The following is a 57,671-nucleotide window of genomic DNA, read 5'->3' on the forward strand; positions in this document are numbered from 1 at the left end:
AAAAGCCATGTTCGCTTTACCTCTAAGGCTTTGTTGTAAGTCATTATATTTCGATTCAGAGACATAACGTGCATTGGTTAACTCTAAATCCTCAGATGGAACTTGTTTGTTTTTGGTTGCGTTTTGATTTTTTGTAACCAAAACTTGACCATATGAGCTAAAACTCACCATACTTAACGTAATGGCAAACACCAAGGACATTACCAGTCTACTCGGTGTTATTAATTTGGGGTTGTAAAAATGTTTCATTCTAAACGTTTTTAAGTAAATCAGGTTATGATTGCTTTAAAATTTGATTTTGTATTTTTTAATTATGAAATCGCTTTGATACATACAACTATATAATGGGTTGTAATAGGTATTAAGGAATTCGTTTGAAAAAATATTGATAAAAATAATAGGTCTGGAAAAGGTTGAATTAATCATCATAAAAGCGCCGTTAAATAAACGGATCACTTGATTTTGAATAATTGTATAGGAGAGGATGTTATTCCCGTAGGTTTGTCCATTCATTCCTGTATTTCTTTCTATTTCCATGACATTTAAATTAAAAATGATGTCGTAAACTTTTTAGATACAAACTAACATATCTATTGTTTAAATGGGTTATTAAAATATTTAGAGGGAAGGGGTTTTTGGTAACAAAATACCAAAACATGGATTTAATAATATATTTTTTAGTTTGGGGTCTTTTACATTAATTTTACATGACAAATTAAACTATAACAACACTGATAAACAAAAATTTATGTTAAAGGGGCAATATACTCGTCAAAACGGACATATGCAACCTTTCATCGAAAAAAAACGTATTTAATCGAGTTAAAATGAAAAAACTAATTATAATAAGGCATGGTAAATCGTCCTGGGAACATGATGTAACGGATAGAAATAGGCCGTTAAAAACGAGGGGTGAAAACGATTCTAGACTGGTTGTCAGGGAGTTATATAGGAAAGGTGATGTTCCGTGTAAGTTGTTCTCGAGTCCTGCAAACAGGGCACTTAGTACTTGTAAGATTTTTACCGCATTTCTGGAAATTTCTGAAAGCGAAATAATTATTTCTGAAGACCTATATGATTTTGATGGAAAAAATGTAATTAACTTTATTAAAAATTTACCAAACGAATATGAAAAGGTTATGATTTTTGGTCATAATCATGCTTTAACATCAATTTCTAATATATTTGGTGACACATTTATAGATAATCTTCCTACAAGCGGTTTAGTAAAACTTACTTTTGATATTGATGATTGGAAAGATCTAAAACAAGGAACCACAGAATTTATAATAATCCCAAAGGATTTAAGAGAATGACAAAAGACAAAAACATTTATATAAATAGAGAATTAAGTTGGTTAAAATTTAACGAGCGTGTATTGCAAGAAGCTGCAGATAAAAATGTACCTCTTATTGAACGGTTACGTTTTTTAGGAATTTTCTCTAATAATTTAGATGAGTTTTTTAAAGTTAGATATGCTACTGTAAAACGAATTTATGAAGCTGGCAAAGGTGGTAAATCCGAATTAGGAGGTATTACGGCAGGTGTTCTTTTAGAAGAAATAACGCAAATCGTAATCGCACAACAAAGCTACAGTTTAGAGATTTTAGATGAGATAGATTTAGAGCTTAAAAATGAAAATATATACGTCATCAATGAAACTGAAATTGACAGTTATCATCATGATTTTATAAAAAACTATTTCTACCAAGAAATTAGTCCTGCTCTTGTGGTTATAATGCTTAACGAAGATGTTGCACTACCAGAACTCATGGACATTTCGGCTTATTTAACAGTAAAAATGACAAATTCAGATGGAAAGGACCAAGTGGCATTGGTAGAAATTTCATCAGATATGGATCGTTTTGTAGTGCTACCGAGTAAAAACGGTAACAACTATATTATTATGGTGGATGATATTTTAAGATATTGTTTAGACGATATTTTTAATATTTTTAAATATGATAGTATTAGTGCTCACATGATTAAAATTACTAGAGATGGTGAGTTAGATTTTGATAGCGATTTAAGTAAGAGTTTTATAGAAAAACTATCCGATAGTGTTAAAGATAGACAAAGTGGAGCACCTGTTCGCTTTGTCTATGATATGAGTATTAGTAAAGACACTTTAAGTTTTTTACTGAAACACATGTCTATTGATGAAAAAGAAAGTATAATTCCGGGAGGTAGATATCATAACCGAAGAGATTATATGAGTTTTCCAAGTTTAGGGAGAACGGATTTACTCTATGATAAAATTAGACCACTTCCTGTAAAAGGACTTAGTTTAGAAGAGAGTATTTTTAAAACCATTGCTAAAAAAGATTACTTGGTTTATACACCTTACCACACCTTTTCATATATCGTTAAATTTTTAAGGGAGGCTGCTTTAGATCCAAAAGTAAAAACTATAAAAATTACTATTTATAGATTAGCTCAAATCTCTCATGTTGCAAGTTCCTTAATTAATGCTGCTAAAAACGGTAAAAAGGTAACGGTTTCGATAGAGCTTAGAGCGCGTTTTGATGAAGCTGCAAATATTAATTATGCAGAACAAATGCAAGATGAAGGTATTAAAATGCTCTTTGGTGTAACGGGGTTAAAAGTGCATTGTAAAATGTGTGTTATTGAACGTGAAGAAAAGGATAAACTCGTAAGATATGGTTTTATAAGTACAGGGAATTTTAACGAGTCTACAGCAAAAATTTACACGGATTTTACCTTAATGACCTCAAATTCAAAAATCTTAAAAGAAGTCAATAAAGTATTTGATTTTTTTGAAGTCAATTATAAAGTGAATCGATACAAGCACCTTATTACGTCGCCACATTATACCAAATCTAAGTTATTTGCATTAATTGATAATGAAATAGAAAGTGCCCAAAACGGTAAGCCTGCTTATATTAAACTTAAAATGAATAGTATAAGCAGCTATAAAATGATTGATAAGCTATATGAAGCAAGTCGGGCTGGTGTAAAAATTCAAATGATTGTTAGAGGGCTATGTTGTTTGGTGCCAGGTGTAAAGGGGATGAGTGAAAATATAGAAATTATAAGTATTATAGATAAATTCCTAGAACATACACGTTTGTATATATTTTCAAATAAAAATAATCCGAAAATCTACATTTCTTCAGCAGATTGGATGACCAGAAATATAGATAATAGAGTAGAGGTTAGTTGCCCAATTTATGATGAAGATATCAAAGTTGAGCTACAACATTTATTTGATATTTGTTGGAATGACAATGTAAAAGCACGTGTCATTAATGAAAACCAGGATAATACCTATCGCAGAAACGACAATCCTAAAGTAAGATCGCAATTTGATACGTATAAGTATTACTTAAATAAATTAGAAATATAATTATGCTAAAAATACAGAAGTTTGCAGCTATTGATATTGGATCTAATGCCGTAAGGTTACTAATTTCAAATATTATAGAACAAGATGATGAACCTACAATCTTTAAAAAGAACTCGTTAGTTCGTGTTCCAATTCGATTAGGCGCAGATGTATTTCTAAAAGGTGAAATATCTGAATATAATCAGGAGCGAATGTTAGATACCATGAAAGCGTTTAGTCTTATAATTAAATCCCATGGTGTGTCTCGTTACAAAGCCTGTGCAACATCTGCCATGCGAGAAGCTAAAAATAGCGAGTCTTTATCACAGAAAATCTTTGAAACTTGTGGTATTAATATAGAAATAATTGATGGTGAAGAAGAAGCTACTATCATTGCAGCAACCGATTTGCAATCCTTTATAAATCCAAATAGAACATACCTTTATGTAGATGTTGGAGGGGGAAGTACTGAGTTTTCTATAATACACAATGGTGATAAAAAATTGTCTAAATCATTTAAAATCGGAACCGTAAGATTATTAAATGATATTGTTAAGAACGAAACTTGGTTAGAAGTAGAACGTTGGATTAAAGACCATACCAAACAATATGATAAAATAGAGTTGATAGGATCTGGTGGTAACATTAATAAGATTTTTAAGATTTCAGGTAAAAGTGTTGGTAAACCGTTAACCTACTTCTATTTAACAAGCTATTATAAAACACTTCAAAATTACTCGTATGAAGAGCGTATTACAAAGCTAAATCTAAATCAAGATAGAGCAGATGTAATTATTCCTGCAACCAGAATTTACTTGTCTGCAATGAAATGGAGTGGTGCAAAAGATGTTTATGTGCCCAAAATTGGACTATCAGATGGTATTATAAAAAGTATGTATTTTGAAACAGTTTCGAGTATTACGATTTAATTTTTGCTGATAAATATTCCATTTGTCCGATTTTTCACTAGATAGACCTATTAATTGATTGTAGGTTTAATATTTACTTATATTAGTCGTCTCAAATTGAAAATTATGAAAAAACACTTATTTGCCCTACTATTCATTTCCTTTACGTCTATTGTAATGTCTCAAGATATTTTATACGGAGTAAGAGGAGCGTTAAATGTCTCTAATCTAGATTTTGATCCAGATGCTGATTTTGAAAACAAACACAGAAATGGTTTTGCCTTTGCTGGTTTTGCGGATTTTAATTTATCAGATAATTTATCCTTATTAACAGAGTTACAATGGTCTGCTGAAGGAGCAAAAGAAAGAAATCTTAGAGCAGATTACCTTAAATTGCCTATCCTGCTTAGATTTTCAATATCAGATAATATGTTGTTAGGAGTTGGTCCTCAGGTTGCTTTAAAAACATGGGAATATGAAGATGCCTTCTCAACATTTGTATTTTCTGGTGTTGCTGGTTTAGAGTATATGATTACTGATGAGTTGTTCTTAGATGCAAGATATTATTACGGAGTTACAAATATTCTTGAAGAAGACTTAACAGATATAGAAGCTAAAAACCATGTGATTCAATTTGGTTTTGGAATCAAATTATAAAACGGAATTACTTTAAATAATATAGAAGCCTTAACAGATGTTGAGGCTTTTTTGTCGCAGATATTTTAATTGGTAGTAATAATATTAGCCATGAATAGTTTCCTTATTACCTAAATCTCTCATTATTTCAGCTTCATAATCTAAAAGTGCTTCCCATTTTTGGTCAACTTCAGTTCTGTCACCATATTGTCTGGCGAAATTTAAAAACATGGTGTAATGACCAGCTTCACTAATCATAAGTTTACGATAGAATTTAGCTAATTTTTTATCCTCTAATTCTTCAGATAACAATCTAAAACGTTCACAACTTCGAGCTTCAATTAAGGCTGCATATAATAATCGGTGAATTAATTGTGTAGTTCTACTTCCTCCTTTGGGAAAGAACTTTATTAGTGCAATGACATATTCATCTTTACGATCTCTACCAAGTGTCCAGCCTTTTTCTAAAATCCGGTCGTGTACCATTTTAAAATGGCTCATTTCTTCATTTACCAGTTCTACCATTTCTTGTACGAGTTCTGTGTATTCAGGGAAGCCTACAATTAATGAAATCGCTGTACTGGCTGCCTTTTGCTCACAATACGCATGATCGGTTAAAATATCTTCAATATTCTTTTCAACAATATTGACCCATCTTGGATCGGTTGGTAATTTTAGTCCTAACATGTTTTGAATAATTAAGTTATTTAGAGATTGAGTTATTGAAAAAAAATGTCACATTGAGCGCAGTCAAAATACGAATAAAAACGAGGTTTAAAATGTCTTAGACTCCGCTCAGACTGACATTTTATATGAATTGTATTTAATTCACATCAACTTGAACAATATTCGATTTTCCGTTTTCCTTAATATACATGGTATGGAAAGCATACTTATCTGTTTCAGGAATAGCATGAACAATATCAATTAAAACCATATTTGTATACGTTGGGTCGTCATTAACTTGAATGGACTTTAAAACTGCCAATTTATCAAAATTATATAAATGAGAACCAGCAACTAAGTTGTCAGTGTATTTAAAGTCTTTATTTACCTTTTGTTTATCGAAACTTTCATTATAAATTTCTTTATCATTTTTAGTTACACTAACATCAAATTTGAAATTTCTATAATACGTTTGGTAATTGATGGTGTCTTTTATTTTTGATAACAGAACGGCATTAGACATATCAGAATAGGTCTTAATTTTTACGCGATAACCGTTGCTCATTATGGTGTCGACCTCATGTTCCATATAGTTTTTCGGAATATAAACATTGGTTTCAAAATTGACTGTTTTTTTGAATTTTTCAATGCTATCTGATAAGGCCTGACCTTGTGTTTTTCTACCATCACAGCTTGTAAAAGCTATAATACTTACAATTAAAAGGCCTAGGAAATGTTTCATATGCTTGAATTTTAAATCAAGGTATTTATTGGTTCTTTCTTCTATCTCTTATGCTCAATACCATTGAAATACTATAAGGTCACTAGATGAAGCAATCTTCTAAAATCCAGTATCAAACGGATCTGTAAAAATAAAATTGGCAACCAATAAAATTGCACTTGCAATAATAATGATTAAATGTATGTTTTTTTTATGGATTTTACGTTTTCAAAAAAATGATATAACAGTTCTATTTCAAAATAGTATTTATACGTCCAATCCAAAAGTCTTTCTTAAAACCTCAATATTTGGGTTTTTTTCTCTTAATTTTTCGTATTTCTCTAAAGGTGTGAAAGCATATTTTTTTGCGACTTCCTCATTAACTGTAATATCTAATTTAAGATCGTAATTAAGTAATTTCTTCTTTAAAAACGTCATTAATGGAAATTCAGCACGTTCTAATTCTATTTTATTCGTATTATTAGAATAGGTTAAATAAATGGTGGTGCCTTCTAATTTTGGCATATCCATTTGTAAAATAGAAGCCATAATTTTTTCACCTTTCTGATCCATTTTTTTTGTGTAGGCTTTCCAAGCTTCCGTTAAAGCTTCTTGGCTAACGGGTTCTTTAGGTAAATTTTCCTCATCAATAACGACGTCCATTTGGCGTAATTGGTGCTCTTTCTTTTCTCTAATACTTTTTAGAGATAAACCAGAAGTTGACTTTTTGGGCTTGTTTATAGATATTTTCGGAATAGATACAGGTTCCTCTACAGTGCTAACCGTTTCTTTTGGTGTGGCCACTTTTTTAGCAACGACAGGTTTTTCTGATGATTTTATGCCTTCAGACTTCGGTTTGTTTACAGGAATTGGTGTAATGCCTCGCGCTTTAAAATACGATGGCGGAATTATGAAGTGCTTAAGATTTTTTTTTTCTCCATCAAAAGTGATAGAGGCAAGTTGCATAAGTGTTAATTCAACTAATAGTCGTTGATTTTTACTGGTCTTATATTTGAGATCGCAGTCATTGGCTAACCGAATGCCTTCCATGAGAAAACTATGAGTTGTTTTCTTTGATTGTTCCATATATTTAAGACTGGTGTCTTCACCAACTTCTAATAATGGAATGGTTGCTGGATTCTTACACACCATTAAATCTCTAAAGTGAGAAGCTAAACCTGCAATATAATGATGTGCATCAAAACCTTTAGAAATAATAGTATTGAATTGTATGAGTAAATCCGGAATTTTATTTTCTAAAATTAAATCGGTACTTGTAAAATACGTTTCGTAATCGAGAACATTAAGATTCTCAGTAACGGCTTGTCTTGTTAGGTTTTTACCCGAAAAACTAACCACACGATCAAAAATTGAAAGTGCATCTCGCATCGCTCCGTCTGCTTTTTGAGCAATGATATGAAGCGCATCATCTTCAGCAGTTATTCCTTGCTCTTCTGCTATGTATTTTAAATAAGCTTTAGCGTCTGAAACAGTAATACGTTTAAAATCAAAAATCTGACAACGCGATAATATCGTTGGAATGATTTTATGTTTCTCAGTGGTTGCTAAAATAAAAATGCAGTGTTTTGGCGGCTCTTCTAAAGTTTTCAAAAATGCATTAAAAGCTGCCTGAGATAACATGTGAACCTCATCAATAATATACACTTTGTATTTACCAACTTGTGGTGGAATACGTACTTGGTCTGTTAGTTCTCTTATTTGATCGACACCATTATTAGAAGCGGCATCTAATTCAAAAATATTAAACGCAAAATCTTCGTCTTCACTGGTGTTTTCATCACTATTAATCATTTTAGCCAAAATACGTGCACATGTTGTTTTACCAACACCACGTGGTCCTGTAAATAATAAAGCTTGCGCTAAGTGATTGTTTTCAATAGCATTAAGTAAAGTGTTTGTAATAGCCTGCTGCCCCACAACATCCTTAAAGGTCTGTGGTCTGTATTTACGAGCCGATACTACAAAATGTTCCATTGAAAAATTACTGAATTACAAATTTAAGAATAACCTATAAATACACGATTGTTAGTACTAAAATTTAAGATGAGTTATTAACAATTTATGTACTTTTGCACCGAGTAAATCGCCTTATCGATTCTAAATTTATTTAGGGTAGGAAAGTCCGAACACCATAGTGCAATCATAGTGGTTAACAGCCATCCATCGTAAGGTGAGGAAAAGTGCAACAGAAAGTATGTACAGGTTATGCTGTAGTGAAACCAGGTAAACTCTATGTGGTGCAATGTCATGTATACTAACGCTTGAGCGTACACGCGCGATTGTTAGAGGGTAGGCAGCTAAAGTTTGCTGGTAACAGTAAACGTAGATAAATGATAAGGTAGTTTTGTTCTTGTGCAGAAGAGATTCTGAAACGGGTACAGAATGAACAGAATTCGGCTTATAGATTTGCTTAAACAAACAAGCTTCATGGTTATACATGAAGCTTTGTTTTTTATTATGAGGTTAGTTGTAACGATTTAATCAAAAAAACTAAACATATTACCACCATAACTTTTAGAATGCGAATAATGTTCTAGCTGGCTCAAATCTGTGTGTTTAGAATGTTCTACAATGAGCAAACCTTCATCTTCAAGTAAGTCATTTTGAAACACCAATTCAGGGATTTTTGAAAACGCTTCCAATTCAAAATCGTAAGGTGGATCGGCAAAAATAATGGTGTGCTTCTGTTTCGATTTTTCTAAAAATTTAAAAACATCACTTTTAATGGTACTAATAGGCATTTCAAAAGCTTCAGATGTTTCGTTTATAAACTTTATACAACCGTAATTATCATCTACAGCTGTAATTTGTTCTGTGCCTCGCGAAGCAAATTCATAGCTTATGTTTCCTGTTCCCGAAAACAAATCTAACACCGAGATATCATCAAAATAATACTGGTTATTTAAGATGTTAAACAGCGCTTCCTTTGCCATATCTGTTGTTGGTCTAACAGGTAATTTTTTAGGTGCTGTGATTCGTCTGCCTTTAAACAGTCCGGAAATTATACGCATTAAAAGGAATTTAAAATTAAAAAATGATGATGCAAATAGCGATTATCTATACCTGTAGCCATTGAAAATTCGTACTGCTTTTCAATAAAGTTAACATGCCTTATGTATGTATAAAGAATAACATAAAGCTCATCACCTAAATTGATGTGTCCACTCAGTTTAACTAGCGTCGTTTCTGTATCTAACTTTAACTGTTCAAAAACGAATAAAATATAATAGATAAAATCTTCTTTACTGTGGTATTCAAAATTATTGAATAGTTGAAGCTTGTTTTCTTTAGTCACTACAACTTCAACCGTATTTTTATTAATATTGATATAAACGATAGGTTCATCAACGGTTTCTAAATGTTGTAAATGTGAATTTATAAGAACGCTAGAGGCATGTTTGTAAACAAATTCACCAAAAGTTTCAAAAATATAATTATTAATGTTTACATAAGGGACATAAACATTGACGCTATTATTGGCAGAAATAGTATCTTCTGTAATAAAATCGTTTCGAAGTATTTTAGAATTAAACTTTAAATAGTCGGCTTTATGCTCAGCATTATAAAGTTCTTCAGGCACTAGAGTGGCCAATTCATTTTGATGAATTACTAAAACGGCATTAAAGTCTTCTGAAAAAACAGTATTACTACTCAGTTCTGCTTTTAGGTGATTGAGAATTTCTGTAGGTGTTGACTTTTGATCAAACGGAACAGTTTTGAGAAACTCAATGGTGTTTTCGGTTTTATTTAGAATACAAAAAGAAAGCCCATTCAAATTAATTTGAATGGACAGTTCTTTAATATCATTTATTTTCAAACTATTCTTTATTTGTGTAGCTTTTTGGCCAGTTTCCTTTGGTGAAAACTTCAGTCATAGATCCAACTTTTAACGTTGGTCCATTAACACCATCTACAGACACTACTTGTTTTTCTTTTTCAATTAGGTAAGGCTCTTCACCATCTAAGACAACAGACTTTTCTACACTTGCTTCAAATACAGAAAATTCGTCTAGTTTGCCAGCTTCAAGTTTAAATTTGGCACCTTCTTTACCAACACCGACATTCATCATGGTTTTGTATCGGTCGCTACCTTTAAAGATTGAATCTTTAACAGAGTAATAACTTAACGTATCAATTAATGTTATTGTTTTCATGGTTTCAACACCACCAAATAACTTTGTTCTTTCTTCATCTAATACTAAAGTATCGCGTCTTTGTGTTATTGGCACCTGACCATTTTCTACAAAGTTGATTAATTTGTCAAAACTATCTGTATAAGTTCCGTTAACATCTTTATAAGCTAGTTGTGAATCTCTAATGTCTATTAAGCGATCAATAACTACAGCAAAACGTTCTTTTTTCAATTGGTTAAATTGAATCTCTTTATAAACTGACATATAAGTCATGTACCCCAAGAAAATAATTAAGACCCACAGCAATATATTTATTACTGGTTTTATTTTTTTCGGTACAAATTTGTCAATTAACCATACGATTCCAATGGTTAATAGTATAATAACTACAATTGCTATAATTACTTTCATATTAGTTTTTATTTATTAGGTCTATCGCAAATCTACAATTTTTTTTTGTTCGTTAAAACTATCTAAAATAAAAAACATTAAAAATAACGAACTAAATAAGATATAGGCTTTAAAAATACAGAATAATAGTATCTTGCTCTATAATTTTTTTCTTTATGATTTCTAATGCTTCCGCATTCTATTCACTAATAAAATCCAAATTCCCGTTTGCACCAACCTCTAAGCAAGATATGGTGTTAATGCAGTTGTCTCAATTTATTTTTGATTCAAATAAAAATTCAATTTACGTATTAAAGGGATACGCAGGAACCGGAAAAACAAGTATAATAGGTACCATTGTTTCTAACTTATGGCAAGCCAAAAAAAATGCTGTTTTGTTAGCTCCGACAGGTCGAGCAGCTAAAGTAATTTCAAATTATTCGAAAAAAGAGGCGTTTACCATCCATAAAAAAATTTATTTCCCGAAAAAAAATAAAGGTGGTGGCGTTAATTTTGTAAGACAACCTAATAAGCATCGCAATACTATTTTTATTGTAGATGAAGCATCTATGATTCCTGATACGTCTTCAGATTCAAAATCATTTGACAGCAGTTCATTATTAGACGACTTAATGCAATTTGTATATTCTGGTCATCAATGTAAATTACTTTTAATTGGCGATAAAGCACAGTTACCACCTGTGAAATCCGATTTAAGTCCTGCGTTAGATGAAAACAAACTCAGTTTAAACTATTATAAAGATGTTGTTGGAATTGAACTAGACGAAGTTGTAAGACAAGAGCAAGATTCAGGGATCTTAAGTAATGCAACAGAACTTAGAGCTGTTTTAGAATCTAATTTTTATGAGAGTTTTAAATTCGATGTAAATGGGTTTACAGATAGTGTGCGTTTAATTGATGGCTACGAAATTATGGACGCCATTAACGATGCCTATAGCGAAAATGGTTACGAAGAAACGGCCATTATTGTTAGAAGTAATAAGCGCGCTAATGCCTACAACCAACAAATTAGACAACGAATTTTGTTTAATGAAACGGAATTGTCTTCTGGTGATTATTTAATGGTAGTTAAGAATAATTATTTTTGGATAAAACCGACGAGCGAAGCAGGCTTTATTGCCAATGGTGATATTATTGAAGTTTTAGAGATTTTTAGCATTAAGGAATTGTACGGTTTTAGATTTGCAGAAGTAAAAATAAGAATGGTAGATTATCCTAATATGAGACCAATTGAAACCGTTTTGCTATTAGATACTATTGATGTTGAAAGTGCCTCATTAAGTTATGAAGAGTCCAACAGATTATACCAAGAAGTACTAAAAGATTATGAAGACGAACCTTCTAAATATAAACGTTTTTTAGGTGTGAAGAATAATAAGTTCTTTAATGCACTACAAGTAAAATTTTCTTATGCAATTACCTGCCACAAGTCGCAAGGTGGACAATGGAACACCATTTTTGTAGAGCAACCCTATTTACCTAATGGTATGGATAGAGATTATATAAGATGGTTATACACAGCAATTACAAGAGCTAAGGAGAAGCTCTATTTAATAGGATTTAAAGATGAGATGTTTGTTGAAAAAGATTAACCTATTTTTCGTATTAAAACGATTGAAGTAAATTCAAGTAAATTAGTGAGGTTGGTATCACAAATTTACGCACGTTAAAACATAATATAAATGGCAGAAACAATTCTAAGTATATGTTTAGGTATCGGACTTTCAGCTTCTGTTGGTTTTAGAGTCTTCTTACCATTGTTTGCCTTAAGTTTAGCAGCCTATTGTAATGTGTGGGAACTTAATGAATCTTGGCAATGGATTGGCAGTACAGCTGCTGTAATTACATTAGGTATCGCCACTTTAGTTGAAATAGTTGCGTATTATATTCCTTTAGTGGATAATGCATTAGACACTATTGCAATTCCGTTAGCGACTATTGCAGGAACAGCAGTTATGGTGTCTACAGTTGCCGATTTAAGTCCAGTAATTACTTGGGCATTAGCAATTATAGCAGGTGGAGGAACTGCAGCAGCAGTAAAGAGTTCGGCAAGTGCTACACGAGTAGGTTCAACGGTTTCTACTGCAGGTTTTGGAAACCCTGTAGTGTCAACTATTGAAACAGGATCGTCTGTTGTAATGTCTATTGTCTCTATATTTTTACCGATTCTGGCCTTTATTTTAGTACTGTTCATTTTTTATCTGGTTTTTAAACTCTTTAAAAAGTTCCGTCGAAATTGATCGAAATCATCTTATAAACCTTATTTTTGAAATTGAATGTATTCATAATACAAATCACGTAGATGAAAATAATATCCATGATTCCTGCACGCTACAGTGCTTCTAGATTTCCAGGTAAATTGATGCAAAATTTGGCCGGTAAATCTGTTATTCTAAGAACTTATGAAGCCACAGTTGCCACTAATTTATTTAGTGAAGTTTATGTGGTGACCGATAGCGATATTATTTATAATGAGATTGTAAATAATGGTGGGAAAGCCATAATGAGCATAAAAGAACACGAATCTGGAAGCGACCGAATTGCAGAAGCTGTCGCAACTGTAGATTGTGATATTGTAATAAATGTTCAAGGAGATGAACCGTTTACAGAGCGTGAAAGTTTAGCGAAAGTGATAGATGTTTTTAAAGATGATACTGAAAAGGAAATCGATTTAGCGTCTTTGATGGTTGAAATTACAGATTTAGAGGAAATCAACAATCCAAATACGGTAAAAGTTATTGTAGATCAGGATAGTTTTGCATTATATTTTTCACGTAGTCCTATCCCATTTCCAAGAGATGCAACTGTTGGAGCGCGATATTTTAAACATAAAGGCATTTACGCATTTAGAAAAGAAGCCTTATTAGATTTTGCGGTGTTACCAATGCAATTTTTGGAAGCTTCAGAAAAAATTGAATGCATAAGGTATTTAGAATATGGAAAACGTATTAAAATGGTTGAAACCAAAATACAAGGAGTAGAAATTGATACACCAGAAGATTTAGAAAAAGCAAAACGTTTGTGGAAGTAGGTATCTCGTAGGTACAACTCGAGAGTTGTCCAAAAAAATATAAAGTGAATTGAATAAAGAATATAAAAACATTAAAGTAATAGGTTTCGATGCTGACGATACGTTATGGGTTAATGAAACCTATTTTAGAGACGCAGAAGAAGAAGTAGGACAGTTATTATCGCATTACGAGACACCAAATAAAATAGACCAAGAACTATTTAAAATGGAAATGGTTAACCTGCCAACCTACGGTTATGGTGTAAAGGGGTTTGTTTTATCCATGATAGAGTTGGCTGTAGAATTATCTAATGGAACAGTGTCTAATACTGTAATTTCTAAAATATTAGATATCGGTAAAGATATGATTAACAAACCTATTGAGCTGTTAGATGGAGTAGAGGATGTATTAAAAGAATTGTCTAAAGATTACAGATTAATTGTTGCCACCAAAGGTGATTTGTTAGACCAAGAACGAAAATTAGAAAAATCCGGATTGTTAAAATATTTTCACCATATAGAAGTATTAAGTGAAAAGCATGACACCAATTATATACAGTTATTAAAACGATTAGATATAGAGCCTGAATCATTTTTAATGGTTGGTAACTCGTTAAAGTCTGATATTTTACCTTTAGTTAACATTGGTTCAAAAGCAATTCATGTACCTTTTCATACCACATGGCAACATGAAACGGTAAGTAAAAAAGAAGCAAATGGTTCTGAATTTAAAACGGTTAATAGTTTAACGGAAATTTTAGATTTATTCAGTGCTCATAATTAAACTAAGTTGTTATTTTTGTTAAAGATATAAAGTAAATGATATTCAAAAATTATCCAATGGTGTCCAGAGTAGTTTATGGACGCGGAAGTTTTAATCAACTCGATGAAATTCTCGCCCCAAAGCGCAAAGGACGCAACGCACCATTTATTTTTTATGTAGATGATGTCTTTAAAGGCAATCATTGGTTAACGTCACGTATTACATTGTCCTACAAGGATAAGATTATATATGTACCTACGAACGAAGAGCCAAGAACGGATCAAATAGATCAGTTAGTAGAAGAAATTATTTTAGAAAATAGTGAGCTTCCGTCTGGTATTATTGGTATTGGTGGTGGTACTGTTTTAGATGTTGCAAAAGCAGTGTCGTTAATGTTAACCAATAAAGGAGAGTCTAAAGATTACCAAGGGTGGGATTTAATTAAATATCCAGCGATTTACCATGTTGGTATTCCTACAATTTCTGGTACAGGAGCAGAAGTCTCTAGAACTACAATTTTAACTGGTCCAGTTCGTAAATTAGGTATAAATAGTGATTACACGCCTTTTGATCAAGTTATATTAGATCCGGAATTAACCAAAGATGTACCAAAAAATCAGTGGTTTTATACAGGAATGGATTGTTTTGTACACTGTGTAGAGTCGCTTACAGGAACGTATCTTAATGCCTTTAGTGAAAGTTATGGTGAAAAAGCCTATGAACTTTGCAAAGAAATATTTTTAGAAGACACCTTAAGTGCTGAAGAATCGCAAGACAAATTAATGATGGCGTCTTGGCATGGCGGAATGAGTATTGCCTATTCGCAAGTTGGTGTTGCACATGCTATGAGTTATGGTCTAGGGTATCTTTTAGGTGTTAAACATGGTGTTGGTAACTGTATTGTTTTCGATCATTTAGAAGATTATTATCCTGAAGGTGTGGCTATTTTCAAACAAATGAAGGCCAAGCACAATATTGAAATACCTCAAGGCATTTGTGCGGATTTAGATGAAGAACAGTTTGACACTATGATTGATGTGGCCTTGAGTTTAGAACCACTTTGGGAAAATGCAATAGGTAAAAACTGGAAAACCATAATGACCAGACAAAAGCTTTTAGAGCTTTACAAAAAAATGTAACATGCGCTGGTTAGCCAAATTCATTTACTTTAAAGTATTAGGTTGGAAGGTCGTTGGTAACACTAACTTTTCTAAAGATACCATTAAAAAATCAGTGATTATAGCTGTGCCTCATACCAGTTGGCACGACTTTTATATTGGAGTTTTGCTTCGTAAATTAAGCAATGTTAAAACCAACTTTGTCGGTAAGAAGGAATTGTTCACTTGGCCATTTGGTTACTATTTTAGAGCCATTGGCGGACGCGCTTTAGATAGAACTTCTGGACAAAATAAAGTGGAAGCAATAGCCAAATTATTTAATGATACAGATGAATTCCGATTAACATTAGCACCAGAAGGCACAAGAAAAAAAGTAGAAAACTGGAAAACAGGATTTTACTATATCGCCAAAAAAGCTAATGTGCCCATCATAATGTTTACACTAGACTTTAAGAATAAACAGAATAAAATATCAGAGCCGTTTTATCCAACAGATAATATTGAAGCCGATTTTAAAACAATGAAAGCTTTTTTTAAAGGTGTTGAAGGAAAAGTAAAGGCCTATAGTTAAACCCATATACTTTGGCATAACATTTGAAGTATTCTTAACACAATGAAACATAAAGTAAACGTAAGTCCCTAAAAAGAAACATTGTTATTTGTCGTAAAAAGCTGTCTAAGTAATTAGATGGCTTTTTCTTTTTTAGATATTTCCTACCTTTTTAATTGTTAAAATATTTATAAAACTAAACCTGTAATTTGTTAGAAGTCAGAATGTAATGAGTTGGTGTTTTTTTGTAGCGCGTTTTTTTAAAACCAAGATTGAATAACTACGTATATATTAATAGAAACAAACAATTAACAAAAAAACTCAATTATGATTAAAGAAAAATTTATGATTAAAAGGAACTTCAATTCAATGTGTGCATTAGTTTTAGCTATTGGTGTATCGTTTACATCTTGTAGCGATGATGATGACAATGATGGAGGGAACGACGATTACGATTCTGTAACCGTATATGCTTCCAATAATTCAAATGGAAATATTTCAGTATATGATTTTGAATCGGACCAAATGGTTGAAACAAAAACATTAATTACAACTACCACTGCAGCGGACGGCATATATTATGATGATGATTCGGAATCTGTGTTTCAGGCATCAAGATCAGGTAATAGTTTAGAGGGATTTGCTAATATTGACGACTTAGTAACAGAAAGTATATTAAATATAAATTTCGCGGGAACTAGCGATATGTCTAGTCCTAGAGAAGTTGCAGTAAATGGAAATTTATTTGTTGTAGCAGATAATGCCGATGTAGATGGCGATGAAATGACACCAGACGGAAGGTTATTTATCTATTCATTTGATGGATCTAGTTTTACATTAAGAAACGTAATTACTACAGAATTTAAACTTTGGGGAATTACATTTAATGATAACGATCTTTATGCAGTTGTTGATGCTACAAATGAATTAGCTGTATTTAATGATTTCTTATCAAATAATACAGACGCTACAGTTAGTGCTTCAAAACGAATTGCAATTGAAGGAATCGTAAGAACACATGGTATTACTTATGATGATTCTACCGATACATTGATTATGACCGATATCGGTGAAGCGTCAAATGGACAAGATGATGGTGGTTTTCATATTATAGCTGGTTTTACCAATAAATTTAATGCCGTTTCAGATGGTGAAACAATGGCTGTTGCCGGAAATCAAGTAAGAGTTTCTGGAGCTTCAACCTTGATGGGGAATCCTGTTGATGTTGCTTATGATTCAGATAACGAGATCATTTATATTGCTGAAGCTGGAAACGGTGGCGGTCGTATTTTAGGCTTTTCTAATTTTACAGCAGGTGGAGATATTGCGCCTACTTTTAATAGTGCACTTGCATCAGCCTCATCAGTATATTTAGAAGATTAAACTGAAAAGTGTTTAACAGTAGAATGCCGTTTAATTTATTTTAAACGGCTTTTTTTATATAATTATCTAACATGTAATTTGTCTGACTTTGAAGCTTGTTTTTAAAAAAGCGCATGCCACCAAAGAAAATACCTTTAATTCCTAAAGCTTGTTTTGCCCATTTGTGTAAGTCAAATTCATCTGTGTGTTTAATGATTAGGCCATCTTTAAATTCAAATTTAGCATCAATTTTATTATGGACTTTTCGTCCGGTTTTGCTAAAGGTATAGTGGGCTTCCCAATGTGCGGAACCACTATTATCGTTAGTACTTATATTTGAAAATTCAACATTAAAACTAGTTTCATTTTGTGAATCGCAAAGCATTAACCACATCGCTTTAGCACGTTCTCCTTTTAAAACACCAAACGCAGGATCTTCAAACACAATAGCGTCATGGTAGCATGATGCCATTGTTGGACCATCACAATTATTTAAAGCTGTGTAAAATGTTTTTATGATGTTTTCCATTAGACTATTTTTTAAGATTTATAAAACCATGCCTTACAAAAATACGTAAGTAGCGTGTTATTGATTCATATTCTTTCATTCGAATGGGATTTTATTGCTATGAAATCGAAAAGCCATCTATAATTAGATGGCTTTTTTGATTGAGATAGGTTCCTCAAATTTTTCGGATTATGGTGTTTAATGAATGTTTTAAGTATCTGTTTTGGTGGTTTTAAAGCTGTTTTTGTTGTTTTTTTACAGCGGCATTAATCTTATATTGTAGCAGAATAATCATCGCTATAAAAGTGACAATAATTATAAGTATTAAAATTTTTATTTCTGATGCGGCAGAGGACAAGTCACCTCCGTAGAACGCCACTTTTCTAAATCCACTTAAGTATTGCGTCACAGGAATAAACTGAGCAACGCTAGTAATAAAATCTGGTATCGCTAAGGTTGGCCAAGTAAATCCACTTAGTATAAATGCAGGTGTAGAAATGACCATTAATAATTCTGTCGCTTTCAATTGATTAGGTATAGCCATAGAAAAAAGCATACCAATTCCCATAGAAGCAAGGGTCAATAATAAGGTTAGAACAATCATTGGCATATTAAAAATACCTGCCGTAATATTAAAATAAGGAAAGAGCAGACTTATTAATAGCCACATAATTGGTAGCATAATGATAAAAGGAGTCGCTTTTAATGCGATGTGATAGAGTGATGATTTGCTTTCTTTTGTTAAGGTGATGAAATAACCATCTTCAAAATCTCTTGAAAAAACTAAGGCCATAGCCAAGAAAATAACCTGTTGCATAATGGCTGCAAGTAAGCCTGGTAACATAAAAGTGATATAGTTACCAGTGGAATTGTAGAGTTTATTAAAATTAATTTTAAAACTCTCGTAAGTCACTTTAGCTTGCTTAGGATGAAGCCCTTGTTTTTTGAGTGCTTCGATTTCTATGCCAGCATTTATGGTCATTAAAACGGTACTTATATTTTTACTTGCCGTATTAGCATTTAAAATATTAGCCATGTTAAGATCTATCCGAACTTCTGGATGCTTTTTTTGTAATAGGTTTTTTTCAAAATCTGAAGGAAACGTTATAACTGCAGCATATTGTTCCACAGGCATTTCATTTACAATATTTCCATCAGTAAATCGCACATCCGTTACCAATAAAACTTCATTGTCTTCAAAAGCATCTATAATTTTATCTGTTGTAGGACTTTGGTCTTGGTCTACAATGACAACGGGTAAATCGATAACTTTTGCTTGTTGATAGACATGGCCAAACAAAATGCCATAACCAATTGGTGCTCCGAAAAAAATTGCTAGTAAAACACCATTCGAAAAAATACGTTTAAACTCAACCTTAAGAAGGCTTATAAATTTTTTCATGGCTTAGCTTTTTATGAGAATGGTTGCGTTGGTGTAAAATTGTTGTTCTGAAACATCTATAGTCGGTACAACTTTTAATTCATAAATAGATTCAGATAATTGGTACAAAGGTGCTGTGCTTGTAATATCTGCATACTGCGCCAATTGTTTTATAGCTACAATTTTAGCTTCGGTTTCTACCTTGGTGTAAGGATTGATAAGTGTGAGTTCTTGTCCGACTTCAAAATCATAAATTTTTGATTCTGGAATTGTAAATCTGAAATAGACACTATCTGTTTTATAGCCATTAAATAATGTAAATCCAGGTGTTAGTAATTCACCTTCTTCTAAACTTATCGTCTCTATAGACATGGCTGCTGGTGCAATTACATACTGTTCGTTTGAAGCAGAAATCACCTCTTCTTTTGCTCCTTGTGCACGTTCTAGCTGCCCTTTGGCTTGTTCTATTTGTTCAGATCGGGTCCCCTTTTTTACTTCATCGCGTTTGGCTTCTAAACTTGCAACCTGTGCTTTTGCCATGTTGAGTTTCATTTTAACTTCGTCAAATTGTTGTTGACTTATTAATGAATCATTATACATGTTTTTCAATCTTCCATAGGATTCTTGTGCAAATTCTAATTGTGCTTTTCCGGCTGCTAATTGGCCTTCAATTTGACTAAACTGTTCAGACGTCGCACCATTAAAAGCCATGTCTAACTGGCCTTGTGCTGCTTTAATAGCACCTTCGGCTTGTAGCATTTTAGCATTCACTTCTGGTATGTTAATCAATGCTAGCGTATCACCTTTTTTTACAGTTTGCCCTTCTTCAACATATATCGTATGGATGCGTCCTGCGATTTTATTGCTTACTGCAATGGTTTCATATTTTACTTTTCCTCTATTTGGTGTAATTTTTTCATGATTACAAGATTGAAAGAGTAGCAGCGTAAAAAAGCTTAAGATGAGTGTTTTATAAGTGTTCATTTTATTTCGTTTATAGTTGAATTAATAAGTAAGTATGCCTTTAGCATGGCGTAAATCTGCAACAGCTCTTCGTTCGTTATAGAAAGATTCTTGCAGTTTAAAATTTGCTTTTTCTAAATCGTTTAAAGCATCGAGTACATCATTGATTGAAGCCAAATTGTTTTTGTATTGTTTGTTAATTAGGTTGTAGGTATCATTAGCTAATTCAATTTCTTTTTCAACTATTTTAGTGTTTTCTAATGCAGCTTCATAAGTTAACTGGGCTTTTGTAATACTCAAAGCAATCATTTCATTGGCATCGGTAATTTGCGCTCTAAGTTTTTGACTTTCTAACTGTGTTTTTTTACTTTTTAATCGGGATGTATTCCCATCGAAAATAGACCATTTTATCCCAGCTCCAATAAACCATTGTGGATCTAATAAGGATAAATCATCTTCTATAAATTCGTAATGACCTTTAATAGCAATTTTGGGAATAAAGCTACTTTTCTCCATTTTCACTTTATAATTTGTGGCTTTTTCAGCCTCTTCTAAGGCTTTAATTTCATTCCGTTTTTCTGTGTTAGAAGCGTCACTAAATGAAAATACATGTAACTCAGGATTGAGTAATTTTAAGCTCGTTTTGGGTTCTCCTGTTAATTGATGAAGCACTTCTATTAATAGCGTGTTTTTATGTCTAAAATCGAGTTGTTTTGCTGCAAGCTGTTGTTGAGCGAGTTCAATTTTTTTTCGACTTATAGGTGTTGTTAACCCATTTTCAATCGCTTTTTTGACATAATAGGCTTGTTCGTTTAAATAATTTTCAGTGGTCGTTAAAACTTTTTCAGAAGCTTTTACAAGAGCCAATTTATCGTAAGTTTCAATAATTTGTAAAGCCAATTTATCGGCTTCGGCAAGACCTGCATAATTTAACGAAGATTCTTTGTGTTTACTTGCTTTAAGCGCATTGCTAGCTTCAAATCCACTAAATAAAACCCAATCTAAATCTACTGAAGATTTTAAAATATTTTTGTCTTGTAGATTTGCAGCTTCTTGCAACGGAATGTCTTCGGGAAATGGTGAGTTAAAAGGCAATCCCATGGCATCTTTGATGATGAGTTTTTGAGTCTCTATTAATAATGCTTGGGTATCATCGTCAAAGGTAATATCATCATTTAAACGTGTGTAACTTCCGTTGAAAGTAATCTTTGGCAAGAAAACTGATTTCGCCATTTGTTGATCTACTTTGGCTTGCTCAGATTCAAGATGATTACTTTTTAAAGTGTAATTTTTTTGAAGTCCTTTATGGATTAAATCTTTTAGTATTGGATCTAATTCTTGTGCCGAAATTACAGTCGGAATTACAGTTGCAAGTAGCAGTAAAACACAATTTAAGATGACTTTATTTATGTTCATTTTGCATCGTTTTTAATTACTATACAAAGATATTACTGTATTTTGAATTTATTTTTGACCTATATCATAAAAGCGAATATATACTAGATTTTAATTGCTGGAATCTTGACTTCTAATACGACTTAATGTTTCTTGTGCCATGCCTAAATAAGATGCAATATGACCTAGTGAAACTTGGTAGGCAATATCAGGAAATTCAGCGAGCATATAATCATAGCGTTCTCTTGCTGTTTGAAATTGAATTGCATTGAGTTTGTTAACCACATTAGTTAACATTTCGGTAATGACGAGTCGACCTAATTTTTCCATCTTAGGGTATTTCGCAAATAAGACATCTAATTTTTCTTTAGAAATAAGATATACAACAGAATCTTCAAGAACTTCTAAATAATATAAACTCGGCTTTTTTTGAAAAAAACTATCAGCACTAGACATAAATTTTCCTGTTCCAAAAAACCATTGTGTAATGTCTTTTTGGTTGTCATTGAGGTAATAACTTCTACCCATGCCTTGCTCTATAAAGTATAAGTATTTACAGATTTCACCTTGGTGGACAAGTGTTTCATTTTTAGAGACGGATTGCATTGTAAAATGATCTAAAATATCATTTAATTCATCATCTGAAAATGGCACCAATGCCGTTAAAGTGTCAGTAAAATTCATAATTTAAGAAAAAGCTAAGCTAATTTTAATTTAGGCTATAAACAAACGAAATAAAATGGAGGACAATTGATTTCTTTACTTTTATTTGAATGAGATTTTATGGGCAGATAAGCGAAAAATCAACTTTAATTAGATGTTTTTTTATTCGATAGTGATTTTATTTCTAAAACCTATATCTGTACGTTCGTCAAATAAAAAATCATAATAATCGGCATCACCTTTTTTGCCGCTGATGGTGGTTTTAGCTCTTCCAATTTCCAATCCAGCTTTATTATAGGCTTTAGCAATTACTGTTCTATTAAAATCGGCATCAAAGATAACGTATAAGATGAGTTTATTATTGTTGCTGCTAGATGAGCTGCCAATATCATAAACGCCAGTTTTTAAGCCATGCTGTTGTAAGTCTTCAGAAAGTATAATTTTACATTCTAATGTTTTGTCTACGCCTTCAGAAACACCTTCAAAAAACTCTGTGGCACTTTCCCCAACAACTTCGCCACCTCTGTTGATGCCTTCTTTTGTTTTGTTGGCTAATCTGTTGCAGGATAAAAAGCTTAATAGAATAATTAGCGTTACTAATTGGTGAATTTTCATGTTGTAAAAGAGTTTTATAGCTTTAAAAATACATAAACTAAAAGTATCTACCGCGTGTATTTTTTAATCTTATCCATAAAAAGTTGCAATTTGTTATAGACGAATACATTTGTTTTTGCATAATGAAACGAAATAAAACATACTACTGATAAAAAGATGATAGCACCAATAATAGCTTGCCAAGGTAATAATGTTTTGCCTATAATTTGATGTAAGCCAATACCTGTAAAACTGCCGTAGATGATAATGAAATGAATAACATAAATAGATAATGTTTTCTGACCGATTCTTAAGATTAAAGGTTGTTTAATATAAGTCTCTAATAAATAGAATAAAGAGAATAAAATCAGCACATTACCAAGTCTAGTGAATAAATAATTATAATAAGCAACATCCTTGAAAAGCATGATGTCAAAGGCGTAATAGAACTTCATGAGTAGCTCAGAAGATCCAAAAATTAGTGCGATGCCAAAGATGAAAAAGCCAGATACAATAGCTATTTTAAACTTTGGTCGTTCAACATAGCGATAGAATAATGTGGATATAAACGCACCAAATGCTACATAACCAAACCAAGGAATTATGGTAAAAATAGAACCGTTTGCTTTGGAAAGATAATTTGAAAATACCACAGGAACTTCAGGCAATTCTAAATAACGATATAAGGGCTCGGCAGTAAAAATAGTTATACCTAAAAGCAGCATTATAACTGAAAAGTATAACGTTTTTTTGAAGGTTAATTTATAAATTAAAACAATTAAAATTAACGATAAACCTATACACTGCAAGACGTCAATGACAAGAAAATAACTGTTGAACTTACCAAAAAGCCATTCAAAAAGAGGTATACGTAGTAAATAACCAATCCCAATAAGCATTAAGCCTCGCATTAAGCCTTTGTGCATTCGAGTTTTAATTCTACCACTTTGCTTTGCTCTTATCAATAAATACGAAAAGATGAGGCCAGAAATGGTGAAAAACGTTGGTGCCGTTATCCCTCTAAAATATTCCCAAACCTTAAATGCTGTGTTGTTTTGGTCTCTGTAAGATACGTCTAGTAAGGTGTCAATAAAATGCCCTTGCAACATCATTAAGATGGCAAATGCTCTTACAGCATCAATAAAATATAAGCGGTTGGTACTTAAAAATGACTGTTTGGATTGCAGAGGTAGTTTTTCGATTAAAATAGGTTTTAGTTAGTTTTTTTTGAATTTAAAAATAATGATGCCACAAATTTAACATTATATATTGTATTAGTTTTTTTTAAGTGGATTTTTATGTCGTTTATAGCTGTAAAATATACACGGCTTATTGGGTGTGTTAAAATGTTAATATGGCACATATTTGTGATAAACTACTAGTAATTGAATTGGCTTTTTGTACAGACATTTGCATTATAATATTTGAACTATCTTAAAAGTTATGGAAAATAAATTTTCTAATAAAAAAGCGTTATTATCATTAGCAATAGGTGGTTTTGGAATAGGTTTAACAGAATTTGTAATTATGGGAATTTTGCCTAATGTTGCAAATTCATTAGCTATTTCAATACCCGAAGCGGGTCATTTTATTTCGGCTTATGCTTTTGGTGTTGTAGTAGGCGCTCCATTATTAACCAGTTTTAGTTATAAGTTTTCGCCTAATCGTATGTTGTTACTACTTATGGTTTGGTTTACGGTGTTTAATACACTTTCAGCTTTTTCTACAAATTATAATATGTTGTTGGTTATGCGTTTTTTGTCAGGGTTACCACATGGTGCCTTTTTTGGGGTGGGAGCTGTAATTGCGGGTAAATTAGCTAAGAAAGGAAAGTCTGCCCAAGCTATTGCGACTATGTTTTCAGGATTAACTATAGCGAATGTTATTGGTGTGCCTATTGGTACTTATTTAGGAAATCAGTACCATTGGAGTGCTTCTTTTATAATGGTAGGAGTTGTTGGTGTTGTAACCTTAGCTAGTATTTTTTATTGGATGCCGAAATTTAATAAAGAAGAAAAATCATCTTCAGAAACAGAGCAAAAAGGGTTAAAAAATCCAGAACTTTGGGGACTCATAGCACTTACAACCATTGGAACTGGTGGATTTTTTGCTTGGTATAGTTATATTGCTCCATTATTGATGGAGGTCGCTCATTTTTCTGAATCCGTAGTAAGCTATGCTATGATAATTGCAGGAATTGGCATGTTTATTGGCAATTTTTTAGGAGCGAAAATGGCAGAAATATTTACTCCTTTACGTTCTGTTTTAATAAGCCTTTTAACTATGACGGTGGTATTAACGGTTAATTCTTTTATAGCTTCAAATGGAGTTCTCGCCTTAATATTAACTTGCCTTATTGGCTTAATAGCTTTTAGTATATCGACACCAATACAAATGGCTATCATTAATTCGTCTAAAGGCGCCGAGATGTTGGGATCCTCAATGAACCAAAGTGCATTTAATATGGGTAATGCTATGGGAGCTTATTTAGCCGGATTACCAATTGCCTATGGTTATAGTGTAACATCTTCATCTTTAGTAGGTGCTGCTCTTGCGTTTTCAGGCGGGTGTATTGCGATTTCCATATTACTTTACAGGCACCGTAAAATAAAAAAAGGAAAACAACGCGCTTATACTTGTAATGCTTAATATAATGAGATAAAAATAACAACTATTAATTTGAATGCTGCAATGCATCTTAATTCATTTTCAAAGTAATTTTTTCAATTTAAAATCAATAGTTTATAATTTCATCTATAAAATTAACTGAAAACAATACAGCATTAATTCAAACCATTTATTACATTTATAATCTATGGAGAAACTCAACCAACTACTCAGTGATTTTTCATCTTTAGCTTGGGGGTTACCCTTGCTTGTTTTATTGATCGGAGGAGGTTTATATTTACTTATTCGCTCTCACTTTTTACCGTTTCGATATTTAGGTCATGCAGTAAGTGTGTTGCGAGGTAAATATGATGATCCTAATGATCCTGGGCAAATATCTCATTTTCAGGCTTTAACTACAGCGTTGTCTGCAACCGTTGGTATGGGTAATATAGCTGGTGTGGCAGTTGCAATTTCTGTTGGAGGACCAGGTGCTGTATTTTGGATGTGGGTGAGTGCCGTAATTGGGATGTCTACAAAATTCTTTACATCGACTTTAGCAATAATGTACAGAGGGAAGGATAGTGCTGGCGAAATTCAAGGTGGACCTATGTATTTTATTACAGAAGGTTTAGGAAAATCTTGGAAACCTTTAGCGGTGTTTTTTAGTTTTTGTGGACTCATTGGTGCGTTGCCTGTGTTTAATGTGAACCAGTTGACCCAAGCTTTAAATGATATATTATTGATCCCGAATGGTGTGCAAGTAGGATTATACACGAATCTTACCATTGGTGTAATTTTAGTATTTATTACAGGTTTAGTGATTTTAGGTGGTATTAGACGTATAGGAAATGTCGCATCACGATTGGTACCGATTATGGTGGCTTTGTATTTTGTATTGGTTATTATCATTCTGATGGCACATAATGATGTATTATTATACTATTTGAAACTTATATTTACAGATGCTTTTGCGGCGAATTATTATCCGGAAGGTGATACCTTTTTAGGAGGTGTTTTGGGAGCTTTGATTCTTCATGGTATAAAACGTGGAGCATTTTCTAATGAAGCTGGAATTGGAACAGCGCCAATGGCACACGGAGCAGCTAGAACGGATGAGCCTATTCGCGAAGGTTTGGTAGCAATGCTTGGACCTGCAATAGACACGCTTATTGTTTGTACATTAACGGCTTTGGCTATTTTGGTGACTGGTGTTTGGGAAACCACATCAGATAATGGAGTCAGTCTTACGGCATCGGCATTTGCAGATGTAATGCCAAATTATGGTAGATATTTATTGCTGATTTGTATTACTGTTTTTAGTATGAGCTCGTTGTTTTCATATTCGTATTATGGTACAAAGTGTATGTCTTTTCTCTTTGGAGCGGATAAAAAGCACTACTATAATTATTTCTATATTTTGAGTATCTTCATCGGAGCGACCACAAGTTTAAGTATGATGATTAACCTCATTGACGGAGTGTTTGCATTAATGGCAATTCCTACAATGATGGCTACCATTATTTTAGCGCCAAAAGTGATTAAAGAGTTGAAACGTTATATCAAACGTATGAAAGAAGCGTAATTATTTACTGATTGAAGCCTTAAATTGCTGAGGTGTCATCATTTCCATTTTTTTAAACTGCCGGTTAAAATAGCTCGTGTTATTAAATCCTGATTGAAACGCAATGTCAGACATCCTCATGTTTTGAGATGTTTTGATGAGCTTTTTTGAAAATTTAATTTTTTCTGAATTTATATAGTCAATAGGTGAAATGCCTAAAGTGTTTTTAAACTGCTTGTGAAAGTGAGAGGTGCTCATATACGCTTTCTTCGCTAATTGGTCTACAGTAATATCTTTATTGGTTAAGTTTTCTTTTATAAACTTAATAACAGTACCGATCCTAGTGTCATTAAAAATGTCCGTGTCATTAACGATAAGGGATTTGGCCTTGGTTTGAAGTAATCTTATAATTAATTCTTGAATCATTAAATCTAGTAATGCATCTTTAGATTTATTACTATTAGTAAAGGTGTATGTTAAGCGTTCTAATAAATGATTTACGGCTACATTATTAATAAGATGTGATGTGGTTTTATCTAAATCCCAATTATTGTTTTCATTATCTATAGCAACATTGTGATTGAATTTTTCAACAACTTCTAAAATTTTAAAAGCATCAATACCTAAAGCTAAACATTGCGTTGGCTTATGTTTTGTGGCTATAGGGAAATCAATTATCATTTCCTTATTCGTTGGCATTACCACAGATTCACCAGGAAAAAAGTCGAACGACTCAAAACCATCTAAATGCATAATCTTTTTTCCGGTTAGCATACTCGCAATAATAGGAAAATCAAAAGTTAACGATACTTTTTCAGCTATGGCATGTGTCTCATAAATGTTGAGTTCGGCATATTCGGCATTGTATGTAGTTCTATTTTCTACTAATGTTGTTAGTTTTCTATGGCTTTTATGTGATGATAATAAGTGGCTCATATTCAATAGTACAAAAAATTAGTCTTAAATATAGTTAATAATAGATATGTTCAATAATATAATCAATATGTTCTATTTATTGGTGAATTGATAAAATAACTTTATCAAAATTACAAAATAAGTATTTTTTGTACTAAATAAATAGATAATTAATAATTTAAAACAAAGTAAGGTATGAGCTACTCTAAGCCAAAATTTAAAGAAAAGTATTCCAATTTTATCAATGGAAAATTTGTGCCGCCAGTAGGTGGAGATTATTTTGAAAACACATCTCCAGTAGATGGAACGCTAATTGCTAAGTATCCTAGATCGCAAAAAGAAGATGTAGACAATGCAGTAGATGCAGCCAATGCTGCTAAAGATGCGTGGGGAAATACGTCAGCAGCAGAACGTGCGGCACTCCTGTCTAAGGTGGCAGATATTATAGAAGAGAATTTAGAAGAATTTGCAGTTGTAGAAACTTGTGATAATGGAAAACCTATTCGCGAAACCCTTAATGCAGATATTCCATTATCTGTGGATCATTGGCGCTATTTTGCGGCTTGTATTAGAGCAGAAGAAGGTAGTGCGACGGAATTAGACCAAAATACATTATCCATGAATATTAAAGAGCCATTAGGAGTGATTGGTCAAATTATTCCATGGAACTTTCCATTGTTAATGTTATCCTGGAAATTACCGCCAGCATTGGCAACCGGAAACTGTGTAGTATTAAAACCTGCAGAGCAAACTCCATCTTCAGCAACATTGTTAATGGAGAAAATTGCCGATGTATTTCCTCCAGGTGTATTAAATATTGTTCATGGGTTTGGGCCAGAAGCCGGAAAACCATTAGCATCGAGTCCTAATGTCGATAAAGTAGCTTTCACGGGAGAGACGACAACAGGTCAACTGATTATGCAATATGCATCAAAAAACTTAAATCCTGTAACGATGGAGTTAGGAGGGAAATCTCCAAATGTGTTCTTTAACAGTGTTATGGATGAGGATGATGCTTATTTAGATAAAGCTATTGAAGGTGCTGTTTTATTTGCTTTTAATCAAGGAGAGGTTTGTACATGTCCTTCACGAATTTTAGTGCAAGAAGATATATATGATGCCTTTATGGAACGTGTGGTGGCTCGAACAGAAGCTATAGTACAAACGAGTCCATATGATGTTAATTCTATGGTTGGTGCACAAGCGTCTAATGATCAATATGAAAAAATTCAATCCTACTTTAAAATTGGTAAAGAGGAAGGAGCAAAAGTCTTAACAGGTGGAGAAGCCCATAAACAAGATGGCGATTTGGCTGGAGGGTATTACATAAAACCTACAATTTTGGAAGGCCATAATAAAATGCGTGTTTTTCAAGAAGAAATTTTTGGTCCTGTGGTTTGTGTAACTAAGTTTAAAGACGAAGCTGAAGCCATAGAAATTGCTAATGATACTTTATATGGCTTAGGAGCCGGAGTTTGGACACGAGATGCACATCAACTGTATCAAATTCCACGTGCGATTAAAGCTGGTCGTGTTTGGGTGAATTGCTATCATGCTTATCCTGCACATGCACCATTTGGAGGGTATAAAAAATCTGGATTTGGTAGAGAAAATCATCTGATGATGATGAGTCATTACAGACAAACCAAGAATATGCTAATTTCATACGATAAGAATAAATTAGGGTTCTTTTAGACATAGTTATTAATAGCAGCTCGAAGCTGTCTAAGAAATAAGATTCAATAAATATCCTTTTTTTTTAGGCAGCTTCTTTTTTAGATTAAAAACACAAGCATTCGATTAAAAATAATTTAATTCTAGAACCGTTAGTATAAAATGAGGTTCCAAGAGTTTGTAATATGAGACCAACGTTTTATCATTTAGTTAGAATCAAGTCTTTGCTCTTAGTTCTAAAAGCGAAGCGGTCTTTTATCATTTAAACATAAACATATGAAACGTGTAGAAATAACAGATAGAGCAGCGGAAATTGTAAAGCAATTGAAAGCAAAACATGGAGATTTAATTTTTCATCAGAGTGGTGGTTGTTGTGACGGCTCTGCACCAATGATTTTTGAAAAGGACGATATGTACTTAGATGAAAGTGATATTTTTTTAGGTGAAGTAGAAGGGGTTAATTTTTATATGAATCAAGATCAATTTGAATATTGGAAACATACACACTTAACTGTAGATATAACTGAAGGTCGAGGTGCAAGTTTTTCTTTAGAGATTCCTTTGGGATTGCGATTCTTAATTCATTCCCGATTATTAACCAAAGAAGAAGATGCCTTTTTTAACATGAAAGCCTAATTTTAGCTATTAGGTTTTTAATTTAAAAAAAATTAATTTGTGAGTAAATTTAAATAACACCCTAAAAGCTCATAAAATATTTTGCGATATTTAATATTGCAAATATCCCGAAATTGATACAAAATTAAATAAATCATGAAATAGGAATTCAGAATAGACGCTGAATTATATATATTTATGGAATTATAAATAACTAATATACGAGATTCCTATTGGTAAGTTTACGGCTTTAGGAAACTCATAAACCAACAATAAAACGAAACTAGCATGAGTAATTATCACATAAAACATTTAGAGGAATACTATCAAGTATATCGTAAATCGGTTAGAAACCCAGAAGTTTTTTGGGAAGAAATAGCTGAAGAACACTTTATGTGGCGAAAAAAATGGGATAATGTCTTAAGTTGGGATTTTTCAAAACCAGAAATAAAGTGGTTTGAAGGCGCAGAACTCAATATTACCGAAAATTGTATTGACAGACACCTTTATACGAGAGGAGATAAAACGGCTATCATTTTTGAGCCTAATGATCCTTCAGAAGAAGCTGAGCATATTACTTATAAGCAATTACACGAGCGTGTTTGTAAGTTTGCCAATGTATTAAAAGATAAAGGCATTCAGAAAGGTGATCGCGTTTGTATTTATTTACCGATGATTCCGGAGTTAGCGATTGCTACTTTAGCTTGTGCACGTATTGGCGCAATACATTCGGTTGTTTTTGCAGGCTTTTCTTCTACAGCAGTATCGACTAGAATTAATGATTCCGAATGTAAAATGGTGATTACCAGTGATGGCTCTTATCGTGGTGCTAAAACCATAGATTTAAAAGGAATTGTAGATGAAGCCTTAGAAGAATGTCCTACTATTACCTCAGTATTAGTTGTAAAGCGTATTGCATCTGATATTAATATGAAAGAAGGGCGTGACGAATGGTTACAACCCTTATTAAATAATGCAGATAACCATTGTGAACCTGAAATAATGAAGGCGGAAGATCCACTGTTTATATTGTACACATCAGGTTCTACAGGAAGACCAAAAGGTATGGTGCATACCACAGCCGGTTATATGGTGTATACAGCTTACACGTTTAAAAATGTATTCCAATACAGAGAAAAAGATGTGTATTGGTGTACAGCGGATATTGGTTGGATTACAGGACATAGTTACATCGTCTATGGTCCTTTATGTAATGGAGCCACTACAGTATTATTTGAAGGTGTGCCAAGTTACCCTGACTACGGTCGTTTTTGGGAGGTCGTAGCAAAACATAAAGTAAGTCAATTTTATACAGCACCAACGGCTATTAGAGCCTTAGCAAAAGAAGGTGTTGAGCATTTAGAAAAACACGATTTGTCCTCTATAAAAGTATTAGGAACGGTTGGAGAACCTATCAATGAAGAAGCGTGGCACTGGTACGATGATAACGTTGGGAAGAAGAAATCCCCAATTGTAGATACTTGGTGGCAAACGGAAACTGGAGGCATTATGATTACACCAATCGCTTTTGCGACACCAACAAAACCAACATATGCAACCTTACCTTTTATTGGTATTCAGCCGGCTTTAATGGATGAGCATGGTGCTGAAATTAAAGGCAATCAAGTGGATGGACGCTTATGTATTAAATACCCTTGGCCAAGTATGGCGCGTACGATTTGGGGAAATCATCAACGTTATAAAGACACGTACTTCTCTGCTTATGATGATAAATACTTTACAGGAGACGGAGCGCTACGTGATGAGGTTGGTTATTATAGAATAACAGGTAGAGTCGATGATGTTATTATAGTTTCTGGTCATAACTTAGGGACAGCACCTATTGAAGATGCTATTAACGAACACCCAGCAGTTGCAGAAAGTGCCATTGTTGGTTATCCGCATGATGTTAAAGGAAACGCACTTTATGGTTATGTAACGTTAAAAGAAACAGGAGAAAGTAGAAATCATGATAACTTACGTAAAGAAATCAATCAGTTAATTACAGAGCAGATTGGACCAATTGCGAAGTTGAATAAAATTCAGTTTACAGATGCTTTACCAAAAACAAGATCGGGTAAAATTATGCGAAGAATTTTAAGGAAGATTGCTTGTAATGAAACAGATCAACTAGGTGATACAAGTACACTTTTTAATCCTGAAGTTGTACAAGATATAATTGATAATGTGAAATAAGTTATTGAAAATACTAAACTTTAAAATCCAAAACGCTGAATGAGTTTTGGATTTTTTTTGAATTATTCTGAATCTGATTTAGATGCTTTTGCTTTTTCAACAATAGCTTTTAATCGTGCTTTGCGTTCAGCATCCTTAGATTTTATTTTATTCTTTTTTTGGGCAATCAGTTTACTGTGCTTGGCTTTGTTGTTGGTGTTTTTTTCTTTTCCTTTTTTTGCCATAGTTGAAATAAATATATGGGTGTAAAATTAAACATTATTTTAAATTAAAGTATCAAGCTTCGACTAAAGCCAGTTATGAAGTATTGAAACTTGCATGGATTGAAAACGATAAATTACAATCGGAAGTTGATTTTAAATATTACTTTCATAGTTTTGTTGAAACAAAAAAATCTATGCTAAAAGCAGTCTTATTTGATATGGATGGTGTTATTGTAGACACTGAACCTTTACACCGAAAAGCGTATTATCAAATGTTTAAAGATGTAAATATCGACGTCGATATAACACTTTACGAATCTTTCACTGGTCAATCCACAATTAATATTTGCAAACGATTAGTTGATCATTTTAATTTAAATGAACAACCAGAAAGCTTAGTCAACATCAAACGAAAACACTTTAAATATTTGTTTGAAAATGATTCTAGTTTGGTTTTAATTGATGGTGTTTTAGATCGTATTAAAGATTATCATGCCAATGGTGTTAAGCTGGTTGTAGCATCGTCGGCTTCGATGCCAAATATTGAACGCATTTTTAACCGTTTTGATTTAAATCAGTATTTCTCAGGTAAGTTTAGTGGAGCGGATTTAGAAAAATCAAAACCACATCCCGAAATTTTTATAAAAGCAGCTGAGTATACAGGTTTTGATAAATCGGAATGTATGGTAATAGAAGATTCTACTAATGGTATAAAAGCGGCACATTCTGCTGGTATTTTTTGTACAGGTTTTAAGAGTGAACATTCTTTTGGTCAAGACTACGCGTTAGCAAATAAAGTCGTTTCAGATTTTAAAGAAATCTCTTATTTAAAATGCAATGATTTTTTTAAGGATTAAAGTGTTGTAAGAAATATCTAAATAAAAAAAATGTTGCTAAGTGATTAGCAACATTTTTTTTGTGTTATTTGATAATTGATTATCCTTCGAACTCCATATCCTCATCACCGCCATTTCCTGGTCTTCCAGAACGTTCACGCTTATTTAATTGCTGATTAAACCTGTAAATTAATGATAGGCTTACTTGACGTTGTCTCCATTGGAATTCACTATAACGTTCAAAAAATTCTGTAGTTGTTGTAGATTGACGTTTTCTAGAGTTCAGTAAGTCTCTAACATTTGCAGAAACGGTAAGGCTATTTTTTTTGATTTTAAGCTCCTTGCTTAAGGCTAAATCAATAGATAATACACCGTCTGTGTCAGACTGAGCATCCTGTACAGCTCCTCTATAAGAAGCGTTTGTTTGCCAGTCTATTTGCCATGGTAATGATATTTTTGAGCTAAATCTTGCAAACCAACTTGTATTTTTAGCACTATAATCTACATCGTTAAATTCTCCTTCAGTATCAAACTGAAAGAAATTAAAACTTGAATTTAGTCGTAGCCATTTATTTGGGTTATATAAAAAACCTAATTCTGCACCCGTACGTTTATTTGTTGAAAGGTTAATTGGTATGGTTCTAATAATGTCTATACCATCAGAAGTTTGTAGTCCTGTGTTTTCCTCAACACGCTCAAAAGAATCAGTTTCATGTTGGTAATATACAGAGGTCGTTAATGTAAATTTATCCCAACGTTTTAAATACCCTAAATCAAATGTACTAGAATAAGCTGGATCTAAATCAGGGTTTCCTTGAAATATGCTAGTTCTACTAGATCGGCTAGGGAATGGGTTAATAAACCACCCACGAGGACGATTTATTCTTCTATTAAAACCAACGGTAATACTTTCTTCACTGTCAGATTCAGTACCGTTTATGTTGTATATCAAGTTTACAGTAGGGAAAAGTCCAAGGTAATTCTTGTCAAAATCAGCATTAAGCGCTTCATCTGTAAAGTCCGAAGCAATACTTCCTTTTAGCTGTGTATGCTCTAATCTCAATCCTAATAAAAAGGAAAACTCACCGAACTTAGTGCCATATTGACTGTAGACTGCGTTGACATTTTCATCATAATCGAAGATATTACTAACATCGTCATTAACTTCTAAATTACCGTTATCTAAGTTTTCTTGTTCTAAGCGGTAATCAGTAATTTCATTCTCAAAATTTCCTCTATACCCTGCTTCAAATCTAGAATCTTCACCTAATGGTAAAACATAATCTGCTTGAAATAAAAATTCCTTTTTATCTTCAGTTGTAAACTCTTGTTCTTTTTGAAATGGTTCTGGATTGGTTTGATCGCTGAAAAGATAATCTTCATTTAGATTTGTAAAGCCTTCTTCGCTATCATTTTCATATTGAAAATCTACTGTTAATTTATGATCGCTATCATCTGCAAAACGCTTTACGTAGTTCAATGCAATTTGATAACTATTGTCTTCTTCGGTTTCTTTTTCTTTTCTAAGGGTTTCTTCAACAATGGTATTGTTATTAAAACGTTCACTAGAATTTAATGAAGTGTCTGCATCACTACCAAGTCTATAGAATACACTACCAGTTATAGAAGAAGATTCGTCAATAAAATACTCCATACCAATATTGGCGTTATAATTTCGATTTAAGCGTTCTACGTTCTGATCTTCTACAATTCTACGATATTCTGGGGTGATGGTTTGGCCTTCGTCAATTCTATCAAAATAAGTGACATCACTAAAACTAGTTCTTGGAGCATCAAAGTAACGCCAACCAAAATTTGAAAATAAGTTATAATTTTCTGTTCGGTAGTTTAATGTAGCAGATAAGCCTACATTGTCAGGATTTCCTGCGGTTAAATTAATAGAACCATTAAATCCTAATGTCTCTTTTTGTCTTAAGATAATGTTTAATATTCCGGCCGTTCCTTCTGCATCATATCTTGCAGATGGTGAGGTTATAACCTCAACACGTTCAATAGCTTCTGCTGGTAATTGACTTAAAACATTGCTATCGCCAAAACCTGCCATTGCTGATGGTTTTCCATTAATTAAAATACGAACGTTTTCATTACCTCTAAGACTGATAGCGCCTTCTACATCTACAGTAACAGATGGTACATTATTAAGAGCATCGCTTACAGTACCACCAGCTGTGGTTAAATCTTTACCAATGTTGTAAACTTTTTTGTCTAATTTTATTTCTACTGTTGTTCGCTCAGCAACAACCGTTACCTCATTTAAAGTATCTACGTCTAATGCTAAGTTAACAGTCCCTAAATTAGTATTTTGAGTAAAATTTTGTTCAGGAAAACTCTTCGTTTTGTAAGAAATATATTCAACAGAAACAATATAGGATCCTTCAGGAACTTCAACTTCAAACTTACCTTTAGTGTCGGTGATACCTCCAGTTATTATTTTGTCGTCAGCTTTTGTTTTTACGACAACTGTCGCGTATTCTAAAGGAATATTAGTGTCTTCCTCAATAACGGTTCCTTCAATTTTTATATCTTTCTGAGCAAAAGAAAAGGTAAAGGAAAAAACAAGTAAAAAGGTAGTAATAAGATGTAACTTCATCGCAATTTTTTAATAGGTTTGTTAGTTAGTTAGACGCGCAAAAATACCTTTAGTTTAATTGGAATTGGTTAATCTTTTGTTAAAGACATCTGTTAAAAAAATGTAAATTTTGTTAAGAATTAATTCTTATTTCGCTTTTTCTTTTTCCGTTTTTTCTTCTTTTCTTTTAAGACTTCTTTTTCATTAAAATCTCCTTTAATTAACTCTTTTATTTTAGACATATCATCTTCAGAAATAAGCTCTTTCAATTCTGCAAAGTGAGATTCTTCTAGTTTTTTAATGGCAGCATTTCGATCTAAATGATGTTCAAATCTTGTTTTTAACAAAGCAATTTTTTCTTCGAGAAAACTATTGATGGTTAGTTTAATTATTTGTTTCTGAAAATCATCGGCTTCTAATGTGGTTAAGAAGTTAGCGATATACTCTTCTTTACGCTCCTCCGCTTCGCGCTCGTATTTTGCAATTTCTTCTTCAGTTGGTTCTCTATTGGTTTGCGGTATATTGTTCATATTACCACTTCTACGTTGTGCGTTAACATTTAAAGTTAAGAGTATGGTGAAAACTACTAAAATGATACTTTTCATAACGATTGTTTTATATAATTTCTTTGATAGCTTCTGGTGGTCTTCCAATTACAGCGTTGTCTCCATTAATTACGATAGGACGTTCTATAAGTTTTGGGTGATTAACCATCGCTGCAATAAGGTCATTATCGGTAAGCTCTTTTCCTTTAAAATCCGATTTCCAAATGGCTTCATTTTTTCGGATTAGATCTATGGGTTTTATGTCTAATTTGATTAGGATGTCCTGTATTTCAACAGATGTTAAATCATTTTCTAAATACTTTATGGTTTCAAATGCTTTACCTGATTCTTCTAGAATAGAAAGCCCTTGTCTCGATTTTGAACATCTTGGGTTGTGGTATATTTTAATCATTTTATGTTAAATTTAGTTCAATAACTAGTAACTATTTAGTACAATTATAATGCCGAATCGTCTTGTTGCCCCATCATCATTAAATAGGCTTTTAGGAATGGTTCAATATCGCCATCCATAACAGCATCTACATTTCCTGTTTCGTGTGCAGAACGTACATCTTTTACTAATTTATAAGGATGCATAACGTAATTTCTAATTTGGCTTCCCCATTCAATCTTCATTTTTCCTGCTTCAATATCTTCACGTTGTGCCATTCGTTTTTGTAGTTCAATTTCATACAATTGCGATTTTAGCATTTGCATGGCACGTGTTCTGTTATCTTGTTGCGAACGGGTTTCTGAACATTGAATTTGAATACCAGATGGTTTATGACGTAACTGGACTTTCGTTTCAACTTTATTTACATTTTGTCCACCAGCACCACTTGATCGTGCAGTGGTAATTTCAATATCAGCAGGATTGATATCTACTTCAATAGAATCGTCCACCAACGGATACACGTAAACTGAAGCAAAACTTGTATGTCGTTTAGCATTACTATCAAAAGGTGAAATACGAACCAAACGATGTACACCATTTTCGCCTTTTAACCATCCAAAAGCATAATCACCTTCAATTTCTATAGTCACCGTTTTTATACCAGCAACGTCTCCATCTTGTAAGTTGAGTTCTTTTACTTTATAGCCACTTTTTTCTGCATACATCAAATACATACGCATAAGCATACTTGCCCAATCGCAAGATTCTGTTCCACCTGCTCCGGCTGTAATTTGTAAAACGGCACTTAAACTATCGCCTTCTTCAGAAAGCATGTTTTTAAATTCTAGTTTTTCAATCGCATTAACCGATTTTTCGAAACGCGCTTCCACATTTTCCATTGGAGCTTCGTCTTCTTTGTAGAATTCATAAATAACTTCTAAGTCTTCAAAAAGTGCTTTTGCGTCATTATAGTCGTTAACCCAACTCTTTTTCTCACGAATGGATTTCATAACCAATTCGGCAGCTTTAGAGTCATTCCAAAAATTAGGGTCGAACGTTTGTTCTTCTTCGTTAGTGATTTCTATGAGCTTAGCATCTAAGTCAAAGATACTGCCTAAGTACGTCTAGACGGGAATTAAGATCTTTTATTTGATCTGATGTTATCATATAGTGTAGTAATTTATACAAATATATGGAGTGGATTTAAAGTGCCATAATTTTGAATTGGTTTTTTAGGAATTTTGTAGTTTTATGTTTCAAATAAATTACAATGAAAAACATATTTTTCCTGCTAGGTATCTTTCTAATAAGTTCTCAGTTTCAAGCTCAAATTTTAGATAAGAAAGACTTAAAAAGCTATGACGGTTATTTCGACTTTTATTATGAAGAAAGTACCGATAAAATTTATCTTAAAGTTGAAAAACTTAACGATGAATTTCTTTATGTAAATTCCTTAGCAACTGGAATTGGAAGTAATGATATTGGTTTGGACAGAGGGCAATTAGGTGATGAGCGTGTCGTTTACTTTGAAAAAGCAGGAAATAAATTATTACTCATTCAGCCCAATTTAAAATATAGAGCAAATACAAATAATACACAAGAAAAGAAGAGTATAGAGCAGGCCTTTGCGAAGTCAGTATTATTTGGATTTAAAATTTTGTCTAAAAAGAATGGTGTTTATATCATTGATTTTACTCCGTTTTTATTGGAAGATGCGCATGGAGTTTCCAATAGATTAAAAAGAAAGAAAGAAGGAACTTATAAATTGGATGCTTCAAAAAGTGCTTTATCATTAGAGAGAACAAAAGCATTCCCAGAGAATGTTGAGTTTGAAGCATTGCTTACTTTCAAAGGAAATCCAACTGGTAAAAATTTAAAAAGTGTAACTCCTACGCCTTCATTGGTCAGCGTAGTTCAGCATCATTCTTTTGTTAAGTTGCCAGATAATAACTACAAACCTAGAGTTTTTGATACACGTAGTGGAGCGATTTCAATGTCTTATATGGATTATTCAACACCAATTCAAGATAATATTACAAAACGATTTATAATTCGACATCGTTTAGAAAAGAAAAATCCTAGATCTAAAAAGAGTGAAGCTAAAGAACCGATTATCTATTATCTAGATCCTGGTACTCCAGAACCTGTACGTTCTGCTTTATTAGATGGAGCACAATGGTGGAATGAGGCTTATGAGGCCATTGGATACAAAGATGCTTTTCAAGTAAAAATGTTGCCAAAAGGAGCCGATCCTATGGATTGTCGTTACAATGTAATTCAATGGGTTCATCGCAGTACAAGAGGTTGGAGTTACGGAGCAAGTGTTGTAGACCCAAGAACTGGTGAAATTATTAAAGGTCATGTAAGTTTAGGAAGTTTACGTATTCGACAAGATTTTATGATTGCACAAGCCTTAATGAATAAGCCATTTGCCGAACGCGATGATAATTACCAACCGATGTTAGATCTGGCTTTAGCAAGAATTAGGCAATTGAGTGCTCACGAAATTGGACACACCATTGGCTTTGCTCATAATTTTGCAGCAAGTACTAATAATAGAGCTTCAGTTATGGATTATCCACATCCACAGATTTCACTGACAGATGGACAAATAGATTTTAGTAATGCTTATGCAACAGGAATTGGTGATTGGGATAAAGTGACAGTTGCTTACAGTTATTCTGAATTTGATAAAAAACAAGACGAACAGCAGGAATTAAAGAAAATTTTAAAACAAGCACAAAATGATGGTTTGCGTTTTATTACAGATTCTGATGCTAGAGCAGCAGGAGGAGCACATGCCTTAGCCCATCTGTGGGATAATGGAAAAACACCTGAAGATGAATTAAATGCTGTTTTAAAATTAAGAGAACAAGCAATTAAGAACTTTTCAGTAGATAATATAAAGTCATATGAACCTTATTCCGTTTTAGAAGATGTCTTTGTGCCTTTGTATTTTTATCATCGTTTTCAGGTTGAAGCGGCAACCAAAGTTATTGGAGGCTTAGACTATAATTATGCCGTAAAAAATGATGATCAATTAACAACAAAGTCAGTAGCTGTAAATATGCAAAAACAGACTTTAGATGCCGTTATGAAAACCTTAGAAGCGGAAACATTAGCAATCCCTAAAGAGAAGTTAAGTTTGTTCCCACCACGAGCTTTTGGTTATAACCGTTCGAGAGAATCTTTTAAAGGAAAAACTGGAGTTGCTTTTGATCCCTTGAGTGCAGCAAATACAGCTAGTGATATGACATTGAAATATTTATTGCATCCACAACGTGCTAATCGCTTAATTTTGCAGAAGAGCTTAGATGAGAATCAATTGGGTTTAGAAGATGTTGTAAATCAGGTTTTAAAGAATTCTTTCGATAAAACGCATAAAGATCCATATTTAGTTGAAATCCAACAACAAATCAATGTCAACGTTTTAAAGTATTTAATGAATTTGGCAGTAAATAGTCAATCTTATTTTCAGGTTAAGGCAATTGCAAACAAAACTATTCGAGATATAGCAAAGAAAAACTTAGGATTTGAAGCTATTCAGTATCAATATAATCTTATGATAAAAGAGTTTTACGAACATCCAGAAAAATTTGAACTAGAAAGTTCTCCTAAAATTCCAGATGGTTCTCCAATAGGAAGTGATCTGTGTAATTATAACTAATATTGATGTCTGGTTGAGCGTAGTTGAAACCTATTGAGAAAAATGTTTAACTAAAAAAAGAGTCCCAATTTCAGGGAAATAAATATGATAATAGACTTAAGAAGCGATACCGTTACCAAACCATCAAAAGGCATGTTAGATGCTATGCAATCTGCACACGTTGGTGACGATGTTTTTAGAGAAGACCCAACAGTTAATCAATTGGAAGAGCGATTAGCAAAAATGTTTGGTAAACAAAAGGCGTTGTTTTTCCCTTCGGGAAGTATGGCAAATCAAGTCGCTATAAAATTACACACCAATCCAGGTGAACAGGTGATTTGCGATAAGTATGCACATATCTATAACTATGAAGTTGGAGGTGTGGCTTTTCATAGTGGAGCGTCATGTAAATTGATAGATGGCGATCGTGGCATGTTTACAGCAGAACAAGTAAAAGTGTCTATAAATCCTACGGACTATTATTACAGTCAAGCGAGTTTGGTTGAAGTTGAAAACACAACGAATAAAGGAGGTGGAGCGTGTTGGGATTTTCAAGAAATTGAAAACATAAATAAAATTTGTAAAACCAATACTTTAGGATTTCATTTAGATGGAGCACGATTATGGAATGCTTTGGTGGCTAAAAATGAAACCACTTTACAATATGGTGACGTTTTCGATACCATTTCAGTGTGTTTAAGCAAAGGTTTGGGTTGTCCTGTTGGTTCCGTGTTAATTGGAGATGAGGAAATTATGAAAAAATCCTTGAGCTTAAGAAAGCTTTTTGGTGGTAATATGCGACAAGTAGGGTATTTGGCTGCTGCCGGATTATATGCATTAGATCATAATATAGAGCGCTTAGCTGAAGATCATAAACGAGCGAAAGAAATAGGGGAGGTGTTAACTAAGTTATCGACAATTAAAAAAGTAGAACCTATTGAAACCAACATCGTAATTTTTGAGTTGAATGATGATGTGGATGAAGCACAATTCCTAAGTAAATTAAAAGAAAAGAATATTCATATTATTGGTATGGGAAGTAACAAATTACGAATGGTAACGCATTTGGATTATACGGAGCAAATGCATGAAAAACTTCTAGGCGAATTAAAGTCTATTTAAATATCATTATTTAAAAACAAAACACTTTAGTAGCTCTATATTAATAACAAGGATAACTAATGGTGCGTTGAACTCCAGCGGAGTGATATTTCTTATAGCATAAATTTCAACATTGTACCACTCCACTGGAGCTAAACAAAACCCAGAATTTTTTTGTAATTATTAATATGTTGCTACGCTGTAGCTTTAATACCTAAATTGTTTTAAGTAAATTAATATCTATGTGATTCGATGATTTAAAACTCTAGAGGAGTTTTATGTTAGTAACGAAGTTATAGATAGTAGTCTTGAACTCAAGCGGAGTGATATATTAAGAAAAGATCAAATAATATATCGCTCCTCTGGATCTAAAGCAAAACTTCACTTCTATAATTATTAATGTTTTGTCACGTTGTAGCTTTAATTGCTATTGGTTTTTAATTCATAAAATGAACTAAAAAATTATTTAAACATGTCTAAACCAGGAATATTAGGCATACCTTCTTTTGCTACAGCCGCAACTTCTGCTTCGTGTACATTTGTGGCTTTTTCAATCGCTTTGTTAAGGGTAAGTATTAAGTAATCTTCAAGCATGTCTTTATCTTCTAGTAATTCATCAGAAATAGCAATAGATTTAATTGTTCTATTAGCTGTAATCGTTACTTTTAATTTATCGTCATTGCTCGCTTCGTCAATTAAAACGGTATGTAAGCGCTCTTTAGTTTCTTCAACTTTTTTTTGAGCCTCTTTCAATTTGCCCATCATTCCCATCATATCTCCAAACATAATCTTGTCTTTTAAATTATTAAGACACAAAATTACTAAATTGCGTCACTTTTTAAATAACTTCATTAAATTTTCTTAACAACAGATGACAAAAAACTCAATTTTAAATCCACCAATAGCCAAAAAGATACCACATCAATTAGAAATGCATGGAGACATTAGAGTTGATAATTATTTTTGGATGAAGGATAGAGAACATCCTGAGGTCATTGATTATCTCAAAGCTGAAAATGAGTATTGCGATAGTGAAATGGCACATACAAAGGGTTTTCAAAAGGATTTGTTTGAAGAAATGAAAGCCAGAATCAAAGAAGATGATTCATCTGTACCTTATAAATATAATGGCTATTGGTACATTACTAAATTCGAAAAAGGAAAAGATTATCCAATCTACACACGAAAAAAAGACAGTTTAGATAATCCTGAAGAATTATTGTTCGATTGTAATGAAATGGCTGAAGGTGAATCGTATTTCAAACTAGCAGGTATTAGTATCAGTCCAGATAATAAATTAGTGTCTTATGGTATTGATAATACAGGGCGACGTAATTATACCATTCATGTTAAGAATTTAGAAACAAATGAGGTTGCTGTAGACCGTGTCTTGAATACTACAGGGTCTTCAAGTTGGGCAAATGACAATGAAACGTTGTTTTACACGAAGAAAGATGAAGTCACCCTTAGGGCATTTCAAATTTATAAACATCGCTTAGGAGACAATTCTAAAGATGAACTGGTTTTTGAAGAAGGTGACGATACATTTGGGGTTGCGGTTTACAAATCGAAATCGAGAAAGTATCTCATTATTGCCTGTTACAGCACCTTAACTAATGAATACCATATTCTAAATGCTGATAATCCTGAAGGTAGGTTTAAAGTCTTTCAACCAAGAATTAGAGGGTTAGAGTATAGTATTTCGCATTATGATAGTCATTTTTATATCCTAACCAATAAAGATAAAGCGACCAATTTCAAATTAATGAAAACACCTGAAACAGAAACAGGCTTAGAAAATTGGAGTGAAGTCATAGCACATAGAAATGATGTGCTGGTAGAAGGGATCGATATTTTTAAAGACTACCTGGTGGTTAGCGAACGTAAAAATGGCTTAAATGAAATTAGGGTTAAACGTTGGGATGGTAGTGAGGATTACTATTTACCGTTCGACAATGAAACCTATACCTGTTTTACAAGTATTAATGTAGAATTTGATACCGAAACATTGCGCTATGGTTACAACGCGCTCACAACACCAACTTCGGTTATAGATTTTAATATGCGCACCAAAACAAAAACGGTTTTAAAAGAACAAGATGTTTTAGGTGGAAAATTCAAAAAAGAGAATTATACCTCAGAACGTATTTGGGCAACTGCAGAAGATGGCACTAAAATCCCAATGTCTGTAGTGTATAAAAAAGGTATTAAAAAAGACGGCACAAACCCGTTACTGCAATATGCTTATGGAAGTTATGGCTCTACGGTTGATCCTTATTTTTCGACGATACGATTGAGTTTATTAGATCGTGGGTTTATTTATGTGATTACGCATATTAGAGGAGGAGAATATTTAGGACGCGATTGGTACGAAAATGGAAAATTATTACACAAGAAAAATACGTTTTCGGATTTTATAGCCTGCTCTGTTCATTTAATAAAAGAGCGTTATACATCGTCTCAACATTTGTATGCTATGGGCGGAAGTGCAGGTGGTTTGTTAATGGGAGCTATAATTAATAATGCACCAGAATTATATAATGGAATCATTGCTGCAGTCCCTTTTGTAGATGTCATTACCACAATGTTAGACGATTCTATACCATTAACCACAGGAGAATATGACGAATGGGGAAACCCAAATGATAAACTCTATTATGATTATATTAAATCCTATTCTCCGTACGATAATGTTGAAGCCAAAGATTACCCTAATATGTTAATTACAACTGGTCTTCACGATTCGCAAGTGCAGTATTGGGAACCTGCTAAGTGGGTTGCGAAACTCAGAGAAATGAAAACTGATTCTAATAAATTATATTTAAAAACTAACATGGATGCTGGTCATGGTGGTGCGTCTGGACGTTTTGAAAGCTTAAAGGAAGATGCGGAAGAGTTTGCTTTTCTACTTGATTTGGAAGGGATTTCGAGCTAATTAAAAAAAAAATGTTACTTTTGCGAGGTTTTAGGTGTCTAATAATTTAATAGGTTACTGAAAAATATTTTTTATGAAGCAAAACAAAAATGTGTTTGATAATGTATTACAGCTTATAGGTAATACACCACTTATCAAATTAAATAAACTGACTGCTGACTTTGATGGTGATTTTTATGCTAAAGTAGAAGCATTTAATCCTGGTCATTCTTCAAAAGATAGAATTGCATTCCATATTATTGAAGAAGCGGAGCGCCAAGGTATTTTATCACCTGGAGATACAATCATAGAAACCACTTCTGGTAATACTGGTTTTAGTATTGCAATGGTAAGTGCTATTAAAGGCTATGAATGTATTTTGGCTGTAAGTTCTAAATCGTCTCCAGATAAAATAGACATGTTAAAGTCTATGGGAGCCAAGGTCTATGTTTGTCCAGCACATGTAAAAGCAGACGACCCTCGTTCATATTATGAAGTTGCAAAACGCTTACACGAAGAGAATAGCGGATCAATTTATATCAATCAGTATTTTAACCAATTAAATATTGACGCTCATTACCACACTACTGGTCCAGAAATTTGGGAGCAGACAGAAGGTGAGATTACGCACTTAGTTGCTTGTAGTGGAACAGGAGGTACTATTTCTGGAATCTCAAAATATCTAAAAGAGCAAAACCCAAACGTAAAAGTTATTGGAGTCGATGCTTATGGTTCTGTATTACAAAAATATCATGAAACTCGTGAGTTTGATGAAAAAGAAATCTATCCATACAGAATTGAAGGACTAGGGAAAAATTTGATTCCTACGGCTACAGATTTTGATGCTATAGATAAGTTTGTAAAAGTTACAGATGAAGAAAGTGCACACACTGCAAGAGAGATTTCAAATACAGAAGGTCTTTTTGTAGGGTACACAAGTGGTGCAGCTATGCAAGCTATTAAACAATTGAAAGAAGAAGGTGAGTTTAAGCCAACGGATAAAATTGTAGTAATATTTCCAGATCATGGCTCGCGTTATATGAGTAAAGTCTATAACGATAAGTGGATGGAAGATCAAGGCTTTTTTGATGCTAAAAGTGCAGTACAAGCCACAATTGAATACATTAAATAAATTATAAAAAACATATGCCTATTGCTAAAATTGTAATAGGCTTTTTTTTGCAGAATTTTTAGGTAAAATAAATTGAATAAAGTGGTTTATAACTTCTGAATACTTCACTAAATAAATTATGCATTCATAATATTATTACCTAATTTTGCAGACACTAACTAGATAAATTAACAATTATTAATCATTGATTTTATGTTCAATAAACATAGAATTAATCGTTAATATCAAAGTATGCGTGCATGAAGGATTTATTTGCAAAGATTTATAAAGATAAAGGACCACTAGGAAAATGGGCAGATCAAGCAGAAGGTTATTTCGTATTTCCAAAGCTTGAAGGACAGATTTCTAATAGGATGAAATTTCAGGGTAAAGATGTTATTACATGGAGTATCAATGACTATTTAGGATTGGCGAATCACCCAGAAGTGAGGAAAGTAGATGCGGAAGCGGGTGCTGCATATGGTTCAGCGTATCCAATGGGTGCGCGTATGATGTCTGGTCATACAGATTTGCACGAACAACTACAAGAAGAGCTTGCTGCTTTTGTGAATAAAGAGGCAGCTTATCTTTTGAATTTTGGGTATCAAGGTATGGTGTCTACTATTGACGCTTTGGTAGCTAAAGATGATATTATTGTTTATGATGTTGATGCACACGCTTGTATTATTGATGGTGTGCGCTTGCATATGGGAAAACGTTTTACCTATAAGCATAACGACATTGTAAGTTTAGAGAAAAACCTTGAGCGTGCTACAAAAATGGCAGAGCAAACAGGAGGTGGAATCTTAGTGATTTCTGAAGGTGTTTTTGGAATGCGTGGTGAGCAAGGTCGTTTAAAAGAAATTGTTGAACTAAAGAAAAAATTCAACTTTAGATTTTTTGTAGATGATGCTCACGGATTTGGTACACTTGGTGCTACAGGAGCTGGTGCAGGTGAGGAGCAAGGTGTTCAAGATGATATCGATGTGTATTTTGCAACCTTCGCTAAATCTATGGCAAGTACAGGTGCATTTATTGCAGCTGATAAAGAAATTATAGATTATTTAAAATATAACTTGCGTTCTCAAATGTTCGCTAAATCGTTACAAATGCAACTCGTTGTTGGTGCATTAAAACGTTTAGATATGTTACGTTCAATGCCAGAACTTAAAGCCAATCTTTGGACTATAGTTAATGCATTACAATCAGGTTTAAAAGAACGTGGTTTTGATATTGGGACAACGCAAAGTTGTGTAACACCTGTATATTTAAAAGGAAGTATTCCTGAAGCTATGGCTTTAGTTAGAGACTTACGTGAAAATTACGGAATATTCTGTTCTATAGTAGTTTATCCTGTGATACCTAAAGGGTTAATTTTATTAAGAATGATTCCTACAGCAACCCACACGTTAGAAGATGTAAACGAAACTTTAGATGCTTTTGATGCTATTAGAGAACGATTAGTTAACGGAACATATAAAAGAATGTCTGCAGCATTAGTTGCAGCAATGGGTGAGTAATTAATTCACGTCATAAAATAAAAAAACGGTCATTACTTACATTGTAATGACCGTTTTTTTATTTTCTAAAATCTAAAATCTAAAATCTAAAATCTAAAATCTAAAATCTAAAATCTAAAATCTAAAATCTAAAATCTAAAGTCTAAAGTCTAAAGTAATTCTTTTCGCAATGTTTTTCGTCGGGCATAAACCTTAGGGTCAAAATGTTTCCAGATTTGTTTAATCGCTACATTGTCTTCAAGTTCTGGTGTTCTATAGCAGGTTTGTATTCCTTTTTCTTTAAATGTTTCGTAATACTCGTTAAAGATTACTGCATGAACGCCTTTGTTTTGGTAATCTGGATGAATTCCTATTAAATAGAAAATCACATCCTTACTATGTTTCTTAGCTTTCAGAATGTGAGAAAATCCCATTGGAAATAATTTGCCATTTGCTTTTTGTAGCGCTTTTGCGAATCCTGGCATCACAACGGCAAACCCTATTAACTTGTCATTTTCATCCACAACAAATTTTATATATTCGGGATTTACAAAACTGATAAATTTCTTTTTAAAATATTCTTTTTGAATATCAGTGATTTCAACAAACGAGGATAAAGAAGAATAACTTTCATTAAATAAATCAAACATGCGGTCTGCATAAGGCATTACTTCGTCTGTTTTAGTAAATTTTAATGCTTTTATTTTATAACGACGCTTTATAAGTTCTTGTGCTTTCTTGAAAAACTCGGGTTTTACATTCTTAAACGGAAACTCACTTTCAGAATATTCTTTTTCAATCTTGAAGCCATAAGTTTCATAATGTTTAATGTAATAGGCGTGATTATACCATGTAATCATAGTCGATAAATGCTCAAAACCTTCAGTCATTACACCAACCTTATCTAAATTAGAAAAGCCAACAGGGCCTTCTACAAATTCGAGTTGATTTTCTTTTCCTATGTCTTCAACAGTTTTTAATAAAGCCTGGCTAACCTCTAAGTCGTCTATAAAATCAAACCACCCAAAACGCATTTTTTTTATACCTTGTTTATCAACTTCAAGCCAATTTATAATTGCAGAAATTCTACCAACGATTTCTTCATTTTTATAGGCGAGGAAAAAGCGGGCTTCAGCATCTTTAAATATGGGATTTTTTTCTTTATTAAACGTTTCTAATTCTTGTTTAATTATAGGAGGAACCCAGTATTTAGAGTCTTTATATAATTTAAAAGGAAATCGAACAAATGCTTTTAAGTCCTTTTTTGTTGTGGCTTCTTTAATTGTTATCATGTAGTTAGGAAGGCTATAGATTAGAAATTGAAATCATCGGATTTCTTTTCTTTTTTCTGCTTTTTCTGTTTCTTAAAATTACCATCATTTCCATTGCCATTGTCTATTTCTTTGTCCTTGTGAAAGTCTAAGCGATAAGAAGCTCCGAAGGCAATATTTAAAACTGTTGGTGTGTCTTTAGTGTTAAACGCAATATTAGCGTCTAATTGAAAATTTTTAGACCAAAGATATGCTCCACCAACTCTAAAAATATTATCAGCATAAAAGTCACTTTTAATTCCTTGTGTTTCTCCAAAAACAACCCATTGTGGTGTAAATGAATGTGTTAGAGTGAAAATATATTGAAAATCAGATTGATCTGTTCCAATTCTGTCTTTTATTAAATTCATTACAAAAACCCATCCACCATTAAAGTTGTTTTGGGTTGCAACCATAATTTTAGGGCTAAATCCTTCAATGTCAGGAGCTGTGTATGGATTGTTTTTAGTGTCAAAATTTGCTCCAGCATAAACGGAAACAGCAGGAATTAAAGATTTCCAACTAAACTTATTGTTAGCGTGAAAACTGTAAAGGTTTGGTTTAGCTTCAGCCGCATTTTTATACGGATCATAAACCAAGTACTTAGCACCTAATGTGAAATTTTTAAAATTAGAGCGCTTATCTTCAACAGGAATTGCAGCACTATTATAAGTGATATTGTCATTTTGATATACGCCATCTAAGGATAATTCTAACTGCTCAAAAAACAAACCATACCTTAAACCAAAATCGAGACCAAATCCTGATACTTCATAATTTGCCAAGGCATGCTCTTCTTTAACAGTAAAAGCTCCAGCCTCAAACTGTACAATTCCCGTTCCAACAGAAAAAGCACTTTTAGAGACTCCAGGTCGATTAGAATTAATTACTTCGGTATACTGAGCGAACGCAGAAGTAAAACTGAAAGCAAGAATTAACGTAAGTATTGATTTGAGTATTCGCATTATTTACGGATTTAAAACCATTCGGTCTATTGTAGATTGAATTCAAATATAGATATTTTATAGTTTTTTTAAGGAATTTAATCGGATTATAAATGAGTATAATCGTATTTTTGATAATTATATTATGTTTATCATGGGATTACTGAGAACTATTTTAATAATTTTATTAGTTTACTTTGGCTTTAAGATATTAGCACGTCTTTTTGCACCTTTATTGATGCGTTTTGTGGCTAAGAAAGCAGAAGAAAAATTTGGCGGACAATTTGGAGGATTTCAAAACCCAAATCAACAAAGCCAACAGCAAAAGCAAAAGGAAGGGGAAACAGTAATCGATAAAATGCCTAACCAAAACAAAAAATCTAACGATAAAGTTGGAGAGTACGTGGATTACGAAGAAATTGACTAGTTCAATTCTTGTCATTATTACAGAACTTCCTTTTTAGTAAACAACGCTAATTCTAGTAATGTTTCAAAAAAAATAACTACTTTTCAGAATCATTCAACTTAAAGTATTCGCATGTCATTTTCTATAAAACGTTTATTGCCACATCTCTTAGTTTTAATAGGGTTTGTGGTTTTATCTTTAGCCTATTTTAGTCCTGTTTTACAAGGCAAAAAAATAAACCAAAGTGATATTATGCACTACATTGGTATGGCAGAGCAACAAAAGGAGTTTGCTAAGACTACTGGTGAAGAAACCTATTGGACTAACAGTGCTTTTGGTGGTATGCCAACTTATCAATTAGGCGCAAAATATCCGCATAATTACATAAAACAACTCGATTTATCGTTACGTTTTCTTCCTCGACCTGCAGATTACCTATTTTTATATTTTATAGGATTTTATATTTTGCTCTTGTCCCTAAAAGTAGATTTTAAACTCGCGGCACTTGGTGCTTTGGCTTTTGGGTTTTCTACGTATCTTATTATAATTCTCGGTGTTGGTCATAATTCTAAAGCGCATGCCATTGCCTATATGCCATTAGTTTTAGCAGGAATTGTGCTCACGTTTAGAAAGAAATACATACTCGGGTTTTTATTAACGACTGTAGCTTTAGGATTAGAAATTGTTGCGAATCATTTCCAAATGACTTATTACTTGTTGCTATTAGTTTTAGTCTTAGGTTTAGCGTATTTAATTGATGCTTACAAAAAGAAGGTGTTACCACACTTTTTTAAGTCCGTTGGCTTATTGTCTGTCGCAGCCATCTTATCCGTTGGTCTCAATGCCACTAATATTATGGCAACCCAAGAGTACGTGAAGGAAAGTGCGCGTGGTCAAAGTGATTTAACCATTAATCCTGATGGATCTGAAAAAGAAACCACAACCGGACTAAGCAAAGAGTATATTACGGAATACAGTTACGGCATTTTAGAAACGTTTAACCTCTACATCCCAAAATTTATGGGAGGTGGAAATTACGAAGATGTCGGTAAAGATTCTGAAACTTACAACGCTTATATCAATTTGGGCGCTTCGCCAATTGAAGCCTTAGATGCGGCTAGAAACGCACCAATGTATTGGGGAGATCAGCCCATTGTAGAGGCACCAGCTTATGTTGGCGCAGTGATTATTTTCCTGTTTGTTTTAGGATTATTCTTAGTTAAAGGCCGATTAAAGTGGTGGCTTGTTGGCGGTACAGTGTTATCTCTTTTATTGTCTTATGGAAAAAATTTAGGATTTTTAACCGATTTCTTTATTGATTATGTGCCGTTGTATAGCAAGTTTAGAGCGGTAAGTTCCATACAGGTGTTATTAGAATTGTGTATTCCTGTTTTGGGTGTTTTTGCATTAGTTCGTTTGTTTAATGACTATCAAAAAGATGAAGAAAAACTAAAAGCCTTAAAGTATGCTGTAGGAATTACAGCTGGTTTAGCGATTATCTTTTTATTGTTTAAATCCACGTTATTTGATTTTGAAGGCCTAAGAGATGACCAATATATTGGTGCATATGGACAACCTTTTATGGACGCTATTATTGAAGATAGAAAATCTTTAATGACTACTGACACTTTAAGAACTTTAATATTAGTGTTATTATCGGCAGGAACTATTTTCCTATTCTTGAAAAAGAAACTATCAGAGAATTTAGTGGTAGTTGTGTTTGCTGTTTTAATACTGTTTGATTTAGTTTCAGTTGATAAGCAATATGTAAATAACGACAATTTTGTGTCGGCTTTAAAGGTCGATAAACCATATCAGCCTAATTCTGCAGATAAAGAAATACTGAATGACAAAGGACATTTTAGAGTGTTAGATATGTCTAACGAAGGTCAAAGATTACCAGCAAAAGCGGCATATTACCATAATTCTTTAATGGGTTATAGTGCTGCTAAATTGGGGCGTTCAGAAGAGTTATTAGATTTTCATGTGTATAAAAACAACATGGATGTTCTTAATATGCTGAACACTAAATACATTATTGCCGAAGAACAAGGCCAAATATTTCCTTATACCAATACAGATGCAAACGGTAACGCTTGGTTTGTTTCAAACCTAAAAGTTGTTGCTAATGCCAATCAAGAGATTTTAGCATTAGACAGTTTGAATACAAAGACCACAGCAGTTTTAGAGCAATCGGTTCAGACGGGAAATAATTTAAAAACAGCATATCCAGTAGATTCTACGGCTTCTATTCAGTTGAAAGAATTCAAACCTAATTATTTAAAATACGAATCGAATAATAGAAGTGAAGGTTTAGCTGTATTTTCAGAAATCTATTATGAACAAGGATGGAATGCCTACATTGATGGTAACTTAACACCACATTTCCGCGTGAACTATGTGTTAAGAGCATTAGAATTACCAAAGGGAAATCACACCATAGAATTTAAGTTTGAACCACAAGTTGTAGAAATAGGAAGTAAAATTGCTTTAGCGAGTTCTGCGGTTTTAGGACTATTGCTATTAGCTGGTTTGTTTTTTGAGATGAAAAAGCGAAAAGATTGATTGTCATTCCTGCGAAGGCAGGAATCCATTATCTATAACTAAAAAATAGATTCCTGCCTTCGCAGGAATGACAAACATGAGTAAAAAAAAAGCACTTATAATAACCTATTATTGGCCACCAGCAGGAGGTCCAGGCGTACAACGATGGTTAAAATTCGTGAAGTACTTGCCTGATTTTGGTGTTGAACCTATTGTGTATTGTCCTGAAAATCCAAATTATCCTATTATGGATGTAAGTTTGGTAAACGAGATTCCTAAAGACATTACAATTTTAAAACAACCTATCAGTGAACCTTATGGTTTGGCGAGTGTATTTTCAAAAGGAAAATCTAAAAAAATAAGTTCTGGAGTTATTCCAAAAGCTAAAAAGCAATCTTTGATTGAAAAAGCAATGCTTTATGTTAGAGGGAATTATTTTATTCCAGATGCTCGTAAAAATTGGATAAAACCTTCGGTTGAATTTTTATCTAATTATATCAAAGAACATCACATTGAAACCATAATTACAACAGGTCCACCGCACAGTTTACATCTCATAGGCTTACAACTAAAAGCAAGATTAGGTGTAAAATGGTTAGCGGACTTTAGAGATCCTTGGACCACTATAGGTTATCATAAGGATTTAAAACTTACGGATTCTTCAAAAGCAAAGCATGTAGCGTTAGAGCAAAATGTTTTACATACAGCAGACCAAATTATTGTCACAAGCAATCACACCAAAAACGAGTTTCAAACTAAAACAAAACAACCGATTTCTGTTATTACTAATGGTTACGATGCGCATAATATTAGAGTAGAAGGGAAGGACGAGCTTTTTACTTTATCGCATATTGGGTCGTTATTATCAGAACGAAACCCTGTGGTTTTATGGGAAACACTTTCAGAATTAATACAAGAACATAAAGCCTTTTCAGAAGTTTTTAAATTACAATTAATTGGTGTCGTTAGTGATGATGTTGTAGAATCTATTCATCAAAATGGATTAAAAAATCATGTTGATGTGGTTGGTTATGTGAGTCATGATGAAGCGATACAATTTCAAATGAAATCACAATTAGTATTGTTAATTGAAATCGATTCTGAAGACACCAAAGCGATCATTCCAGGAAAAGTGTTTGAATATCTTATTTCTGAAACACCAATATTAGCCCTTGGTCCAAAAGATGCTGACGTAGAGCAAATCATAAAATCAACCAACACAGGAAGTTATTTTAATTACAATCAAAAGGCGGAATTGAAAACACAGCTTTTAAGTTATTTTAAAGCGTTTCAAAACAACACATTAAAAGTAAATGCTATCGGTTTACAACCTTATAGCAGAAAAACCTTGACTGAGAAATTGGCAAAGTTGATATTACATACTTAATGTCGCCTCAAGTTAATAATTAATAAAAATATTTTAGATTTTTATTCGCAACAGTGAGACTGTCCCCTTGAGGGGACTTTAGGGGTGTGAAAAACGAAATAAAAAATGGTAGTTTAGAGCTTCTGAACACGTGAGTTTCAAAAACCTTTATAGTGCGTTAAGCCCAATTTATTAAAGCTCTTTTTGCTATTAAATAAAACCTTCCAGTTTAGTTTTATAATTTTTCAGTAGTCATTTTGGAATTTGATATTTTAAAGTTGTTATTTGTAATTCTATGGGAATTGTATTAAACCAATCATTTAAAAACACTATTACCACCTATTTGGGCTTCGGTATTGGTGCAATTAATACACTTTTTCTTTACACTAATTTTTTATCGGATCAATACTATGGTTTAGTTGCGTTTTTATTGTCTGCAGCTAATATTATGATGCCTTTTATGGCCTTTGGAGTGCATAATGCTATTGTTAAATTTTATTCGTCTTTTAAATCTAAAAACAGTATCAATAGTTTTTTAACACTGATGTTATTTTTACCCTTTTTGTTTATAATTCCAACGGGTTTAATAGGTTATTTAGCTTATGATTCAATAGTTAATTGGCTGTCAAACGAAAACCAAATTGTAGAAAAGTATGTCTGGCATATTTTTATTCTAGCCATTGCAATGGCTTATTTCGAAATATTTTTTGCGTGGACAAAAGTGCAAATGCAAACCGTTTTTGGGAATTTAATGAAGGAGATTTTCCATCGTGTATGTATTATGATATTGCTTTTTGCAGTTTATTTTGATTGGTTGTCGGTTGATCAATTTATAAACGGACTTGTTAGTGTCTATGTTTTGCGAATGGTAATTATGAAACTATATGCCTATTCGGTAAGGTTTCCAAAGTTAAAGTTTCAAAAATTAGAGAATCACTTATCTATTTTACAATATTCGGGATTAATGATTATTGCAGGTTCTGTAGCCATGCTTATTCTAGATATTGATAAGTTTATGATAGGCTTAATGTTGCCAGATATTGAGCAAGTGGCTTATTATAGTGTTGCTATTTTTATCGCAACAGTTATTGCAGTGCCTCAACGTGCTATGCACCAAATTATGCTGCCTCTAACGGCTCAATATTTAAATGAAAAGGATAATGTTGCCTTAGAAGATTTATACAAACGAAGCTCGATGACACTTTTGGTAGTGAGTGGTTTTATTTTTCTGCTCATTATTTTGAATATTAATCAGCTCTATGAGATCCTTCCAGAAGAGTTTACGGGTGGACTTTTTGTGGTGCTCATTGTAAGTTTAGCAAAACTGTATGATAACAGTTTAGGAAATAATAATGCCATTCTATTTAATAGTGATTATTACAAAATGGTTTTAATTTTTGGTGTGTTATTAGCTATAATGGCTATTGTGCTTAACGCTATTTTTATTCCTGTTTATGGTATTGAAGGCTCTGCTTTTGCAACGTTTTTAGCTGTGTTTATTTATAATTCAATCAAAATTATATTTGTAAAACAGAAATTTAATATGCTGCCATTTACAATGGGTTCAACTAAGATTGTCTTAACATTAGTTGTGTTATCATTGGTATTCTACTTTTGGGATTTTCCATTTCATCCTGTAGTAAACATTGTTTTAAAATCGGGATTAATTGGTGGTGTTTATTTCAGCCTTATTTATAAGTTGAATGTTTCTGAGGATATTTCAGCACAAATAAAAAAGTACCTAAAACTATAGATACTTTTTAAAATAAGAAATTCCCGTAAGGTGCTTTGAGGCATACGTCATACGGGAACTCCTAACCAACCAAAAAAACTTTTTATCCTCTAGATCGTCTTGAGTTAGATCTTGTAGAACTTTGGTTGCTTGTTCTACTTGTATTAGATCTGGCTTTTACAGACGATGATTTACTTCTACTCTGAACTGTACTTCGTTGTTTTGTGCTAGGCGACGTTCTGGTATATGTACGAGAATTTGTCGTTTTCGGTTTTCTTACCGAAGTAGTTCTTGTTTTGTTAGACACAGAAGAATTGCTTCTGGTCACATTATTATTTACACTCCTAGAACTTGTTGCACTACTGTTGCGTATCGTTCTTGTTGGAGTTGTTGTTCTAGTAATAGTACGCGTCGTAGTAGCTCTGTTATTTATTGCAGAGTTTGATCTTGTCGGAGTCGCAACTCTTGAACTTGAACGACTAGTAGTTGCACCATTAGAAACTCGGTTTGTACCTGTTCTCGTTGTCACACTTGAACTGCGTGTTGTTCTTGTTGCCGTTGCATTACTCTTTCTTAAACGTGTAGCTCTTGTACTTGCAATGGTTGCATTGTTTCGTGTTACACGAGTTCTAATACTTCGTTCTGTACTATTTCTTGGAGTCTGTGCATAGCTAACAGTACGTCTAGTTGTCGTTGTTGTTCTTCTTACCGCATATCCATTATCACGTCTTCCGATATTATAATGTCTTACATTATTAGTATAAGGTCTGTAATAAATATGTCTTACAGGTGTATAATATTGTCTGTATGGATTAATGTGAACAACACTATAGTTACTATGTGGCGCTGCATAAAATCGGTGCCAAGGTCTATAAACATAAGATCTATTATATATGTTAATATAACCATCATACCTATAAAATACATTGTTTCTATAATATACATTAAGTCCACCAAGTCTGCTAATTCTACCAAAACTATTGTAGTTAATAAAGATGTTTCCTATTTGATTAACACGACCGTAATAATCATAATAAATTGGTGTGTTTTCAATTTGGATAATAGCTCCGAAGCTATCATATTGAACATATGGGTTATAGTTATAACCTGTGTTGAAACTTAAACTGAAACCAGGTCTGTTAATATTAACGCTTACATCTGGACCATGACTTGGTAAATAAAAATCAAACTGACCATCGGCGAACACAGAAAATTCAATACCAGCTTCATTAAATATGAAAGAATTACCATAACCTCTCACATAATTATTAATTGAAGCGTCTGCTTCTGTCGTTGTTGTGTTGGTTGCGAATGCAGTTGTGCTAAAAGCGACTAAAGCTGCAAATAAATATATAATTCGTTTCATAATAATTGGGTTTTAAATTAAACTCGTTTAGTATAAAACAAACAACGTGCCAAAAACACAATATGCTGTTTCGTAGTGTTTTATGGTTATTGTTAAATAAAAACTGTTTCAAGTGTTATGTTCCATTTTATTATAAATATTAATAATGTGGTATATTTTATTACTTTTAAGCCAAGACCAACCAGCAACCATGAAACCGAATCAAGTTAATTGTCAAAATTGTGAACAACCTTTTGATGCCAGTTTTCAGTTTTGTCCGCATTGTGGGCAAAAAGCAAATGATAAACTTATCATTGGTGTATTATTTTACAATACCATTAGTAATTACTTTTCATTTGATGCACGTTTTTTTAAAAGCTTTTTTCCTTTAATGTTCAAACCTGGCTATTTGCCAGGGCAGTTTATAAAAGGAAAACGTTTATTGTATTTACATCCTGCACAGAT

General features: G+C 32.9%; 51 protein-coding genes and 1 other RNA gene (2 of these 52 cut by a window edge). 28 read left to right on the plus strand and 24 right to left on the minus strand.

The window, feature by feature from the left end; genetic code table 11:
- Positions 1-249 carry the beginning of a DUF6923 family protein gene (locus K1X16_RS08450; RefSeq protein WP_225035761.1) on the minus strand. It extends 5,196 nt beyond the left edge of the window, so the window shows 249 of its 5,445 coding nt (coding positions 1-249); it begins with the start codon at positions 247-249; its stop codon lies off the left edge, out of view.
- Positions 250-827: 578 nt separating this feature from the next.
- Here K1X16_RS08450 and K1X16_RS08455 point away from each other — a divergent pair.
- The 4 genes from K1X16_RS08455 (at position 828) to K1X16_RS08470 (ending at position 4,911) form a co-directional block, all read left to right on the plus strand.
- Positions 828-1,316 (plus strand): SixA phosphatase family protein, encoded by a 489-nt coding sequence (locus tag K1X16_RS08455; protein WP_225035762.1) that lies wholly within the window; start codon positions 828-830, stop codon positions 1,314-1,316.
- The gene (gene ppk1 / locus K1X16_RS08460) at positions 1,313-3,367 is read left to right on the plus strand and encodes a polyphosphate kinase 1 (protein ID WP_195871836.1); all 2,055 of its coding nucleotides are present in this window, start codon (positions 1,313-1,315) and stop codon (positions 3,365-3,367) included. The genes K1X16_RS08455 and ppk1 overlap by 4 nt, the downstream gene beginning before the upstream one ends.
- Positions 3,368-3,369: 2 nt before the next feature.
- Positions 3,370-4,275 (plus strand): Ppx/GppA phosphatase family protein, encoded by a 906-nt coding sequence (locus K1X16_RS08465; protein ID WP_225035763.1) that lies wholly within the window; start codon positions 3,370-3,372, stop codon positions 4,273-4,275.
- Positions 4,276-4,380: 105 nt separating this feature from the next.
- The gene (locus K1X16_RS08470; protein ID WP_225035764.1) at positions 4,381-4,911 is read left to right on the plus strand and encodes a porin family protein; all 531 of its coding nucleotides are present in this window, start codon (positions 4,381-4,383) and stop codon (positions 4,909-4,911) included.
- 84 nt (positions 4,912-4,995) lie between these two features.
- Here the strand turns inward: K1X16_RS08470 and K1X16_RS08475 are convergent, their stop codons facing one another.
- The 3 genes from K1X16_RS08475 to dnaX form a co-directional block, all read right to left on the minus strand.
- Positions 4,996-5,577 carry a tRNA-(ms[2]io[6]A)-hydroxylase gene (locus K1X16_RS08475; protein WP_225035765.1) on the minus strand — a complete coding sequence of 194 codons (582 nt, stop codon included), beginning with the start codon at positions 5,575-5,577 and terminating at the stop codon, positions 4,996-4,998.
- A 136-nt stretch (positions 5,578-5,713) separates the two neighbouring features.
- Entirely contained in the window at positions 5,714-6,298 is a 585-nt protein-coding gene (locus tag K1X16_RS08480) for a hypothetical protein (protein WP_225035766.1), read from the minus strand.
- A 246-nt stretch (positions 6,299-6,544) separates the two neighbouring features.
- Entirely contained in the window at positions 6,545-8,272 is a 1,728-nt protein-coding gene (dnaX, locus tag K1X16_RS08485) for a DNA polymerase III subunit gamma/tau (protein ID WP_225035767.1), read from the minus strand.
- Positions 8,273-8,373: 101 nt separating this feature from the next.
- Here dnaX and rnpB point away from each other — a divergent pair.
- Positions 8,374-8,715: RNase P RNA component class A (gene rnpB / locus K1X16_RS08490), an RNA gene on the plus strand.
- Positions 8,716-8,775: 60 nt separating this feature from the next.
- On the opposite strand, the gene rsmD is transcribed toward rnpB, so the two are convergent.
- Genes rsmD through K1X16_RS08505 form a run of 3 tightly spaced genes read right to left on the minus strand, consistent with a single transcriptional unit; the run spans position 8,776 to position 10,842 of the window.
- The gene (gene rsmD, locus K1X16_RS08495) at positions 8,776-9,309 is read right to left on the minus strand and encodes a 16S rRNA (guanine(966)-N(2))-methyltransferase RsmD (protein WP_195872342.1); all 534 of its coding nucleotides are present in this window, start codon (positions 9,307-9,309) and stop codon (positions 8,776-8,778) included.
- A complete protein-coding gene (locus K1X16_RS08500; protein ID WP_225035768.1) occupies positions 9,309-10,115 on the minus strand; it encodes a DUF3822 family protein in 807 nt (268 codons plus the stop codon). The genes rsmD and K1X16_RS08500 overlap by 1 nt, the downstream gene beginning before the upstream one ends.
- Position 10,116: 1 nt before the next feature.
- Positions 10,117-10,842, minus strand: a complete 726-nt coding sequence (locus K1X16_RS08505; protein ID WP_195872340.1) for a hypothetical protein — start codon at positions 10,840-10,842, stop codon at positions 10,117-10,119.
- Between the two features lie 155 nt (positions 10,843-10,997).
- On the opposite strand from K1X16_RS08505, the gene K1X16_RS08510 reads away from it, so the two are divergent.
- The 7 genes from K1X16_RS08510 (at position 10,998) to K1X16_RS08540 (ending at position 17,666) form a co-directional block, all read left to right on the plus strand.
- The gene (locus K1X16_RS08510; RefSeq protein ID WP_225035769.1) at positions 10,998-12,434 is read left to right on the plus strand and encodes an ATP-dependent RecD-like DNA helicase; all 1,437 of its coding nucleotides are present in this window, start codon (positions 10,998-11,000) and stop codon (positions 12,432-12,434) included.
- Between the two features lie 90 nt (positions 12,435-12,524).
- A complete protein-coding gene (locus K1X16_RS08515; RefSeq protein ID WP_225035770.1) occupies positions 12,525-13,082 on the plus strand; it encodes a DUF4126 domain-containing protein in 558 nt (185 codons plus the stop codon).
- Positions 13,083-13,144: 62 nt separating this feature from the next.
- Positions 13,145-13,873, plus strand: a complete 729-nt coding sequence (kdsB, locus tag K1X16_RS08520; protein ID WP_225035771.1) for a 3-deoxy-manno-octulosonate cytidylyltransferase — start codon at positions 13,145-13,147, stop codon at positions 13,871-13,873.
- 49 nt (positions 13,874-13,922) lie between these two features.
- Positions 13,923-14,636, plus strand: coding sequence for an HAD family hydrolase (locus K1X16_RS08525; protein ID WP_225035772.1), 714 nt, complete (start codon positions 13,923-13,925; stop codon positions 14,634-14,636).
- A 35-nt stretch (positions 14,637-14,671) separates the two neighbouring features.
- Positions 14,672-15,754 (plus strand): iron-containing alcohol dehydrogenase family protein, encoded by a 1,083-nt coding sequence (locus K1X16_RS08530; protein WP_225035773.1) that lies wholly within the window; start codon positions 14,672-14,674, stop codon positions 15,752-15,754.
- A gap of 1 nt (position 15,755) precedes the next feature.
- Entirely contained in the window at positions 15,756-16,304 is a 549-nt protein-coding gene (locus K1X16_RS08535; protein WP_195872336.1) for a 1-acyl-sn-glycerol-3-phosphate acyltransferase, read from the plus strand.
- A gap of 306 nt (positions 16,305-16,610) precedes the next feature.
- Positions 16,611-17,666 (plus strand): hypothetical protein, encoded by a 1,056-nt coding sequence (locus tag K1X16_RS08540; protein WP_225035774.1) that lies wholly within the window; start codon positions 16,611-16,613, stop codon positions 17,664-17,666.
- Between the two features lie 40 nt (positions 17,667-17,706).
- Here the strand turns inward: K1X16_RS08540 and K1X16_RS08545 are convergent, their stop codons facing one another.
- From K1X16_RS08545 to K1X16_RS08575, 7 genes are all read right to left on the minus strand, one after another.
- Positions 17,707-18,174, minus strand: coding sequence for a nuclear transport factor 2 family protein (locus K1X16_RS08545; RefSeq protein ID WP_225035775.1), 468 nt, complete (start codon positions 18,172-18,174; stop codon positions 17,707-17,709).
- A gap of 211 nt (positions 18,175-18,385) precedes the next feature.
- Positions 18,386-19,555 (minus strand): ABC transporter permease, encoded by a 1,170-nt coding sequence (locus K1X16_RS08550; protein WP_225035776.1) that lies wholly within the window; start codon positions 19,553-19,555, stop codon positions 18,386-18,388.
- Positions 19,556-19,558: 3 nt separating this feature from the next.
- Positions 19,559-20,518 carry an HlyD family secretion protein gene (locus tag K1X16_RS08555; RefSeq protein ID WP_225035777.1) on the minus strand — a complete coding sequence of 320 codons (960 nt, stop codon included), beginning with the start codon at positions 20,516-20,518 and terminating at the stop codon, positions 19,559-19,561.
- 21 nt (positions 20,519-20,539) lie between these two features.
- A complete protein-coding gene (locus K1X16_RS08560; protein WP_225035778.1) occupies positions 20,540-21,913 on the minus strand; it encodes a TolC family protein in 1,374 nt (457 codons plus the stop codon).
- 90 nt (positions 21,914-22,003) lie between these two features.
- The gene (locus K1X16_RS08565) at positions 22,004-22,576 is read right to left on the minus strand and encodes a Crp/Fnr family transcriptional regulator (RefSeq protein WP_225035779.1); all 573 of its coding nucleotides are present in this window, start codon (positions 22,574-22,576) and stop codon (positions 22,004-22,006) included.
- A gap of 141 nt (positions 22,577-22,717) precedes the next feature.
- On the minus strand, positions 22,718-23,170 hold the full coding sequence (locus K1X16_RS08570) for a hypothetical protein (RefSeq protein WP_225035780.1): 453 nt from the start codon (positions 23,168-23,170) through the stop codon (positions 22,718-22,720).
- A gap of 47 nt (positions 23,171-23,217) precedes the next feature.
- Positions 23,218-24,357 (minus strand): heparan-alpha-glucosaminide N-acetyltransferase domain-containing protein, encoded by a 1,140-nt coding sequence (locus K1X16_RS08575; protein WP_317196429.1) that lies wholly within the window; start codon positions 24,355-24,357, stop codon positions 23,218-23,220.
- 235 nt (positions 24,358-24,592) lie between these two features.
- Here K1X16_RS08575 and K1X16_RS08580 point away from each other — a divergent pair, with 235 nt between their 5' ends.
- Positions 24,593-25,798 carry an MFS transporter gene (locus K1X16_RS08580; RefSeq protein ID WP_225035781.1) on the plus strand — a complete coding sequence of 402 codons (1,206 nt, stop codon included), beginning with the start codon at positions 24,593-24,595 and terminating at the stop codon, positions 25,796-25,798.
- Positions 25,799-25,964: 166 nt separating this feature from the next.
- Positions 25,965-27,341 (plus strand): alanine/glycine:cation symporter family protein, encoded by a 1,377-nt coding sequence (locus K1X16_RS08585; protein WP_225035782.1) that lies wholly within the window; start codon positions 25,965-25,967, stop codon positions 27,339-27,341.
- Here K1X16_RS08585 and K1X16_RS08590 read toward each other — a convergent pair whose 3' ends face one another.
- Entirely contained in the window at positions 27,342-28,256 is a 915-nt protein-coding gene (locus K1X16_RS08590) for an AraC family transcriptional regulator N-terminal domain-containing protein (protein WP_225035783.1), read from the minus strand. It abuts the gene before it with no gap.
- Between the two features lie 174 nt (positions 28,257-28,430).
- Here K1X16_RS08590 and K1X16_RS08595 point away from each other — a divergent pair, with 174 nt between their 5' ends.
- The 3 genes from K1X16_RS08595 (at position 28,431) to acs (ending at position 32,720) form a co-directional block, all read left to right on the plus strand.
- Positions 28,431-29,930: an aldehyde dehydrogenase family protein gene (locus K1X16_RS08595; protein WP_195872325.1), complete on the plus strand. Its 1,500-nt coding sequence runs from the start codon at positions 28,431-28,433 to the stop codon at positions 29,928-29,930.
- A gap of 255 nt (positions 29,931-30,185) precedes the next feature.
- Positions 30,186-30,545 (plus strand): DUF779 domain-containing protein, encoded by a 360-nt coding sequence (locus K1X16_RS08600; RefSeq protein ID WP_195872324.1) that lies wholly within the window; start codon positions 30,186-30,188, stop codon positions 30,543-30,545.
- Between the two features lie 267 nt (positions 30,546-30,812).
- Entirely contained in the window at positions 30,813-32,720 is a 1,908-nt protein-coding gene (gene acs / locus K1X16_RS08605; protein WP_225035784.1) for an acetate--CoA ligase, read from the plus strand.
- 62 nt (positions 32,721-32,782) lie between these two features.
- Here the strand turns inward: acs and K1X16_RS08610 are convergent, their stop codons facing one another.
- Positions 32,783-32,944: a hypothetical protein gene (locus tag K1X16_RS08610; protein WP_195872322.1), complete on the minus strand. Its 162-nt coding sequence runs from the start codon at positions 32,942-32,944 to the stop codon at positions 32,783-32,785.
- A 173-nt stretch (positions 32,945-33,117) separates the two neighbouring features.
- Here K1X16_RS08610 and K1X16_RS08615 point away from each other — a divergent pair, with 173 nt between their 5' ends.
- Complete coding sequence (locus K1X16_RS08615) at positions 33,118-33,780, plus strand: HAD family hydrolase (RefSeq protein ID WP_225035829.1); 663 nt, start codon at positions 33,118-33,120, stop codon at positions 33,778-33,780.
- Between the two features lie 79 nt (positions 33,781-33,859).
- Here K1X16_RS08615 and K1X16_RS08620 read toward each other — a convergent pair whose 3' ends face one another.
- The 4 genes from K1X16_RS08620 to prfB form a co-directional block, all read right to left on the minus strand.
- Positions 33,860-36,370 carry a TonB-dependent receptor domain-containing protein gene (locus K1X16_RS08620; RefSeq protein ID WP_225035785.1) on the minus strand — a complete coding sequence of 837 codons (2,511 nt, stop codon included), beginning with the start codon at positions 36,368-36,370 and terminating at the stop codon, positions 33,860-33,862.
- Between the two features lie 119 nt (positions 36,371-36,489).
- Positions 36,490-36,954: a hypothetical protein gene (locus K1X16_RS08625; RefSeq protein WP_225035786.1), complete on the minus strand. Its 465-nt coding sequence runs from the start codon at positions 36,952-36,954 to the stop codon at positions 36,490-36,492.
- Between the two features lie 10 nt (positions 36,955-36,964).
- The gene (gene arsC, locus K1X16_RS08630) at positions 36,965-37,306 is read right to left on the minus strand and encodes an arsenate reductase (glutaredoxin) (RefSeq protein WP_195872318.1); all 342 of its coding nucleotides are present in this window, start codon (positions 37,304-37,306) and stop codon (positions 36,965-36,967) included.
- 44 nt (positions 37,307-37,350) lie between these two features.
- Positions 37,351-38,455 (minus strand): peptide chain release factor 2 gene (prfB, locus tag K1X16_RS08635; RefSeq protein ID WP_195872317.1). Its coding sequence is split into 2 segments (ribosomal slippage): positions 37,351-38,391 and positions 38,393-38,455, totalling 1,104 coding nucleotides; the frame shifts between segments, so codons are not numbered across the junction.
- A gap of 103 nt (positions 38,456-38,558) precedes the next feature.
- Between prfB and K1X16_RS08640 the strand changes: the two genes are divergently transcribed.
- Both K1X16_RS08640 and K1X16_RS08645 read left to right on the plus strand, forming a co-directional pair.
- Complete coding sequence (locus K1X16_RS08640) at positions 38,559-40,955, plus strand: zinc-dependent metalloprotease (protein WP_225035787.1); 2,397 nt, start codon at positions 38,559-38,561, stop codon at positions 40,953-40,955.
- Positions 40,956-41,039: 84 nt separating this feature from the next.
- Positions 41,040-42,056: a threonine aldolase family protein gene (locus K1X16_RS08645; RefSeq protein ID WP_225035788.1), complete on the plus strand. Its 1,017-nt coding sequence runs from the start codon at positions 41,040-41,042 to the stop codon at positions 42,054-42,056.
- 441 nt (positions 42,057-42,497) lie between these two features.
- Here K1X16_RS08645 and K1X16_RS08650 read toward each other — a convergent pair whose 3' ends face one another.
- Positions 42,498-42,821 (minus strand): YbaB/EbfC family nucleoid-associated protein, encoded by a 324-nt coding sequence (locus tag K1X16_RS08650; protein ID WP_225035789.1) that lies wholly within the window; start codon positions 42,819-42,821, stop codon positions 42,498-42,500.
- Between the two features lie 85 nt (positions 42,822-42,906).
- Between K1X16_RS08650 and K1X16_RS08655 the strand changes: the two genes are divergently transcribed.
- The 3 genes from K1X16_RS08655 to K1X16_RS08665 all read left to right on the plus strand — a co-directional run bounded on the left by K1X16_RS08655 (position 42,907) and on the right by K1X16_RS08665 (position 47,580).
- Positions 42,907-44,970, plus strand: coding sequence for a S9 family peptidase (locus K1X16_RS08655; protein ID WP_225035790.1), 2,064 nt, complete (start codon positions 42,907-42,909; stop codon positions 44,968-44,970).
- Positions 44,971-45,043: 73 nt separating this feature from the next.
- On the plus strand, positions 45,044-46,081 hold the full coding sequence (locus K1X16_RS08660) for a PLP-dependent cysteine synthase family protein (protein WP_195872312.1): 1,038 nt from the start codon (positions 45,044-45,046) through the stop codon (positions 46,079-46,081).
- Between the two features lie 239 nt (positions 46,082-46,320).
- Positions 46,321-47,580: an aminotransferase class I/II-fold pyridoxal phosphate-dependent enzyme gene (locus K1X16_RS08665; protein ID WP_225035791.1), complete on the plus strand. Its 1,260-nt coding sequence runs from the start codon at positions 46,321-46,323 to the stop codon at positions 47,578-47,580.
- Between the two features lie 149 nt (positions 47,581-47,729).
- Here K1X16_RS08665 and K1X16_RS08670 read toward each other — a convergent pair whose 3' ends face one another.
- Together K1X16_RS08670 and K1X16_RS08675 are read right to left on the minus strand one after the other, a co-directional pair.
- On the minus strand, positions 47,730-48,851 hold the full coding sequence (locus tag K1X16_RS08670) for a GNAT family N-acetyltransferase (RefSeq protein ID WP_225035792.1): 1,122 nt from the start codon (positions 48,849-48,851) through the stop codon (positions 47,730-47,732).
- Positions 48,852-48,871: 20 nt separating this feature from the next.
- The gene (locus K1X16_RS08675; RefSeq protein WP_225035793.1) at positions 48,872-49,834 is read right to left on the minus strand and encodes a transporter; all 963 of its coding nucleotides are present in this window, start codon (positions 49,832-49,834) and stop codon (positions 48,872-48,874) included.
- 133 nt (positions 49,835-49,967) lie between these two features.
- On the opposite strand from K1X16_RS08675, the gene K1X16_RS08680 reads away from it, so the two are divergent.
- The 4 genes from K1X16_RS08680 (at position 49,968) to K1X16_RS08695 (ending at position 55,882) form a co-directional block, all read left to right on the plus strand.
- Positions 49,968-50,240 (plus strand): DUF4834 family protein, encoded by a 273-nt coding sequence (locus K1X16_RS08680; RefSeq protein WP_195872308.1) that lies wholly within the window; start codon positions 49,968-49,970, stop codon positions 50,238-50,240.
- A gap of 111 nt (positions 50,241-50,351) precedes the next feature.
- Positions 50,352-52,784 (plus strand): YfhO family protein, encoded by a 2,433-nt coding sequence (locus tag K1X16_RS08685; protein WP_225035794.1) that lies wholly within the window; start codon positions 50,352-50,354, stop codon positions 52,782-52,784.
- A 76-nt stretch (positions 52,785-52,860) separates the two neighbouring features.
- Entirely contained in the window at positions 52,861-54,150 is a 1,290-nt protein-coding gene (locus K1X16_RS08690; RefSeq protein ID WP_225035795.1) for a glycosyltransferase, read from the plus strand.
- A 274-nt stretch (positions 54,151-54,424) separates the two neighbouring features.
- Entirely contained in the window at positions 54,425-55,882 is a 1,458-nt protein-coding gene (locus K1X16_RS08695; RefSeq protein ID WP_195872305.1) for a polysaccharide biosynthesis C-terminal domain-containing protein, read from the plus strand.
- A gap of 82 nt (positions 55,883-55,964) precedes the next feature.
- Here the strand turns inward: K1X16_RS08695 and K1X16_RS08700 are convergent, their stop codons facing one another.
- Positions 55,965-57,227 carry a hypothetical protein gene (locus K1X16_RS08700; protein ID WP_225035796.1) on the minus strand — a complete coding sequence of 421 codons (1,263 nt, stop codon included), beginning with the start codon at positions 57,225-57,227 and terminating at the stop codon, positions 55,965-55,967.
- A gap of 145 nt (positions 57,228-57,372) precedes the next feature.
- On the opposite strand from K1X16_RS08700, the gene K1X16_RS08705 reads away from it, so the two are divergent.
- On the plus strand, positions 57,373-57,671 hold the 5' portion of the coding sequence (locus K1X16_RS08705) for a DUF3667 domain-containing protein (protein ID WP_225035797.1). 826 nt of this gene lie beyond the right edge of the window; 299 of the gene's 1,125 nt are visible here — the first part of the coding sequence; its start codon is at positions 57,373-57,375; the stop codon falls past the right edge of the window.

The sequence above is a fragment of the Winogradskyella sp. SM1960 genome (genome assembly GCF_020179375.1).
In the GTDB taxonomy this organism is placed as follows: Bacteria; Bacteroidota; Bacteroidia; order Flavobacteriales; family Flavobacteriaceae; genus Winogradskyella; species Winogradskyella marina.

Excerpts from the sequence above, each read along its gene's own strand:
- K1X16_RS08650 (WP_225035789.1), bottom strand. The coding sequence starts at position 42,821 with ATGTTTGGAGATATGATGGGAATGATGGGCAAATTGAAAGAGGCTCAA.
- K1X16_RS08560 (WP_225035778.1), bottom strand. The coding sequence starts at position 21,913 with ATGAACATAAATAAAGTCATCTTAAATTGTGTTTTACTGCTACTTGCA.
- K1X16_RS08475 (WP_225035765.1), bottom strand. The coding sequence starts at position 5,577 with ATGTTAGGACTAAAATTACCAACCGATCCAAGATGGGTCAATATTGTT.
- K1X16_RS08545 (WP_225035775.1), bottom strand. The coding sequence starts at position 18,174 with ATGGAAAACATCATAAAAACATTTTACACAGCTTTAAATAATTGTGAT.
- K1X16_RS08615 (WP_225035829.1), top strand. The coding sequence starts at position 33,118 with ATGCTAAAAGCAGTCTTATTTGATATGGATGGTGTTATTGTAGACACT.
- acs (WP_225035784.1), top strand. The coding sequence starts at position 30,813 with ATGAGTAATTATCACATAAAACATTTAGAGGAATACTATCAAGTATAT.
- K1X16_RS08670 (WP_225035792.1), bottom strand. The coding sequence starts at position 48,851 with ATGATAACAATTAAAGAAGCCACAACAAAAAAGGACTTAAAAGCATTT.
- K1X16_RS08665 (WP_225035791.1), top strand. The coding sequence starts at position 46,321 with ATGAAGGATTTATTTGCAAAGATTTATAAAGATAAAGGACCACTAGGA.
- K1X16_RS08675 (WP_225035793.1), bottom strand. The coding sequence starts at position 49,834 with ATGCGAATACTCAAATCAATACTTACGTTAATTCTTGCTTTCAGTTTT.
- K1X16_RS08515 (WP_225035770.1), top strand. The coding sequence starts at position 12,525 with ATGGCAGAAACAATTCTAAGTATATGTTTAGGTATCGGACTTTCAGCT.
- K1X16_RS08585 (WP_225035782.1), top strand. The coding sequence starts at position 25,965 with ATGGAGAAACTCAACCAACTACTCAGTGATTTTTCATCTTTAGCTTGG.
- K1X16_RS08595 (WP_195872325.1), top strand. The coding sequence starts at position 28,431 with ATGAGCTACTCTAAGCCAAAATTTAAAGAAAAGTATTCCAATTTTATC.
- K1X16_RS08685 (WP_225035794.1), top strand. The coding sequence starts at position 50,352 with ATGTCATTTTCTATAAAACGTTTATTGCCACATCTCTTAGTTTTAATA.
- K1X16_RS08645 (WP_225035788.1), top strand. The coding sequence starts at position 41,040 with ATGATAATAGACTTAAGAAGCGATACCGTTACCAAACCATCAAAAGGC.
- K1X16_RS08695 (WP_195872305.1), top strand. The coding sequence starts at position 54,425 with ATGGGAATTGTATTAAACCAATCATTTAAAAACACTATTACCACCTAT.
- K1X16_RS08470 (WP_225035764.1), top strand. The coding sequence starts at position 4,381 with ATGAAAAAACACTTATTTGCCCTACTATTCATTTCCTTTACGTCTATT.
- K1X16_RS08535 (WP_195872336.1), top strand. The coding sequence starts at position 15,756 with ATGCGCTGGTTAGCCAAATTCATTTACTTTAAAGTATTAGGTTGGAAG.
- K1X16_RS08620 (WP_225035785.1), bottom strand. The coding sequence starts at position 36,370 with ATGAAGTTACATCTTATTACTACCTTTTTACTTGTTTTTTCCTTTACC.
- K1X16_RS08610 (WP_195872322.1), bottom strand. The coding sequence starts at position 32,944 with ATGGCAAAAAAAGGAAAAGAAAAAAACACCAACAACAAAGCCAAGCAC.
- K1X16_RS08465 (WP_225035763.1), top strand. The coding sequence starts at position 3,370 with ATGCTAAAAATACAGAAGTTTGCAGCTATTGATATTGGATCTAATGCC.
- ppk1 (WP_195871836.1), top strand. The coding sequence starts at position 1,313 with ATGACAAAAGACAAAAACATTTATATAAATAGAGAATTAAGTTGGTTA.
- kdsB (WP_225035771.1), top strand. The coding sequence starts at position 13,145 with ATGAAAATAATATCCATGATTCCTGCACGCTACAGTGCTTCTAGATTT.
- K1X16_RS08680 (WP_195872308.1), top strand. The coding sequence starts at position 49,968 with ATGGGATTACTGAGAACTATTTTAATAATTTTATTAGTTTACTTTGGC.
- K1X16_RS08640 (WP_225035787.1), top strand. The coding sequence starts at position 38,559 with ATGAAAAACATATTTTTCCTGCTAGGTATCTTTCTAATAAGTTCTCAG.
- K1X16_RS08625 (WP_225035786.1), bottom strand. The coding sequence starts at position 36,954 with ATGAAAAGTATCATTTTAGTAGTTTTCACCATACTCTTAACTTTAAAT.
- K1X16_RS08600 (WP_195872324.1), top strand. The coding sequence starts at position 30,186 with ATGAAACGTGTAGAAATAACAGATAGAGCAGCGGAAATTGTAAAGCAA.
- K1X16_RS08505 (WP_195872340.1), bottom strand. The coding sequence starts at position 10,842 with ATGAAAGTAATTATAGCAATTGTAGTTATTATACTATTAACCATTGGA.
- K1X16_RS08550 (WP_225035776.1), bottom strand. The coding sequence starts at position 19,555 with ATGAAAAAATTTATAAGCCTTCTTAAGGTTGAGTTTAAACGTATTTTT.
- K1X16_RS08655 (WP_225035790.1), top strand. The coding sequence starts at position 42,907 with ATGACAAAAAACTCAATTTTAAATCCACCAATAGCCAAAAAGATACCA.
- K1X16_RS08700 (WP_225035796.1), bottom strand. The coding sequence starts at position 57,227 with ATGAAACGAATTATATATTTATTTGCAGCTTTAGTCGCTTTTAGCACA.
- K1X16_RS08690 (WP_225035795.1), top strand. The coding sequence starts at position 52,861 with ATGAGTAAAAAAAAAGCACTTATAATAACCTATTATTGGCCACCAGCA.
- dnaX (WP_225035767.1), bottom strand. The coding sequence starts at position 8,272 with ATGGAACATTTTGTAGTATCGGCTCGTAAATACAGACCACAGACCTTT.
- K1X16_RS08570 (WP_225035780.1), bottom strand. The coding sequence starts at position 23,170 with ATGAAAATTCACCAATTAGTAACGCTAATTATTCTATTAAGCTTTTTA.
- K1X16_RS08580 (WP_225035781.1), top strand. The coding sequence starts at position 24,593 with ATGGAAAATAAATTTTCTAATAAAAAAGCGTTATTATCATTAGCAATA.
- K1X16_RS08565 (WP_225035779.1), bottom strand. The coding sequence starts at position 22,576 with ATGAATTTTACTGACACTTTAACGGCATTGGTGCCATTTTCAGATGAT.
- K1X16_RS08510 (WP_225035769.1), top strand. The coding sequence starts at position 10,998 with ATGATTTCTAATGCTTCCGCATTCTATTCACTAATAAAATCCAAATTC.
- arsC (WP_195872318.1), bottom strand. The coding sequence starts at position 37,306 with ATGATTAAAATATACCACAACCCAAGATGTTCAAAATCGAGACAAGGG.
- K1X16_RS08660 (WP_195872312.1), top strand. The coding sequence starts at position 45,044 with ATGAAGCAAAACAAAAATGTGTTTGATAATGTATTACAGCTTATAGGT.
- K1X16_RS08555 (WP_225035777.1), bottom strand. The coding sequence starts at position 20,518 with ATGAACACTTATAAAACACTCATCTTAAGCTTTTTTACGCTGCTACTC.
- K1X16_RS08530 (WP_225035773.1), top strand. The coding sequence starts at position 14,672 with ATGATATTCAAAAATTATCCAATGGTGTCCAGAGTAGTTTATGGACGC.
- K1X16_RS08590 (WP_225035783.1), bottom strand. The coding sequence starts at position 28,256 with ATGAGCCACTTATTATCATCACATAAAAGCCATAGAAAACTAACAACA.
- rsmD (WP_195872342.1), bottom strand. The coding sequence starts at position 9,309 with ATGCGTATAATTTCCGGACTGTTTAAAGGCAGACGAATCACAGCACCT.
- K1X16_RS08540 (WP_225035774.1), top strand. The coding sequence starts at position 16,611 with ATGATTAAAGAAAAATTTATGATTAAAAGGAACTTCAATTCAATGTGT.
- K1X16_RS08480 (WP_225035766.1), bottom strand. The coding sequence starts at position 6,298 with ATGAAACATTTCCTAGGCCTTTTAATTGTAAGTATTATAGCTTTTACA.
- K1X16_RS08455 (WP_225035762.1), top strand. The coding sequence starts at position 828 with ATGAAAAAACTAATTATAATAAGGCATGGTAAATCGTCCTGGGAACAT.